The organism is Methylomonas subterranea (assembly GCF_024505185.1).
In the GTDB taxonomy this organism is placed as follows: domain Bacteria; phylum Pseudomonadota; class Gammaproteobacteria; order Methylococcales; family Methylomonadaceae; genus Methylomonas; species Methylomonas subterranea.
Map to the genome: position 1 here is coordinate 57,672 of NZ_JANIBJ010000011.1, position 57,671 is coordinate 115,342.

49 protein-coding genes (2 of these 49 cut by a window edge) are annotated in these 57,671 nt (G+C 55.5%); 25 read left to right on the top strand and 24 right to left on the bottom strand.

All coding sequences use genetic code 11. The annotated features are described in order from the left end of the window. The 4 genes in view from NP590_RS07535 to rpiA are tightly spaced (at most 30 nt apart) and all read left to right on the top strand, a layout consistent with a single transcriptional unit that may run on beyond the window. Positions 1 to 327, top strand: the final stretch of a protein-coding gene (locus NP590_RS07535) for an AlbA family DNA-binding domain-containing protein (protein WP_256601698.1). 507 nt of this gene lie to the left of the window's left edge; the window shows 327 of its 834 coding nt (coding positions 508-834); its start codon lies off the left edge, out of view; the stop codon is at positions 325 to 327. A 30-nt stretch (positions 328 to 357) separates the two neighbouring features. Then, on the top strand, positions 358 to 2,592 hold the full coding sequence (locus NP590_RS07540; protein WP_256601699.1) for a fused MFS/spermidine synthase: 2,235 nt from the start codon (positions 358 to 360) through the stop codon (positions 2,590 to 2,592). Positions 2,593 to 2,600: 8 nt separating this feature from the next. Next, positions 2,601 to 3,629: a UDP-3-O-(3-hydroxymyristoyl)glucosamine N-acyltransferase gene (lpxD, locus tag NP590_RS07545; protein ID WP_256601701.1), complete on the top strand. Its 1,029-nt coding sequence runs from the start codon at positions 2,601 to 2,603 to the stop codon at positions 3,627 to 3,629. A gap of 24 nt (positions 3,630 to 3,653) precedes the next feature. Next, entirely contained in the window at positions 3,654 to 4,325 is a 672-nt protein-coding gene (gene rpiA / locus NP590_RS07550) for a ribose-5-phosphate isomerase RpiA (RefSeq protein WP_256601702.1), read from the top strand. A 283-nt stretch (positions 4,326 to 4,608) separates the two neighbouring features. On the opposite strand, the gene NP590_RS07555 is transcribed toward rpiA, so the two are convergent. The 10 genes from NP590_RS07555 to NP590_RS07600 all read right to left on the bottom strand — a co-directional run bounded on the left by NP590_RS07555 (position 4,609) and on the right by NP590_RS07600 (position 16,823). Beyond that, positions 4,609 to 5,460, bottom strand: coding sequence for a VPLPA-CTERM sorting domain-containing protein (locus NP590_RS07555; RefSeq protein ID WP_256601703.1), 852 nt, complete (start codon positions 5,458 to 5,460; stop codon positions 4,609 to 4,611). Between the two features lie 231 nt (positions 5,461 to 5,691). Next, positions 5,692 to 6,408, bottom strand: a complete 717-nt coding sequence (locus tag NP590_RS07560) for a VPLPA-CTERM sorting domain-containing protein (RefSeq protein WP_256601704.1) — start codon at positions 6,406 to 6,408, stop codon at positions 5,692 to 5,694. A 57-nt stretch (positions 6,409 to 6,465) separates the two neighbouring features. Next, on the bottom strand, positions 6,466 to 8,739 hold the full coding sequence (locus tag NP590_RS07565; RefSeq protein WP_256601706.1) for a cytochrome-c peroxidase: 2,274 nt from the start codon (positions 8,737 to 8,739) through the stop codon (positions 6,466 to 6,468). A gap of 389 nt (positions 8,740 to 9,128) precedes the next feature. Beyond that, positions 9,129 to 10,721, bottom strand: a complete 1,593-nt coding sequence (locus tag NP590_RS07570; RefSeq protein WP_256601708.1) for a tetratricopeptide repeat-containing sulfotransferase family protein — start codon at positions 10,719 to 10,721, stop codon at positions 9,129 to 9,131. Positions 10,722 to 10,822: 101 nt separating this feature from the next. Further along, positions 10,823 to 13,615, bottom strand: a complete 2,793-nt coding sequence (locus NP590_RS07575; RefSeq protein WP_256601709.1) for a DUF3570 domain-containing protein — start codon at positions 13,613 to 13,615, stop codon at positions 10,823 to 10,825. After that, positions 13,602 to 13,826, bottom strand: a complete 225-nt coding sequence (locus tag NP590_RS07580) for a DUF4266 domain-containing protein (RefSeq protein ID WP_256601710.1) — start codon at positions 13,824 to 13,826, stop codon at positions 13,602 to 13,604. Before NP590_RS07580 ends, NP590_RS07575 begins: the two co-directional genes overlap by 14 nt. Continuing rightward, positions 13,823 to 14,278, bottom strand: a complete 456-nt coding sequence (locus NP590_RS07585; RefSeq protein ID WP_256601711.1) for a TlpA family protein disulfide reductase — start codon at positions 14,276 to 14,278, stop codon at positions 13,823 to 13,825. The genes NP590_RS07580 and NP590_RS07585 overlap by 4 nt, the downstream gene beginning before the upstream one ends. Before the next feature lie 480 nt (positions 14,279 to 14,758). Further along, the gene (locus NP590_RS07590) at positions 14,759 to 15,211 is read right to left on the bottom strand and encodes a hypothetical protein (RefSeq protein ID WP_256601713.1); all 453 of its coding nucleotides are present in this window, start codon (positions 15,209 to 15,211) and stop codon (positions 14,759 to 14,761) included. Positions 15,212 to 15,306: 95 nt separating this feature from the next. Further along, a complete protein-coding gene (locus NP590_RS07595) occupies positions 15,307 to 16,065 on the bottom strand; it encodes a HEAT repeat domain-containing protein (RefSeq protein ID WP_256601714.1) in 759 nt (252 codons plus the stop codon). A 47-nt stretch (positions 16,066 to 16,112) separates the two neighbouring features. Then, a complete protein-coding gene (locus NP590_RS07600; RefSeq protein ID WP_256601715.1) occupies positions 16,113 to 16,823 on the bottom strand; it encodes a VPLPA-CTERM sorting domain-containing protein in 711 nt (236 codons plus the stop codon). 479 nt (positions 16,824 to 17,302) lie between these two features. On the opposite strand from NP590_RS07600, the gene NP590_RS07605 reads away from it, so the two are divergent. Continuing rightward, positions 17,303 to 18,172 carry an FAD:protein FMN transferase gene (locus tag NP590_RS07605; protein ID WP_371927272.1) on the top strand — a complete coding sequence of 290 codons (870 nt, stop codon included), beginning with the start codon at positions 17,303 to 17,305 and terminating at the stop codon, positions 18,170 to 18,172. Between the two features lie 33 nt (positions 18,173 to 18,205). Here the strand turns inward: NP590_RS07605 and NP590_RS07610 are convergent, their stop codons facing one another. Beyond that, positions 18,206 to 19,183 (bottom strand): malate dehydrogenase, encoded by a 978-nt coding sequence (locus tag NP590_RS07610; protein ID WP_256601718.1) that lies wholly within the window; start codon positions 19,181 to 19,183, stop codon positions 18,206 to 18,208. 199 nt (positions 19,184 to 19,382) lie between these two features. Here NP590_RS07610 and NP590_RS07615 point away from each other — a divergent pair, with 199 nt between their 5' ends. From NP590_RS07615 to NP590_RS07665, 11 genes are all read left to right on the top strand, one after another. After that, positions 19,383 to 20,240: an NADP-dependent methylenetetrahydromethanopterin/methylenetetrahydrofolate dehydrogenase gene (locus tag NP590_RS07615; RefSeq protein WP_256601719.1), complete on the top strand. Its 858-nt coding sequence runs from the start codon at positions 19,383 to 19,385 to the stop codon at positions 20,238 to 20,240. 17 nt (positions 20,241 to 20,257) lie between these two features. Next, positions 20,258 to 21,619, top strand: a complete 1,362-nt coding sequence (locus NP590_RS07620) for a glycerate kinase type-2 family protein (RefSeq protein WP_256601720.1) — start codon at positions 20,258 to 20,260, stop codon at positions 21,617 to 21,619. 26 nt (positions 21,620 to 21,645) lie between these two features. Next, a complete protein-coding gene (gene glyA, locus NP590_RS07625; protein ID WP_256601721.1) occupies positions 21,646 to 22,905 on the top strand; it encodes a serine hydroxymethyltransferase in 1,260 nt (419 codons plus the stop codon). 555 nt (positions 22,906 to 23,460) lie between these two features. Beyond that, positions 23,461 to 24,498, top strand: coding sequence for a methyl-accepting chemotaxis protein (locus NP590_RS07630; RefSeq protein WP_305888630.1), 1,038 nt, complete (start codon positions 23,461 to 23,463; stop codon positions 24,496 to 24,498). A gap of 11 nt (positions 24,499 to 24,509) precedes the next feature. Further along, positions 24,510 to 24,878: a response regulator gene (locus tag NP590_RS07635; protein WP_256601722.1), complete on the top strand. Its 369-nt coding sequence runs from the start codon at positions 24,510 to 24,512 to the stop codon at positions 24,876 to 24,878. Positions 24,879 to 24,886: 8 nt separating this feature from the next. After that, complete coding sequence (locus NP590_RS07640) at positions 24,887 to 25,180, top strand: STAS domain-containing protein (RefSeq protein ID WP_256601724.1); 294 nt, start codon at positions 24,887 to 24,889, stop codon at positions 25,178 to 25,180. Between the two features lie 5 nt (positions 25,181 to 25,185). Beyond that, positions 25,186 to 27,366, top strand: coding sequence for a chemotaxis protein CheA (locus tag NP590_RS07645; RefSeq protein ID WP_256601725.1), 2,181 nt, complete (start codon positions 25,186 to 25,188; stop codon positions 27,364 to 27,366). Between the two features lie 53 nt (positions 27,367 to 27,419). Then, the gene (locus NP590_RS07650) at positions 27,420 to 29,855 is read left to right on the top strand and encodes a methyl-accepting chemotaxis protein (protein WP_256601726.1); all 2,436 of its coding nucleotides are present in this window, start codon (positions 27,420 to 27,422) and stop codon (positions 29,853 to 29,855) included. Positions 29,856 to 29,865: 10 nt separating this feature from the next. Beyond that, positions 29,866 to 30,405 carry a chemotaxis protein CheW gene (locus tag NP590_RS07655; RefSeq protein ID WP_256601727.1) on the top strand — a complete coding sequence of 180 codons (540 nt, stop codon included), beginning with the start codon at positions 29,866 to 29,868 and terminating at the stop codon, positions 30,403 to 30,405. Positions 30,406 to 30,414: 9 nt separating this feature from the next. After that, the gene (locus tag NP590_RS07660) at positions 30,415 to 31,275 is read left to right on the top strand and encodes a CheR family methyltransferase (protein ID WP_256601728.1); all 861 of its coding nucleotides are present in this window, start codon (positions 30,415 to 30,417) and stop codon (positions 31,273 to 31,275) included. Next, on the top strand, positions 31,256 to 31,756 hold the full coding sequence (locus tag NP590_RS07665; protein WP_256601729.1) for a chemotaxis protein CheD: 501 nt from the start codon (positions 31,256 to 31,258) through the stop codon (positions 31,754 to 31,756). The genes NP590_RS07660 and NP590_RS07665 overlap by 20 nt, the downstream gene beginning before the upstream one ends. A gap of 235 nt (positions 31,757 to 31,991) precedes the next feature. Here the strand turns inward: NP590_RS07665 and NP590_RS07670 are convergent, their stop codons facing one another. The 7 genes from NP590_RS07670 to cysM all read right to left on the bottom strand — a co-directional run bounded on the left by NP590_RS07670 (position 31,992) and on the right by cysM (position 38,858). Continuing rightward, on the bottom strand, positions 31,992 to 34,316 hold the full coding sequence (locus tag NP590_RS07670; protein ID WP_256601730.1) for a xanthine dehydrogenase family protein molybdopterin-binding subunit: 2,325 nt from the start codon (positions 34,314 to 34,316) through the stop codon (positions 31,992 to 31,994). Then, a complete protein-coding gene (locus tag NP590_RS07675) occupies positions 34,313 to 34,780 on the bottom strand; it encodes a (2Fe-2S)-binding protein (RefSeq protein WP_256601731.1) in 468 nt (155 codons plus the stop codon). The genes NP590_RS07670 and NP590_RS07675 overlap by 4 nt, the downstream gene beginning before the upstream one ends. A gap of 133 nt (positions 34,781 to 34,913) precedes the next feature. Further along, entirely contained in the window at positions 34,914 to 35,237 is a 324-nt protein-coding gene (locus NP590_RS07680) for a hypothetical protein (RefSeq protein ID WP_256601732.1), read from the bottom strand. 14 nt (positions 35,238 to 35,251) lie between these two features. Then, the gene (gene truA / locus NP590_RS07685) at positions 35,252 to 36,067 is read right to left on the bottom strand and encodes a tRNA pseudouridine(38-40) synthase TruA (RefSeq protein ID WP_504222744.1); all 816 of its coding nucleotides are present in this window, start codon (positions 36,065 to 36,067) and stop codon (positions 35,252 to 35,254) included. Beyond that, entirely contained in the window at positions 36,060 to 36,542 is a 483-nt protein-coding gene (locus NP590_RS07690) for a L,D-transpeptidase (RefSeq protein WP_256601733.1), read from the bottom strand. The genes truA and NP590_RS07690 overlap by 8 nt, the downstream gene beginning before the upstream one ends. Then, complete coding sequence (rlmD, locus tag NP590_RS07695; RefSeq protein WP_256601734.1) at positions 36,539 to 37,864, bottom strand: 23S rRNA (uracil(1939)-C(5))-methyltransferase RlmD; 1,326 nt, start codon at positions 37,862 to 37,864, stop codon at positions 36,539 to 36,541. Before rlmD ends, NP590_RS07690 begins: the two co-directional genes overlap by 4 nt. Positions 37,865 to 37,967: 103 nt before the next feature. Then, positions 37,968 to 38,858 (bottom strand): cysteine synthase CysM, encoded by an 891-nt coding sequence (gene cysM, locus NP590_RS07700; protein WP_256601735.1) that lies wholly within the window; start codon positions 38,856 to 38,858, stop codon positions 37,968 to 37,970. Positions 38,859 to 38,993: 135 nt separating this feature from the next. Between cysM and ppk1 the strand changes: the two genes are divergently transcribed. Continuing rightward, positions 38,994 to 41,078 (top strand): polyphosphate kinase 1, encoded by a 2,085-nt coding sequence (ppk1, locus tag NP590_RS07705; RefSeq protein WP_256601736.1) that lies wholly within the window; start codon positions 38,994 to 38,996, stop codon positions 41,076 to 41,078. 8 nt (positions 41,079 to 41,086) lie between these two features. Next, a complete protein-coding gene (gene dnaQ, locus NP590_RS07710; protein WP_256601737.1) occupies positions 41,087 to 41,806 on the top strand; it encodes a DNA polymerase III subunit epsilon in 720 nt (239 codons plus the stop codon). 11 nt (positions 41,807 to 41,817) lie between these two features. On the opposite strand, the gene rpoS is transcribed toward dnaQ, so the two are convergent. Continuing rightward, on the bottom strand, positions 41,818 to 42,804 hold the full coding sequence (rpoS, locus tag NP590_RS07715; RefSeq protein ID WP_256601738.1) for an RNA polymerase sigma factor RpoS: 987 nt from the start codon (positions 42,802 to 42,804) through the stop codon (positions 41,818 to 41,820). A 389-nt stretch (positions 42,805 to 43,193) separates the two neighbouring features. Next, positions 43,194 to 43,688: a J domain-containing protein gene (locus NP590_RS07720; RefSeq protein WP_256601739.1), complete on the bottom strand. Its 495-nt coding sequence runs from the start codon at positions 43,686 to 43,688 to the stop codon at positions 43,194 to 43,196. Positions 43,689 to 43,766: 78 nt separating this feature from the next. On the opposite strand from NP590_RS07720, the gene mobB reads away from it, so the two are divergent. Both mobB and moeA read left to right on the top strand, forming a co-directional pair. Then, the gene (gene mobB, locus NP590_RS07725; RefSeq protein WP_256601740.1) at positions 43,767 to 44,288 is read left to right on the top strand and encodes a molybdopterin-guanine dinucleotide biosynthesis protein B; all 522 of its coding nucleotides are present in this window, start codon (positions 43,767 to 43,769) and stop codon (positions 44,286 to 44,288) included. Beyond that, on the top strand, positions 44,285 to 45,535 hold the full coding sequence (gene moeA, locus NP590_RS07730) for a molybdopterin molybdotransferase MoeA (RefSeq protein WP_256601741.1): 1,251 nt from the start codon (positions 44,285 to 44,287) through the stop codon (positions 45,533 to 45,535). Before mobB ends, moeA begins: the two co-directional genes overlap by 4 nt. Before the next feature lie 38 nt (positions 45,536 to 45,573). Here moeA and NP590_RS07735 read toward each other — a convergent pair whose 3' ends face one another. From NP590_RS07735 to NP590_RS07750, 4 genes are all read right to left on the bottom strand, one after another. Then, positions 45,574 to 49,413 (bottom strand): DUF1631 family protein, encoded by a 3,840-nt coding sequence (locus tag NP590_RS07735; RefSeq protein ID WP_256601742.1) that lies wholly within the window; start codon positions 49,411 to 49,413, stop codon positions 45,574 to 45,576. Between the two features lie 283 nt (positions 49,414 to 49,696). After that, on the bottom strand, positions 49,697 to 50,419 hold the full coding sequence (locus tag NP590_RS07740) for a DUF3581 domain-containing protein (RefSeq protein WP_256601743.1): 723 nt from the start codon (positions 50,417 to 50,419) through the stop codon (positions 49,697 to 49,699). A gap of 14 nt (positions 50,420 to 50,433) precedes the next feature. Continuing rightward, on the bottom strand, positions 50,434 to 50,757 hold the full coding sequence (locus tag NP590_RS07745; protein WP_256601744.1) for a rhodanese-like domain-containing protein: 324 nt from the start codon (positions 50,755 to 50,757) through the stop codon (positions 50,434 to 50,436). Then, a complete protein-coding gene (locus NP590_RS07750; protein WP_256601745.1) occupies positions 50,748 to 51,911 on the bottom strand; it encodes a pyridoxal phosphate-dependent aminotransferase in 1,164 nt (387 codons plus the stop codon). Before NP590_RS07750 ends, NP590_RS07745 begins: the two co-directional genes overlap by 10 nt. A gap of 110 nt (positions 51,912 to 52,021) precedes the next feature. Between NP590_RS07750 and dksA the strand changes: the two genes are divergently transcribed. The 5 genes from dksA to NP590_RS07775 all read left to right on the top strand — a co-directional run. Then, entirely contained in the window at positions 52,022 to 52,444 is a 423-nt protein-coding gene (dksA, locus tag NP590_RS07755; RefSeq protein WP_256601746.1) for an RNA polymerase-binding protein DksA, read from the top strand. Positions 52,445 to 52,470: 26 nt separating this feature from the next. Further along, positions 52,471 to 53,340, top strand: a complete 870-nt coding sequence (gluQRS, locus tag NP590_RS07760) for a tRNA glutamyl-Q(34) synthetase GluQRS (RefSeq protein WP_256601756.1) — start codon at positions 52,471 to 52,473, stop codon at positions 53,338 to 53,340. A gap of 139 nt (positions 53,341 to 53,479) precedes the next feature. Further along, positions 53,480 to 55,009 carry a hypothetical protein gene (locus NP590_RS07765; RefSeq protein WP_256601747.1) on the top strand — a complete coding sequence of 510 codons (1,530 nt, stop codon included), beginning with the start codon at positions 53,480 to 53,482 and terminating at the stop codon, positions 55,007 to 55,009. Between the two features lie 116 nt (positions 55,010 to 55,125). Beyond that, on the top strand, positions 55,126 to 57,063 hold the full coding sequence (gene acs / locus NP590_RS07770; RefSeq protein WP_256601748.1) for an acetate--CoA ligase: 1,938 nt from the start codon (positions 55,126 to 55,128) through the stop codon (positions 57,061 to 57,063). Positions 57,064 to 57,066: 3 nt separating this feature from the next. Next, positions 57,067 to 57,671 carry the 5' portion of a DMT family transporter gene (locus NP590_RS07775; protein WP_256601749.1) on the top strand. 274 nt of this gene lie beyond the right edge of the window, so only the first 605 of its 879 coding nucleotides appear in the window; it begins with the start codon at positions 57,067 to 57,069; its stop codon lies off the right edge, out of view.

Consider the following 57,671-nt stretch of genomic DNA (forward strand, 5'->3'; position numbering starts at 1 on the left):
GGCGACGACGGCGAAATCATAGGCCTGGAAAAAGACTATCAAACTCTGAAACGACCGGATCAGGACGGTTTCGAGCAAACCCTGATGACGGCGATTTCCGCCAACCTGGGCGCCGACCTTTGCGCCAACGTGCATATATTGTTTCATGTCATCGATCAAAAACACGTCTGCCGGGTTATCATCTCCCCCGCCCTGCGGCCGGTGTTTGTAAACCAGGGCAACGCGCCGAAGTTTTTCGTCCGTACCGGCGGCGGTACCCGCGATCTGAATATCCAGGAAGCCCTGGAGTTTGTGAGCGGGCGCTGGAAAAACCTCAAAATGAATTAATCGGGATTCAGTAGCCAAAACTCACTAATAATGAACACTACGCCGCAAACCGCCGTTAACTCCACGCTATCTCCGGTGATATTGTTCGCCGGCACTCTGTTCGTCAGCGCCATGCTGATGTTCGTATTGCAACCCATGTTCGGCAAACTATTGCTACCGCTGTTGGGCGGCACGCCGGCGGTCTGGAACACCTGCATGGTGTTTTATCAAACGATCTTGTTCGGCGGCTATGGGTATGCGCATTGGCTGAGCAGCCGTTCCGGCCAACAACGGCAAATTCAAATCCACACGGCGCTGCTGATATTCAGCCTGTTCGCGTTGCCGGTGGCCCTGCCCGACGACGCCAATCCGCCCACCGAGGGTAATCCGACCTTTTGGTTGATTTGGACCCTGTTTCTGTCCATAGGCCTGCCTTTTTTCGTGGTGTCCGCCACCGCCCCCCTACTGCAAAAATGGTTTTCGCATCTGGGCCACCATAGTTCGGAAGACCCCTATTATCTCTACGCCGCCAGCAACGCCGGCAGCCTACTGGCGCTGCTGAGCTATCCGTTTTTGCTCGAACCCAACATCGGCTTGGCCGATCAACGCCTGTTCTGGAGCATGGGCTACGGCCTGCTGTGCATTCTGATTATCATTTGCGCCGTTGCGCTGTGGTGCGGCTTGCCCGAACCGGTTACCGGCGAAGCGCCGGAGGAGCAAGCCGAGCAACTTGCGGAACCGCCGTTCCCGCAACAATTGCATTGGCTGGCACTAGCCTTCGTGCCGTCCAGTTTATTGTTGGGCTTGACCCAATACATCAGTACCGACATCGCCGCCGTGCCGCTGTTATGGATACTGCCGCTGACCCTGTATTTGCTGTCGTTTATTTTGGTGTTTTCCAAGTGGGCAGACCGCATACATCCCGGCATGCTGGCGCTGCAGCCGGCGGTGTTATTGATATTCATCGCCTATTCCTTCATCAATCCGGCGCTATTGCCCTACTGGCTGGATTTGATTCTGCACTGTCTGGCGTTTTTCCTGGCCATCATGGTCTGCCATGGAGAACTGGCCAAACTCAGGCCGCACACCCAACACCTGACCCGTTTTTATCTGGTAATGTCGTTTGCCGGCATGTTGGGCGGCTTGTTCAACACCTTTGTGGCGCCTTTCGCGTTCAACGCGGTTTACGAATACCCCATCATGATCGTGGCCGCCCTGTTCCTGCGGCCCGGTTTTTTCAAGGGCCGCTGGTATTTGCAAGCGATTTTCCCGGGCTTGCTGCTGCTGGCCGGTCTTGCGCTTTATCTGAGTAACGATGCGCTGTTCGATTATCTGGACATCATCGGCGGCGCGCTGATTTTGCTGGCCGGTCTGACCTACTCCGTCCGCCAGGGCCCGCTGGGCTTGGGATCGTTGACGGCGGTGATATTGATTTTCAGCCTGGGCTTGCACAGTCTGGCCTCCAGCACCTTGTACCAGGAACGTACATTTTTCGGCGTGCTGTCGGTACGAGATACCGTCATCGGCGACGAAAACCAGCGCCCGGAAAAAGTCCGCGAGCTGTATCACGGCACCACCAAGCACGGGGCCCAGCGTCTGACCGCCGCCAACCTCACCACTCCCCTCACCTACTACAGCCGGCCCGGACCCATCGGCCAGCTGTTCGCCGAATTCGACGCCGAAAACCAACACTGGAATATAGGCGCGGTCGGCCTGGGAGCCGGCGCCTTGGCTTGCTACGCCAAGCCACAACAACATTGGCGCTTTTACGAAATCGACCCCTTGATCGTAGACGTGGCCAAAGACCCCAAATGGTTTCATTATCTGGAACGTTGCAAGCCGGATGCGGACATGATCATCGGCGATGCCCGCCTGTCCTTGCAAAAGGAACCCGACCAAGGCTTCGATCTGCTGATCATGGATGCCTTCAGCTCCGACGCCGTCCCCACCCATTTACTGACCCGCGAGGCGATGCAGCTATACTTCAGTAAATTGAAAGACGACGGCATACTGGCCTTCCATATCACCAACCGCCATTTGGCCCTGAAAAAAGTGCTGGCCGACCATGCCGAAAGTCTGCGGCTGTCCGGCCTATTACAGGAATTCAAGCCGGAAAATCCGCCTCCGCTGGTGGTGGCCACCGACTGGGTGGTGATAGCCAAACAAACGCAACGGCTGGACCGCTTGCGGCAAAGCCGTCTGGGCCACTGGCAAAAATTGCCGCTGACCTTTGATTTGCAGCCCTGGACCGACGACTTTACTCATATCATAGGCATCTGGAAATAGGATAACGCATGCTGATTAACGAACTCGCCCAACTTTGCGGCGCCATCCCTCAAGGCGGCGACGCTGAACGCCCTATCGATTCCGCTGCCGACATCATGTCCGCCCAAGCCCGTCAAGTTACGGTATTGAGCGACGGTAAGTACAAAAAATACTTAAAAGACTGCCGGGCCTCGGCCTGTTTCGTTGCCGAAGCATTATTGGACGGCGATATTCCAGCGGGCCTGACCTTATTGGTCTGCGAGGACCCGGAAATGAGCTTTCTCGGCGCGGTCAAAGCCTTGCACCCGGAACCGGCCCTGGAAAGGCTGATTTCCCCACAAGCCGCCATCGCCGACAGCGCCGTTTTGAGTGCCGATATCCACATCGGCCCGTTTGCCAGCGTCGGCCAACACTCCAGCATAGGCGACGGCAGCACCGTCGATGCCGGCGCGCGCATCGGCAACCATGTCGTCATCGGTAAAAACTGCCGCATTCATCCCAACGCGGTGATTTACGACCACAGCCAGATCGGAAATAACGTCATCATTCATTCCGGCGCGATCATCGGCGCCGACGGTTTCGGCTATAAATACCGCGACAACCAGCACGTCAAAGTACCGCACGTCGGCAACGTGGTGATAGAAGACAATGTCGAAATCGGCGCCAATACCTGCATAGACCGCGGCGCGCTGGGTTCCACCCGCATCGGCTGGGGCAGTAAGATCGACAATCTGGTTCAACTCGGGCATAACAATTCGGTCGGTAAAAACGTCATCATTTGCGGCCAGTGCGGCATTTCCGGTTCCTGCGAAATTGGCGACGGCGCCATTCTGGCCGGCAGCGTCGGCGTGGCCGACCATGTCAAAATCGGCACTCGCGCCGTGGTGATGGCCCGTAGCGGCGTGTCGCAGGATGTCGATGCCGGGGCGCAAGTCTGGGGTAGCCCGGCCAAGGACAGAAAAACGGCTTGGCGCGAATTGGCTGCCTTGGCCAAGCTGCCGGAGCTGATGCAAAAAATCAAGCAATTCGAAAGCCGCCTGACTAAACTGGAAGACTAGTTTTTCCCGAGTACGGAGTCAGCCATGAACGATAAACAACTGGTCGCGGAATATGCCGCGCAACGCATCGAATCCGGCATGCTGGTGGGATTGGGCACCGGCTCCACCGCCAATTTCTTCATAGAGGCGCTGGCCCGCCGCCAACGCGAGGAAAACTTGCAAATCGAGGTCGTCGCCAGTTCGGTAGTCAGCATGTTGAAAGCTCAACAGTTGGATTTGACGCTACGCGGCGTGGAACAGATCGGCGGGCTTGACGTGTACGTCGACGGCGCCGACGAAGTCGCGCCGGACCTGACCCTGTTGAAGGGCCGCGGCTCGGATCTGGTGCGGGAAAAAATATTGGCCAAGGCCGGCAAGGCCTTCTGGGTGCTGATCGATAAAAGCAAACAAGTGGACAGGATAGGTCAAAACTTCCCCATCCCGATGGAAGTGATGCCGTTTGCTTGGCAATTGGTACAACGCAGTCTAGCCGCAATCGGCGGCGTAGGCACCTTACGCAAAAGCGGCGACGGCTTGTTCGTTACCTCACACGGCAGCCTGGTACTGGACACGGCGTTCGATCCGGATCTGGACGGCAAAACCCTGAATAATCTCCTCGACGCCATACCCGGTATCGTCGAACACGGTATTTTCGCCGACCTGACCAGCGCGGTGTTTTGCGGCCATCAAGGCTCGGTGGAGGAAACCGCCGTCTGAGCAGGCTTTCTCTCCCGGCCGACGAAAACCAAGGTGCACCTTTTTTAACTTCAAAATTCGACACCCCCAACCCCACGCCCTCCGGAGGGTGGCGCAAAAGACAATCAGTCCCTTCTCCAGGCGGGAGAAGCGGCTTTTACGACGGCGTCCTCCGGGAGGATGAGGTAAGGGATTTAAAACCGAAAACTGAAATGCAATGACTATAACAATTGCGGCCCGCGGATGAATTCAGCGCTAGGACGTCGGTTTAACGCCGCGCCTTGCGCTGAACAAGGTCATACCGCTATGCCGATTGCGTCTTGCGGCGCTTCATGCCCACCAGACCAAGCAAGCCGGAGCCAAACAACCATGCCGCCGCCGGCACGGGGACCGAGCTGACATTGACCTTATACCCATAGGGAATGCCGAAAATATCGCCGTTTATGTCGTTACCGCCCAAATAGACGGTGTATTCCTGGCCGGCCCGGGCGAAAAACTCGACGACACTGCTGTCGCCGTGGGTCAGATAGGTCAAACCGCTGCCGCCGAAGGGGTTGTTGACCTTGGCGGGGTTTTCATTCACACCGGAAATATAACCGATATTCCAAGCCGAGTGATGGTTGATGGCGCCGGTATGCATGCCTTCGAACACGGTAATACCGTAATTGAAGATGTTATCTTCCGGGTTGACTTTGGACACCTCCAACCTGATCGTGGTATCCACTTCGGATTTGATCAGACCGAAATCGGTGTTATGCGCCCAACCGCGGGTAAAGGTCGGGTTTGCCGGATCGACCTGCCAGGAGCCCCAGGCGCCGTTAGCGGTATCCAGATCGACGACCGCGCCGTTATAGGCGCTGGCGGCATGGGCAGCGGAAACCTCCAGCACCTGTCCGGCGCTATGAATCATGACCGCCCAGTTCAAGGCGTGGTTTTCCGCGCTAAATCCCATCGGCAACCCACCGTCCGGCGTGCCCAGCCATTCGACTGGCGTGCCGCCGCCACTCGAGCCACCACTCAATACCCAGCCGTCGGCTCCGCTCCACAGCGCGGTGTTATACATCACGTGCGCGGATGCCGGTCCGGCGGCAGCCAATGCCATTGCGGCGCCTGTTGCGGCAAGTCCAATAGCCTTAACCAATTTTTTTTGTTGCATGAATACTCCTTAATTTAAAAATCATTGCGGGAAACGCGCGTCGCGTTTCTTTTCCAAGGCCTTGCGGCCGCTTTCGATTCCCCCTTCTCCATAAGCAAAAGCCAGTTATTCCGCATACCTTGGGATTACTCCCTAACGCTCATGAAACCGGTGCGTCGCTCCTGCCATGACTTTCATAGTCACCCCGAGGAATATGAAACTGAATGCGGAACTTATTGCGGGCGGGAATCCCTAGGCCCTTAGCGACTGCCTGCGCTGCATACCCAACAGCCCGGCAAAACCGCTGCCGAACAACCAAATGGCGGCGGGCACCGGCACCACGGTAGCTTCCAATTGACCCGATACCGAGCCGTCGAAATACAGATTCTCGGACTGGCCGGCGGACAAGATGAAGCCGAAGGATTTGAAGCCGAACACTTCGGCAAAAAAATCGCCGTTAGTCGAAACATGAGCCAAATCGAATTGATCCAGGCTGAAATCTTCGTTGGAATAGCGGAAAGCAACGTCCGCATCGGCTTGCTGGCCGGAGACCTCCCCGCTCAATCGGTAGCTGAAATCGATGTTGATATCGAAAATATCGTTGACATTCAACGAGGTATTTTCAAATGAAATCAGCAGATTGGAAAAATAGTCGCTGACCGCCGCACCGAGTTGTATGGAATCCTGGGCTTGCAGAACAACGTTATGCAACACGCCCAATCCGTTAAAGCCCTGCCGGGAATGGCTGTAGGAACTCGAGCCGCTTTCCGCCGCGGCATCGGCAAAAAACGTATCGATAATAGACAAATACTGCATTCCGCCCTCTGGGTTGAGATTGATCGCCGTTACCGTGTAGGAAAAGTCTATGCCGCCGCTGTAATGACTGGATGCTTGCGCGGATGACGATAAACCCGGCAGCAAAAAAGCGGATGCCGCCAAAAGTACTGATTTTCGATTCAAACTATTCATGATGTTTCCTGATTTTTAAAACTATTGGGCGTAAGGCCGTGTCCGGTTGATTAACCGTCAAGGGGCCAAGAACGGTTCGATTGGTTCGGACCTGCCGCCGGCGCCCACCGCCGGTAACAGCACCACGGACTCCTTGGCCAATGCACTCCGCAAGGGGTGGCCGGACTGCACGAATTGATCGTCGCCTACATGACCGTTCGGCACGATCAATTCGGGATGATCGAACGGCGCCTGCTCGTAGCGTACCCGTTCGTCGGTAAAGGTTTTAAGGAAGGCCAGCAAATCAGCCCGTCTTCGCGCATCGTTGCTCATGGGCGTACGGGTCAGAAAGTCGCTTAGATTGCTGTTGTCGAAATTGCCGCCGCGGGCATAAAACTCGATGACCTGTTCCAGCGTCGCCATGCTGCCGTTATGCATGTAAGGTCCGGTCAACTCGATATTGCGCAGGGTTGGAATCTTGAAAGCCGCTTTCGAGCTAATCAGCAACTTTAGGTCGTCGGATTTGTCGAAGGCGGCTATTGCGGCCTGCACGGTCGGGATGAAGGCATAAGCGGGATCCTGGCAATTCACCGCGCGCCGGGCGACTTCGGCCGCGCCTTCCCGGCTGCCGTCCACTTGCCGGTCGGCGGCCAGCGTGAAATAGGCCGGGAAATTGAAATCGAAACCCAGGTCCCAAGCCAGCGGCGTCAAAAACTGGCAACTGTGGATGTGTTTGACGGCTTGGTCCTTCACCTCGCTGTAATTACCCATCAGATACTGCACATACTGGGCGCTGTATGACAGCGGCTTTTGGAAATCGTCCAGACCGCCCAAACCGGGATCGGCATCCGGGTTACCGACGCCGGTATTCATAAAACCGAAATCGATCAGCTTTTGGCCCTTGGGTTGGTCTTTGAGATTGCGAGTGACATCGCGTGTCACCACGTTGGGTATTTCGGTGATGCCGGCATCCTTGGCCATATCGAATAAATTCTTGCCCATGGCTTCCGGACCGAAGGCACGCAAGCTGTGTTCCGGACCGAAAAATGCGCCGGGGGTTGGAGTAACCAGCAGAGAGTTGGACACGATGGCATTGGTCGTATTCACGGGACCGGCATGGCACAGGTTGCAATGGCTTTCGGTAAACACTTCCAGGCCGCGTCGTTCCGACTCGCTCAAGCCGATGGGTTTATAGGTATCCGGATCGCGCAGAGCGGTGTCGATGGGCGCCTGATCCGACACCAGGGTGGATTCGTACAGTTGTATGGCCAGTCCGAAAAACATCGGAAAATTGGCCTCCATCTGCGTGTATGCCAGTCCGCCGATGGCCGGCGCGCCGAAAGTGCCACGCGTGGTGTTAGACCAATACTTGGAGGCAAAGGCGGCGCGTATCATGTCCTTGTAAGTGGTTTTCAGGCCGGGCTTTTGACTGCTATCCGAGCTGTTGGTCAAATTCAGGCCGCCGAATACGCTGTCGGTGTAATGGACTTTTTGGTATTGCAAGGGCGGACGCGCCAGCAGCTTGCGGCCGATATCGGCAATACCGCGATCCGAGCAGGTCATCTCCAACTGGCTCAATGCGGTAGCCACGGCCTGGGATGCCAATGCCGAGTTTTCCAGATGCAAGGCCTTTTTTTGCACGGTGCGGGCATTGACCTGTATCCAGACGCCCGCGTTGGGGTCGCGGTCGCCCCAATTGTTGCTGCCGTTGAATACGTTATTACCGCGACCGTCCCAGAAACTGCGATGGTTGAACACGGCATTGATCACGGTGGGTGCGTTCCGGGGTTCCACCCGCCGGGTGCCGACGCCGTTGACGTTAAATACGGGGTCGGCGCTACGCTGGCAGTTGTCGTTGCTGCCGGTGAATTGCGATACGCCGGTAAAGCGGCCGCTGAAAGTGCCCGACGAGGCTACGACATCGTCGGTGGCGAAAATCCGCCCGCTGTCTTTATTCAGCGGATCGGCGTAACGCACCAGGGGGAAGTCCTCCGCGCTCAAGGCGTGGTTGGGGCCGCCTTTGCCGGAAGGCAGTACGTCGAATTGATTGTCCGGATGCGGAATCAGCGTGCCGGGATTGATTTGGTTTTTCACCCGGTTATCGGCCCCGGCGTGAAAGTGGCAAGAAGCGCAGGCCATGCCGTCGCTGCCGACGTTGACGTCCCAGAACAGGGCTTTACCCAGGGCGATGGCCATGTCCTTGTTCACCACGATGGGGTCCGCTCCGTCCGTCAGGCCGGGCACGGGTGGGATAGGCACGCCGATCAACGGCACCGGCAAGGGGCCGTGGGCCAGTCCGGTCTGCGAAAAAACGGCGCAACAGGCCGATAGTAAAACGACGGATAATTTCATGATTACACCCTGAAAAAACAATTCCGCTATATCGTTTATCGCCCTTCCGCCCGCAAAAGCGCTTACGGATTCGGCGACGACGCCATAGTCTCTTTTTGTGCCGATAACCGAGAACCATTGCCGGTTCACTGCTACCCAGACTTGGACTGAAACATTGGCTTCAGCCTATTATCGAATTCTTATTCAGCAAAAGGCGGGCCAAACTGCTTAGATGGGAAAAACAACGACTTGGAAAGTGTGGAAATTCGAGTTGTTAATTTCTTGCGGGATATGCCGTGGTTTTTTTGAAAAACTGCGGCATATCCCGCATTTATTAATAAGGGGCTAGCCGGACAAGCTTAACAATCAGCCGTGCGTATTTCCGACAAATAAAGGATGTAGACCGGGGTTTATACGGAGGGGTGTTGCTTTTCGTCGCCCGCGCTCGCATAAGCGAAGGCCTGAAGGCAAGGCGTCAGTAAATCCGCCAACGCTTCGAACTCCGCCGCGTAGTAGCGCCAACGTCCAACCGACGTTGCATAGAGCGGCTGGGAAACCTGATCGAAGCTGGGGCTGGCGATGAATTTCTTCCCGGCCTGTTTATAAAACTCGCCGGCTTGGGCTCGTAACTCCAAGCCCAGGAAGCCGAATACCCGGCTGAAGGTGGTCTGAAAATCCGCCACGCCGTCCTCGTAACGCAAGGTCATTACCCGCAGGCTGAGCATCGGTTCAACGTGCAGCCACCATTGCATGGTTGCGGCATACAGTTCGGCGGTGGAGCGCCAGCCGAACAAATGCACGGTCGATACGGACGGCAGCATGACCTGCATGTAACAGCTGAGACAGACGTCGCGCGGGTCCCGAACCATGAAGATCACTTTGGCGTCGGGGAACACTACGTTGATCAGACCGATATCGTAGGTGTTCATGGTGGTTTTATCGATAAACACCGCCCGCGCCGCGTCGTCGCCGTAGCGTTGTTTCACCGATTGCCAGTAAAAATTGCGCAAATGGCGAATCGTATCCGGACCGGCTGCCCGCAATTGCCCGGTCACATCGTCCTTGACAGCGGAAATCCGCTGCAATTCCTGCTTCATTGCCACCAGCAGATCGGTCTCGTCCGACACGAATACCTCGGGATGGGTAGCCAGAATCTCCTGAACCAAGGTGCTGCCGGAACGCAGAAAACCCAGCAAAAACACCGGCGCCCGCGACTCGGCCAGCCACTCGGCGCCGGACCAGCGCCGCAATAAATCCGCGTCGAAGTTGGCGCTGTAATCCGCCAGCAAATCGTAGACATATCGCGAGTCCTGCTTTTGCACTTCCGGCAGGCCGGAGGCCAGCGCGGCGGCGGCATGCAAGTGTTCGAACACTCGGTCATGATGACCCAGTTTGTCGTGAATTCTGGCCAGTTCCTTGTGAGCGCGAAAAGTGGTTTCGCCGGCCGCCGCCATCCCTAAAATCCTGGACAGGCGGGCGCCGGCCTCCGCGTGTTGGCCGGCCTTGCTTTCCAGCATGGCATGCTGAAGATTGAGGACGGCATCGTCCGGCATGAGGCGCAAGGCCTGTTGGCTGGCGGTCAATGCCAGTGCGTTTCGATTCAGCCGGGCATAGGTATGCGCCAGCAATTGAAAGCCCCTGAGATCTTTTTTGATTTGAACAGCCTGTTTGATCAACTCCAGCGAGGCGGGATAATCCCGCCAATATTGCAACTGCTCGGCCAGCAGTAACAATTGGCTTGTATCGCCGTGTTTGCGGCTGGATTTGGCCAGCAGCGCGCCGGCCTTGCGCAGCATGTCCAGACCTTGAGCGAACTGACGGTTCCAGCACAAGGCCTGTCCGTAACAGGCCATGGCTTGGGCATCCTTGGGATTTTCCCGCGCGGCCTTTTCGAACCAAAACACGGCATCCGCCGTATTTCGCGCATTGATGGCCGCCTGACCGCGCTGTAAAAAGGCGGACAAAGCGGGCTGGCTGGCTTGGGTTTTATTGACTTTATCCATGGAAAAAAGCTTTCCTTGCCGGAATGGCGGCCGCAAACGCTCACCCTTGCGGCCGCCGGGCGGACTTATTCCGGCCTAGGTTGCCGCCCCGCCCGGGCGATCTAAAACATGTAATTCCATTGCGCCGACAAGGCACCCTCGCGCTCCAGCTGGATGCCGTTGACGTCGTCGCGCAACGGCTGTATCCATTCCACGCCGAAGCTGTTGCCGGCCAGACTGCCGCCGGGAATGGTGGCGGTCAAACCCAGGCCTATATCCCAAAATTTGCCGCCATGGTTGGCCGGCGTATCCATGGTGCCGATGGGCACGTGCGGCCTGTCATAGGCGCCGTGCAGCGAATCGTGGGTAGTATAGATACCGCGCACGCTGCCACTCAGCCAATCCAGAAAGCGGTAACTGCCCCAAGCCGTGGCCTGCAGCATGTCGCCCAATCTGTAGCCGGATTCGTTATGATTCTGCAGTCGCTTGATGCCCTGGAGTTGCGCGCCCCAGCCCCAGGCATCCAGGTGGCCGGTATAGGTCAGCGTGGGGGTAAAATCCCAGGTACCGCTACCCAACTGCATGCCGTAATGAATCAGCCCCAGCTCATAAGTGTGCGTGGGCCGCAAATGTATATCGACGTCGCCGGTCGGCGCGGACACGCCCAAGCCCAGATGCAGATGATGCAGTTTGTCGTCGTACAGCTTGACCAAGGCCGAGATATTGGTATCGCCGATACCGCCGGTCTGGTGCTCGTGATCGGCATGATTGACGGCCGCGCCTATCAGTGTCGTGTTGGCGGGAGAAGTGGTACCGCCAAGTTCCCGCATATTCATGCCCATATCCATGAAGGTCGGCATCAGCATCAGATTCAGCCAATCGGTCGGCGCGTACATGACCATGAACATATGCATATGCATGGCCATGTCGCTGGGCGCGACAAAGCACTGTTCGCCGGCGCAATTAGGGTTATTCACCGCGTTGTTCATGGTGATGGCCGTATCCGAAATCGGCCTGGACCCTTGCAATAAATTACCGGCCTGTTTACTGAACATGTATTGATAGCCTACCATCCAGTCGTCGGCCGTATTCATCATGTGAGCGAACATCATGCCGGCAGGCTGCGCGGCGCCGTGCTGGTGATGATGGTGGTGGCGATGGTCTCCGCCGCCCTCGGCCAGACCGCGCCCAAGGGTATCCAAATCCACTTTCAACGCCGCATTGGCGGAATAGGCGGAAAAATCGGCGTAACCGCCCTCCCCGCCGCCGCCCAAGCGCAAGCCGCCTTGATGGGTGTAATATTCGAAGCCCATTTCCAGATTCAATCCGCGGGCGAACTGCTTGTTGACGATCACGCCGCCGCTCAGGGCGCCATAGGCCGACAGACGGTGATCGCTGGAAAAATGCGGGTATTGCCGGTTCAAGGCGCGGTAGGCCGCCGGGTCGTTGGCATCGCCCGATCCGGGGGTTTTCAGCACCAGATAAGGGTGGTAAAAATCGGCCGCGCTCTGACTGTAATAACGGATGGTGGGCGTCACCGTCAGCCCCCAAGGCAGCGGTTGCACCCATTTGCCTTCGAAAGTATGGGCATTGATGCCCCAGTCGTCGAGGAAATAGTTGTATTTCAAGTTCATCGCCGCATCCAGCGGCGCGATATGCTGCACATAGCGCAGATTCAAATTGACCTGATTGCGTTGGTTGGGTCGCTGTTCGGTATAAGCCGTGGTATTCGCGCCGAGGTAGACGCCGGCGGCCGGATCGAATAAATCCGGGTCGACGAAAAACGCATAGGTGGCCTTGTAGGGGTTTTCCATGAAACCGCTGCTATGGGTATAGCCCACTCCGGCCTCCGCCAGCGCGCATTTACTCAACACCTGCGTCAGGCTCAGATTAGTGGCGATGTCCTCGCGCTTGCCGTGCAACATGCCTTTGCTTGAGCTACCATCGTAATAACCGTTATCGCTTCTGCCGTTTAAGGTGTAACCGATATAGCCGAGATAGGGCAAGGAATCATGGTCCAACAGAGCCGACACCGTGCTGTTGGTGTAGCTTTGGCTGAAATTCAAGGTCGTCAGCTTACTGTTGAAATCCAGCCGCCCGCCCCAATTGACGAAGCGGGATTCGTAATCGTTTTCCAGCGACAGTCCGCCGCCGACGTCTACAGCCGCCTCGTCCCACTCGTAGCCCAGCTTGAAATCGCCCTGCTTACGGGTTTCCGGCGATGCCATGGTCATGGTATGCGTCAAGGGCTGCGAGCCGAACCCGTAAACTTGGTTAAAGCCCGCATCCAAGCCTTTATCCAACACGGGGTTAAGATTTCGATCGAATACCGGAGTCAGGGACTGTATATAGGGTGTTGCACCGCTTATGGTGTCGCCCGCGGCCGGTTCCAGGTGTTTAACGCCACTGCCCCCCCCATAAACCTTATTGCCGCCAAATCCGGCCGGTGCTGTAGCCACAGGGGTTGCGCCGGACCAGGTATCTTCGCTGTAGTTGGCGGTAAATCTCCAGCGGTCGCGCAGCAGGGTCTTGCCTTGCACATGCAGGCTGTCAACCGTGATAGGGGCGAAATTATTCGGTATTTTTTTAAGGTCGTAGCCGAATTCGCTGGTCAGTACGCGGGAATAAATATCGCGGTTGCTTTCCTCGTAGTGCCCGTATTGAATGGTGGCTTCATCATCCGCCGCCAGCACCGGCTCGGCCAGACCGGGCAGCAACAGGGCCGCCGCGGTCAAGGCCTGCAAGGCCGGGCTGACCCGGTTATTGGTAAGGTTGCCGGGCGGCGTTGCAACGCTGGCGGCGCTTGCCAAATCGCCGGCCGTCGACGCGAACGCAACGGCCGGGGAAACTTTATTGAAATTGCGCAATAATTTTTCGATAGCCAGACTCAGGCGGGTTTTTTTAATAACAACCACAACCGCCCCCGCTACCTGAACTGCTGCCGGTCGCCGCTTCCCGCGCGCCATAGTTATGGCCGCGCAACTCGGTCTGCAAGGGGTAAGGCTCCAAGGCCATCTGCGGCTTGGCCAGGGTGCCCCGTTCCCAGGGCGCCACCGCGCAGCCGCCGAGTAGTTGCAAAGCCAGCGCGATGGAGAAAACGCCGACGGCTCGTTTTAAGTTGATCATGGGTTTTCGTTGAGTAATTGATTGACTTGCTCTTGCAAGGTATTCGCTTCACTTTCGCGAAAACCCAAATGCACGTAACGCACCACGCCGTTGCGATCGATCAGATAGCTCGACGGCATGGCCTGGACATCGAACAGTTGGGCGCATTCGCTATTGGTGTCCAAGGCCACTTTAAATGCCGCCGGTTGGCTGCGTAGAAAAGCCTCAGCCTCGGCGGGATTTTCGTCCACGTTTACCGCGACGATTTGCAGGCCCTTATCCAGCAAGTCGGCATGCAGGCGGTTCATGAAGGGAAAGGATTTGGCGCAAGGTCCGCACCAGGAGGCCCAAAAATCCACGTATATCACCTGACCGCGCAGGGCCTGGAAATCCGGTTTTTCACTGCGGGCGGGCGAAGCGAGGTTGCAGGCCGGTACGGCCCGACCGGCTTCGATGGCGAGGGCATCCGTCATGCCCGCGAGGAAAAGCAATATTGTCAGACCGAGTTTGGAAAGGTTCATGGATGTAAAAAAATAGTTAATGACTGGCCAATTCTCGCACTGTAATTCTAGCGAAGGCAGTCCATCGCGCGGGAAAATGCGAGGCCGCCCGATAGGGGCGATGCATAGTCGCAATATTGGCCTTGGGCATCGCGGCTATGCGTCGCTCCCAACATGGCTTTCAGAGTAAAAGAAAATCGCGCGAAGGATTTGGGCTGGTGAATACGGAAAAATATCATGTGTATGTTAGCGCAGCTCCCTAGAGCCGACAGTTACAAAGCCTTCATTATACGGAGATAAGTTTTTATCGAAAACCTAGCATGGCATAAAAAGCCTTAAAGCCATCGGAAAAACCGGCCACCCACCAATGCGGGGCAGCCAGTTTACCCGAACCATTAAGGCAAAAAGCCATATCAGCCAGTCCGGCCGCAATCAACAAACAGAGCTACGGACTCAGTTATCCTGCACAGGCAAAGTAGGCGTGGTGGTTGGAGTGTGGCTGCCATTGGCGCTTTCGCAGTGGAACTCGATGTTATAGACCTTGTTACCGGCCTGGGTATGGTTGACCAGCATGGTGTAAACGCCGTTGCCGCCGTTGACCTGGACCCAAGGGCTGGGAATCGTATCGCCACCTTTAGAATCAATGGTCGTCGCTGCGGCGTTGCCCTTGACAATTATCAGTCCCAATAGATTGGTTCCAGGGCTTTTATCCAGAACCTGTGCAACAAGACGGGAGCTGTTACCCAACTCCGCGTCGGCACCGCAGGTAACTTGCCAGACGTCGGTAGCCTGCGCGCCGAATCCTATACGCAAGGTTTTGTTGCTCAGGGTATGCGCGGACGCCGGCAAAGCCAAGCCCATGCCGGCAAAAATCAACGCTGTTTTAAACAAATGCTTTGAAATCATATTTTTCTCTTAGGTTTAAGTTATTGGTGTCGGCGTTCCGGCCGAACGTCTTTGCGGGATCAAGCCGGCCGCCGCTGAGCGATGCACGGCCCATGTCAATGAAGCGTTTCTTCCAGTTTGGCCCTTGCCAATTGTCTGACCGTGGCGTCGCTGTCGAGCAAGCCCCGGTTCAGAATGGCCTGATTGACCGTCAATTCGATGGCCTGCAGCCGCACGGCGGCATCCTCGTCAGCCAATGCCTGTTGCAACTCGCCTTCGGCGGCTTCGGCGCCGTAACGCCTGACCCAGCCGCCGATAGCCTGTCCCCGCACCAGAGCGGAGGCATCGCTCATGCCAGCTCTCAGGCTGGCCTCGGCGTCATCGTCGTCGCTGGCGGCCATTGCATACAAGGCCTCGGCGCGGCGGCGCGGGTCGGCATTCCTCACTTCGTCCCGCAAGTCGGCGGCGTCCGGCTCCGATTGTGCTTGCGGCACGACGGGGGCCGGTGCCGCGCATTCAGACACTGGCCCGGCCGCCGAGCTGCCCAAAATCCAGACTTCCCGAGGTTCGGTTTTGTCAGCCCGACCGAATACCAGACCGGCCGACTCTCCCAACAGGCATTTGAGCAGGCCCGGCAAATTTTCGCCCGCGCAGGTCGCCGTTACCGGGGCCCGCGGCAGCACGCTGTAATGAACTGTCATACCGCTGGCTCGCTGCAATTCGTCCAAAATGGAAGACAGCGGCGCACTATGAGCCTGCAATTGCCATATCCGGGCTTCCGGGTCCAAGCGTACCGTCACATTCGGCGCTTCTTCTGCCTGCATGGTCTGCGGCAGCAGACCCGCCAGAAAAGCCAAGGTTAAAGCCGGGCGCATAAAAAAACCGCTGCTAAGCCAATTATTCCCGGAAGCTGAACTGGACCTCAGGCGGCAATGCGCTGCTTGCGGCGCGATGCCGCAGTCAAGCCGGCCAGTGCAGAACCGAACAACCAGACCGCGCCGGGCACCGGCACGCTGGTCGGCAAGGCTACATCGCCGCTGACGAATAATTTGTAGGCGTGCGGTTGGCTCTTGTTGCCGTAGGGAAAACTGGTCCAGGTATCGCCGAAACCGAAATATTCCGGAGCCGTGGTATCCACATAGCCGGCGGAATAAGCTGCACCATCGACGAAATCGAATTCGGCCTGCGACCAGTAATTTTCGAAGGTATGCACCAACAAATAACTGCCCTGGGTCAGGTTCAACGTGCCGCCGGCGTCCGAAATACCGACCTTGGTAGGATCATTGAGCTCGAAGCCGTTTTTAAGCGCCACGCCGAAATCGTTGACGCCGGTGGGGTTATAGCCTAATACAGGGTTAAAATTGGTCTCAAATGCATCTGCGATCGCGTAACCGGTATTCCATTCGTACTCCCCGCTCGCCGTGTTGAGTTTGAACAAGGTCAGACGGCTATCCAGGCCGTTCGTCAGCGTATCCGTCCACATGCTCACGGAGCTGTCGCTCAACACGTCGAAACGATATTCCTGCAAATCCTGGTTGCCGAAAAATGTGGCGTCGAATTCAAACTGCGCCGCTTGCGCTGCATTAACCGACAATCCCATTAAAGCGACTGCCGCAAATTGTGTAATTTTCATATTTTCTCCATAGATAAAAAAGCCGAAACGAGCCAGTGCCCCTGTAGACGGACTGGAAGCAGCAACAACCAAGCCAACTTTACGAAAATCGTTCTCATTCGCCCGGTATCGTTGCCATGAGCGACGTACAAAAAAGTCAGCGGATTGTATTTCAAATCAAGCACCGAACGCCAAGGTCGTTTTCAAGCCAATTTGAGGCATATGACATAGTTGGAATATGGCATTTAACATAGATTAATTCAACGTATCCCCCACAGCGGATAGGAAGGACGCACCGCGACTTGTCAGCCCGGACGAATTGCCTTAGCCTTTAAAGACGCTTACATGTTTATTTCGGCAAGCCACCGCAATTGGCATACTTATCTGAATTGTGCCGTAGGCCGGAATAAGCCTCGGTGTTTCCGGCAACCTCGACCGTGCAGCATTTCCAGCCATTGAACGCAAAAACACCGCAACATTTCCGCTTCACTTTCAAAGCCATGGGCACGCCCTGCGACTTGCAGTTGTTTGCGCCCGATGCCGACGCGGCCGGAAGCATGGCGGATGTCGCTATCAAGGATGTTCAACGGCTGGAAGCGAAATATTCGCGTTATCGCGACGACAGTCTGCTGTCCGACATCAACCGCGTTGCCGAACTCGGCGGCCGAATCGCGGTTGACGAGGAAACCGCCGGCCTGTTGAACTATGCCGACGCCTGCCACCGGCAAAGCGGCGGCCTGTTCGACATCAGTTCCGGGCTGCTGCGCAAGGCCTGGCGTTTCGACCGCGGCCAGTTGCCCGAACAAGACTTGATTACCGCACTGCTGGAAAGGGTGGGCTGGGAAAAGCTGCAATGGTCGGCGCCGCAGTTGAAATTTTTATCCCCCGGCATGGAGCTGGATTTCGGTGGCATCGTCAAGGAATATGCGGCCGACCGGGTGGTCACGCTGTGCCGGCGGGCCGGCTGCCGGCATGGACTGGTGAATTTGGGCGGCGACGTAAAAATCATAGGCCCGCGCGCCGACGGCCAGCCATGGCGCATTGGCATCGCCCATCCGCGCGACAGGCAGGCCATGCTGGAAAGTCTGGCCCTGCATCACGGCGCGGTCGCCAGCAGCGGCGACTATGAACGCTGCATCGTCATCGACGGCAAGCGCTATAGCCACATATTGAATCCGCAAACGGGGTGGCCGGTCGGGCATCTGACATCGGTGACCGTGGTATCCGAGCATTGCGTGGTGGCCGGCAGCGCTTCCACCATCGCCATGCTCAAGCAGGAGCAAGGCCCGGCTTGGCTGAATCAGTTGGGTTTGCCGCATCTGTGGACCGATATGGACGGCCGCCAGGGCGGCTCGCTGTCGCGGGCTTGACCCGACGGACTGGCACCCCGGCCTGGGCGAGGATCAAAGCAAATGCTTGACAGCCTGTCTTTCCTCGATCAATTCAGCCTCGTTCCGGCGCAGCTTTTCCAGACTGAACTCGTTCATGTCCAGGCCCTTGACTATCTGGTATTGACCGTCCCGTACCGTAACCGGAAAAGAAAACACCAGTCCGCTTTGCACGCCGTAACTGCCGTCCGACGGCACGGCCATGCTGACCCAATCGCCCTGCTCGGTACCGTGTATCCAGGTGGACATGTGCATGATCGCGGCATTGGCGGCGGAAGCGGCGCTGGATTGGCCGCGGGTCTTGATCACCTCGGTACCCCGGTTTTGCACCACGGGCATGAATTCGTCGACGAACCAGTCCCGGTCGACCAAATCGAAGGCCGGCCGGCCCTTGACCAGGGCATTGTGCAGATCGGGGTATTGCGTGCAGGAATGATTGCCCCAAACCGTCATGTTTTTAATGTCCCGGGTGGGCACGCCGCATTTTTGCGCCAGTTGGCTGACGGCGCGCGTGTGATCCAGCATGGTCATGGCGGCGAAACATTCCGGCGCCAAATCCGGCGCGCGGTTGATCGCCAGATAAGCATTGGTGTTGGCCGGATTGCCGGTAACCAGCACCTTGACATTGCGGCTGGCCACTTCATTCAGGGCTTGGCCCTGCACCAGAAAAATTTCCGCGTTTTGCGACAATAAATCGCTTCTGAGCATGCCTTGCTTGCGCGGTCTGGCCCCGACCAGAAAGGCGTAATCGACATTATCGAAGGCGACTTTCGGGTCGTCCGTGATGATGACTTTATGCAACAACGGGAAGGCACAATCGTGCAATTCCATCACGACTCCCTTCAACATTTCCATGGCGGGCGTTATTTCCAGCAGCCGCAGGACCACGGGTTGATCCGGGCCGAGCAAATCGCCGGCGGCCAGACGAAACAACAATGAATAACTGATCTGGCCTGCGGCACCGGTTACAGCAATATCGACGGGTGTTTTCATAGCTTCCTTAAGAGTAAGGGAGTGTGTTCTCGTGAACGGCACCGCCGGATTGTGACGTTGTTGCACACTCTTTAAATTTAGCCCAACAATACCACAATCCGGGTTTGATCGAAGCGGCTTGGATTATAAAGCGGCGCGCTTAATATGCCTGTATAATGGCGCGCCTTTGCACAATCGCCCCAATATATCCGGTAAGTTAATGAAAAAACTACTATTTCAGTTCGATACCGACTCTCACCCCTCAGTTTTTGACACAGTGGTAGCTTACGACGGCGGTGCCGACCACGTGATAGGCCACGGCGGTTTAACCCCGGCCAACGTCGGCGGTCTGGTGGACGGCTGTATTTTTACCCGCGCGCCCAAGGACAAAAAAAACACCGCGATATTTATCGGCGGCAGCAACATGAAGGCCGGCCAGCAGTTGCTGGAAGCCGTGCAACAGCATTTTTTTCCCGGTTTCCAGGTTTCCGTGATGCTGGACAGTAACGGCAGCAACACCACCGCCGCCGCCGCCGTGGCCAGAATCGCCACCAGCACCGGCTTGACCGGCAAGAAAGCCGTGATTCTGGCCGGTACCGGCCCGGTAGGCCAGCGCGCCGCCGCCATGATGGCACTGGAAGGGGCCGAAGTCAGCATTACTTCCCGGCATATCTTCAATGCCGAAAAAGCCTGTTTCGCCATGAAGGAGCGCTTCAATGTCGATCTGACCCCGGTCGAAGCGGCGGATCTGGAGGCCAGGGCCGCCGCCATTCAAGACGCCAATATCGTGTTGGCCACCGGCGCGGCCGGCGTCGAGCTATTGAAACCCGAGCACTGGCAACACCTCCCGCATCTGGAGGTCTTGGCCGACGCCAATGCCACTCCGCCGGTCGGCATAGGCGGCACCGAGGTAATGGACAAGGGCCAACTCCGCCACGGCAAGGTCATCTGGGGCGCCATCGGTTTCGGTGCGTTAAAACTGGCGCTGCACAGAGCGTGCATCGGCAAGTTGTTTACCGATAACAAACAGGTATTGGACGCCGAAGTCATTTTCCAGCTCGCCAAACAGATGGCTTGAGCTAGCCTTCCCGATTGATGACTGAAACGGCGGCAACCTTGCATGCGCGGTGTCTGGCGCTTTTTCAGGCCGGACTGGCCGCCGCCGACCCGCAAACCGCGGTCGGACAATGCTTGCTGGTTGAGGACGACCGGTTGAAAATACGACTGGCGCCGGAGTCCGAACGATGCCGTGGCGGCGAATGGCAAAAGATTCATCTCATCGGTTTCGGCAAGGCCGCTTGCGCGATGGCAAGCGCCGCCCGCGCCGCGATTCCCCGACACAAATTAGCCGAACCCGGCATTGTGGTGAGCACTTACGAAAATACCGTGGCGGTCGCGGGTTGCGAGGTGTTGGCCGCCGGCCATCCCCTGCCCGATCAGAACGGCCTGCGCGCCGCGCGGCGCATCGTCGAGCGCATCCGGGCCGTCCCGGCGGGCGACTTGATTTTGCTGCTGATATCCGGCGGCGGCTCGGCATTGCTGCCCTACCCGGTCGATGGCGTCAGCCTGGCCGATAAAGTCGCCGCCACCCAACTGCTATTAGCCTGCGGTGCCGACATCGGGCAAATTAATTGCGTGCGCAAGCATTTGTCCGGTTTGAAGGGCGGCGGCCTGGTCCGCTTGGCGGCGCCGGCCGATTTGCACGCGCTGATTTTGTCGGATGTATTGGGCGACGATTTGAGCAGCATCGCCAGCGGCCCCAGCGTGGCGGACGATAGCTCTTTTGCCGATGCCATCGCGGTTTTTCAGCAAAAAGCGGTTTGGGACAAGGTGCCGGGGCCGGTAAAAGATTATCTGGAACAAGGCGCGGCCGGTTTGAGACCCGAAACGCTCAAATCCGGCGATCCCTTGCTGAAATCGACCTCGCACAGCCTGATCGGCGGTAACGCCGTCAGTTTGGCGGCCGTGGAGCGGGCGGCCAAATCGCTCGGACTGCCGACCCGCGTCTACAGCCACAATTTGCGCGGCGAAGCTCGCCAAGCGGCGGAACAATGGGTGTTGGACTCCAAGACCGTACTTGACCCGGCTCGCAAGCAAACCAGCGCAATGCTAGCCGGCGGCGAAACCACGGTCACCCTGACAGGCAGCGGCAGCGGCGGCCGCAATCAGGAAATGGCGCTGGCCTTTGCCCTGGCGGCCGAACGGCACGGCTTAAGCGGCCGCTGGTGTTTTTTAAGCGCCGGCACCGACGGCCGCGACGGCCCCACCGATGCGGCCGGCGGCATTGTCGACGGCGACAGCCTCGCCCGCATGCGCCGAGCCGGCCTAGACCCGCAAGCCGCGCTGAACAACAACGACTCGTACACCGCGCTGAAGGCCGCCGACGCCTTGCTGATCAGCGGCGCCACCGGCACCAATGTTGCCGACCTGCAAATACTTTTAATGTATCCTTATTAGCGAATAAACCCTCACCAGGAGAGACCATGTTTAACCCATCAATGACCATAGCCGGCTTTGACGACGAATTGGCCGGCGCCATCGAACACGAGCGGCGCCGCCAGGAAGACCATATCGAACTGATTGCCTCGGAAAACTACGCCAGCCCGCGGGTACTGGAAGCTCAAGGCACCTTGCTGACCAACAAGTACGCGGAAGGCTATCCGGAAAAGCGTTATTACGGCGGCTGCGAATATGTGGATGTGGTCGAACAACTGGCCATAGACCGCGCCAAGGCCTTGTTCGGCGCCGATTACGCCAACGTGCAGCCGCATTCCGGTTCGCAAGCCAACATGGCGGTATTCATGTCGCTGGTGCAACCCGGCGACACCATTTTAGGCTTGAGTCTGGCCGACGGCGGCCATTTGACCCACGGCGCCAAACCCAATTTCTCCGGCAAAATTTATAACGCTGTTCAATACGGCCTGAATCCGGCCACGGGCGAAATCGATTACGAACAAGTCGAAGCATTGGCCCTGGAGCACAAACCGAAAATGATCATCGCCGGTTTCTCGGCCTATTCCCGCATCTGGGACTGGCAGCGTTTCCGCGACATCGCCGATAAAGTTGGCGCTTATTATGTGGTCGATATGGCTCACGTTGCGGGTCTGGTGGCGGCGGGCGTCTATCCCAATCCGGTGCCGATTGCCGACGTGGTCACCAGTACCACCCATAAATCATTGCGCGGCCCGCGCGGCGGCCTGATTTTGTGTAAAAGCAATCCGGAACTGGAGAAAAAAATCAGCTCCAATATCTTCCCCGGCATCCAGGGCGGCCCGCTGATGCATGTGATCGCCGCCAAGGCCGTGGCGTTTAAGGAAGCCATGAGCCCGGAATTCAAAGCCTACCAACAACAAGTGGTGAAAAACGCCCAGGCCATGGCGGAAGTATTCATCAAACGCGGTTTCGACGTGGTATCCGGCGGTACCGACAACCACCTGATGCTGGTATCGCTGGTCGCCAAGGGCATCACCGGCAAGGCCGCCGATGCCGCGCTGGGCCGCGCCAACATCACCGTCAACAAAAATGCCGTGCCCAACGATCCGCAATCGCCCTTCGTCACCAGCGGTATCCGCGTGGGAACACCTGCGCCGACCACCCGCGGTTTCAAGGAAGATCAAGTGCGGGAGATTGCCGGCTGGATGTGCGACGTGATGGATAACATCGAAGACGAAGCCGTCATCGCCGCCGTGCGCGATAAAGTGAAATTATTGTGCTCGCGGTTTCCGGTGTATTCCAACGCGTAAACTTTAATCCCTCTCGCGGTGTAAAAGGTGGGCAAGGTTTTGATACTCACCTTTTATGCCTGTTAGTTCTGATCCGAATGGGCTGCAACAGCATGGCCCTGTCTTGCTTACCCGCCACACCCCAGTCGCACTCAAGCCCGGTTTGGAAGGCGCCATCGTCGCAAATCGGAAAGCCCCGGATACCCGCAAAACCGCCCATCAAGCGGCCATCCCACCGGCCTGTCCATGGCACGCGCCAACCCGCATCGCCCCCCTTGATGTGACACGCAGTCCGCGACTATCCGCGATACCATGCATTATGAATTTGCATAGCCCTACTGTATGTAATCTTTTATTACTTTGAAATGGCTCGCATGATTGATACATAAGAATTGAGAAATATTACAACTCTTATATTCTAATTCCACGCCCGGCATGGGCACTCCGATAATCCAAATGTCATACCCACGGGTAATGCGCTTCGGGCGCATCGTTCAAAAACATCAACCAACCGGTATATCGATGCCAATTACTGAATTGCTCGCACTACTGTTAACGGGAACAATCTGTGGCGGAATGGGATTCCGGCTGGCGCGCAAGTTTCCCGCCCCCGCGCCGACGGAACAAAACCCCGTCAAGCGGCCGCCGCAGCTGGATATGGAGATCGTCAGACCTTATGCCGACAGCATCGAAACCTTTTCCCGGCTGATCACGCCGGCTTGGGCCAAGCACATCGAGTCGTCGCGGCGCGAAATGGAGCACGCCATCAATGCCCTGGCACAACGCTTTTCGTCCATTACCGTCAGCTTGGAAGATACGCTGAGGTCTTCCGCCAACTCTTTGCATGACGACAAGGGCGAAATTTTTCTGTCCAGCAACCAACGCTTGCGGCAGGTGGTCGGCTCGCTTGAACAGGCTTTAAGGGAAAACCTGGTGGTGGTCGAGCGAATCCGCTCCTTAACCGCGCATGTGGACGAGTTAAAAACCATGGCCAAGGAAGTTGCCCGCATTGCCGACCAGACCAACCTGATCGCGCTGAATGCCGCCATCGAAGCAGCGCGCGCCGGCGAGGCCGGTCGCGGATTTGCCGTGGTGGCCGATGAAGTCCGCAAACTGTCCAAATTATCCGGCGAAACCGGCAAACTGATCGGTTCCAAGGTGGAGCAAATCAATTCGGCCATGAAATCCGCCCTGCAAGCGGTGGAGAAAAGCACGGAAGCCGAGGCGGAAGCCGTCACGGCATCCAGCGACAATATCCAGCAGGTCATGGGAAATCTCCAGGCCGTCTTCGACGACCTGCAACAAAATTCCGTCAGCATGAGCGGCAGCACGAAAAAGATCAAAGCCGAGATCGATGAGTCTTTGCTGCACTTTCAATTTCAAGATCGCATCAGCCAGGTTCTGTCGCACGTGCGGGACAGTATAGACAGCTTCCCCCATCAGCTTGAATCCTGTCATGCCTTGGGCATGGAATCGTTGCGTCCCCTGGACACAGGCGTTATGCTGAGCTCGCTGAAAGACACCTACACCATGAAAGCCGAACATCGAGCCCATGACCACTCATACACGCAAGGCCCTGCATCCAAGGCCGACGCGGACATCACTTTTTTCTAGGAAACAGCACCATGGCCAAAACCATTTTAATCGTCGACGACTCCGCCTCCATCCGCCAAGTAGTCAAAATCGCCCTGACCAGCGGCGGTTACGACGTCATCGAAGCCGTTGACGGCAAGGATGCGCTCGGCAAGCTGGACGGGCAAAAAATTCATTTGATCATTTCCGACGTGAACATGCCCAACATGGACGGCATCAGCTTTGTCAGGGAGGCCAAGCAGCTGCCGGCCTATAAATTTACCCCCGTCATCATGCTGACGACCGAGTCGCAGGAAGCCAAAAAACAGGCCGGTCAGGCGGCCGGCGCCAAGGCCTGGGTGGTAAAACCGTTTCAACCGGCGCAAATGCTGGCGGCGGTTTCCAAACTCATATTGCCCTGAGACCAGCCATGAAGACACTGGTACTCGAAGACGAGTTGACGATTTTTAGCGCAAGCGAACAAAAAAACCGTTTGCTGGCCTTTTTGGAATCGGACCACGAACTGGAAATCAACCTGTCCAAGGTAGACGAGATAGATACCGCCGGCCTGCAATTGTTGATATTGATCAAGCGGGAAGCGGCCTTGCACGGAAAAGCCCTGCGCTTCATATTGCACAGCAAGGCCGTGCTGGAAATATTGGAACTCGCCAATCTGACCACCGCCTTCGGCGATCAGGTGATATTGCCGCATAACGAGGAGTAAGTCTGATGAGTTTTGACGACCAAATGCGCGACGCCCTAGTTACCTTTACCATCGAAAGCCTGGAATTGCTGGAAGACATGGAAATGTGCCTGCTCAGCCTGGAAGACGGTGAAGACACCACGGAAAGAATCAATTCCATCTTTCGGGCCGCCCATACCATCAAGGGTTCGGCCGGCCTGTTCGGGCTGGATCATATTGTCGCCTTCACCCACGTCGTCGAAAGTCTGCTGGATTTACTCCGCGCCGGCAATTTATCGGTTTCCCCGGAATTGGTGGCGGCTTTATTACCCTGCTGCGATCATATCGGCTTGCTGGTACGCGACGTGGCCGACGGCAAACTCGAGGCGGATCCTGCCGTGGATCTTACCGGGGGACAACTACTGGAACAGTTGCAGGTTTTTCTGTCGCCACTGGCGGATAAAAATGTTGCCACGGCGGTGGCCGACAGGCAGAGCAAGCTGGAAGCCAGCGGCGGCGGTTCGATTGAAAGCGGAAAATGGCATTTATCGCTACGCTTCGGTCCCGATTCGCTGCGCGACGGCATGGATCCCTTATCCTTCATCCGTTATCTGACCACCTTCGGCCAAATCACCCAACTCACCACGATCTCGGAAGCCATGCCGCCGGCCGAGCAAATGGACCCGGAAACCTGTTACGTCGGTTTTGAAATCAATCTGAAAAGCGACGCCGGCAAGGACGAAATCGAAGGCGTTTTCGAATTCGTGCAAGACAGCAGCAGTATCCGGATTCTGCCGCTGGACAGCGAGATCGGCGAATTTATCGACTTGATCAAACAATTACCGGAAGACGACAGTTATCTAGGCGAATTATTGATCAAAAGCGGCGCGCTGACCCGGCGCGAACTGGAAGACGCCTTGAACCAGCAGGGAGTCAACGCCGCCGGCGATGCGGGCGACACCGCAGCCAAACAACCGATAGGCGAAATTCTGGTCGAGCATCAAGCGGTGCAACAACCTATCGTCAATGCCGCGCTGGACAAGCAAAAGCAAATCAAGGACAACAAGGCCCGCGAAAGCCAAAGTATCCGGGTGGACGCGGACAGACTGGACAAATTGATAGACCTGATAGGCGAACTGGTCATCGCCGGCTCCGGCGTCAATTTACGGGCCCAGGAGAGCAAGGCCATGGCCTTGCTGGAAGCGACCGGAGAAATGATGCGCCTGGTCGAAGAGGTTCGCGACAGCGCATTGCAGTTACGCATGGTACCAATCGGCACTACCTTCAACCGTTTTCAACGCGTGGTGCGGGATGTCAGCAAGGAACTCGGCAAGGAAATCGATCTGATAATCAGCGGCGGCGATACCGAAGTCGATAAATCGATAGTCGAACAAATCAGCGACCCCCTCACCCATCTGGTGCGCAATGCCATGGATCACGGCATCGAAACCGCCGAATTGCGCCGCGAACGCGGCAAATCGGCTCGCGGCGTGCTCCGTCTCAACGCTTACCATGCCGCCGGCAATATCGTCATCGAAGTCAGCGACGACGGCGGTGGCTTGAATCGCGACAAAATTTTCGAGAAAGCGCTCGAGCGCGGCCTGATCAGCCCGAACGCGGTGCTGAGCGACCAGGAAATCTTTGCCATGATTTTCGAACCGGGTTTTTCCACCGCGCAAAAAGTTTCCAATTTGTCCGGTCGCGGCGTGGGCATGGATGTGGTCAAGCGCAACGTCGCGGCATTGCGCGGCAGCATCGCCGTGGAAAGCCATTACGGTAGCGGCTCCACCATGCGCATACATTTGCCGTTGACGCTGGCCATCATCGACAGTTTTATGGTGTGCGTAGGCCATTCGACATTGGTGATTCCGCTGGACAAAATTCTGGAATGCATCGCCTTGCCAACAGACACCGGCGAGCACGATTACATGGATTTGCGCGGCGAAGTATTGCCGCTGGTGCACTTGCGGCCGCTATTCAATATTCACGGAAAGGAGCCGCAACGCAAAAACGTCGTGGTGGTCGAACATGCCGGCATCAAGGCGGGCTTTATCGTCGATCGCCTGCTGGGCGAATGCCAAACCGTCATCAAACCGCTCGGCAAATTGTTTACTCATATCAAGGGCGTGGCGGGCTCCACCATATTGGGCAACGGCAAGGTTGCACTGATTTTGGATGTGCCGACACTGGTGGATTACGTCCAACATAAAAGCGCCACCGTCTATTAGATTTACCAGCCTTTTTATTGAATTTTTTTACATCGGTCACCCGGAGTCAAACCATGACAGTCAGCCAACGCATGACACTTTTAATCGGCGCCGCCGTATTGGGCCTGATCGCCCTGGCGGGTTTCAGTTACATACAAATCGGCCGGGTATACACGGCCGCCAATTTCAACTCCATCAACACCTTGCCCAGCGTCTTGCTGTTGAACGAAATGAGCGACAAACTCGGGAATATGCGTGCGCTGACCTGGCAACATATCGCCGTATCCGAGAAATCGGAGAAAGACGCGCTGGAACAGGAAATTGAAGCCAACCGGGTTAAGATCGATAAGCTGTTAACCGAATACGAACCTATGCTGGTCGACGATGAAGACAAAAAATGGTTCTTGGCCGAGAAAGACGGCTTGCTCGAGTACGATAAACTGCGCGGTAAAATTCGCGATTATTCCCGTCTGAATAAAGCGGACGAGGCAAAAAATTTACTGATAGAGGGTCAGGCCAGCATCAATGCGCTGAGGGACGCTTTTGTTCAGCATAGCGCCTATAACCAACGACTGGGCGACAAGTCCTCGGCCGAAGCTCTGGATATCCGTTCTTCGGCCAGTCTGTTTTCCGTGGTGATTACCTTGCTGACCTTGACCCTGGTCGCAACGCTGGGTTACTTCATTACCAGCAGGCTGATGCGGCAATTGGGTGGAGAACCGGAAGCCGTGGCCGGATTGGCCAACAAAATCGCCGTCGGCGACCTGTCCGGCCAAATCACCGTCAAAACCGGCGACGACAGCAGCATCATGGCCGCGATGAAAAACATGAGCGAGACGATAAAAGCCTTGCTGGCGCAAATGGATAACATGTCGCGCGAACACGAAAAGGGCGATATCGATGTGGTGGTCGATGCCCATCAATTTCAAGGCAGCTTCAAGACCATGGCGCAAGGCGTCAACGACATGGTCAACGGCCATATTGCCGTGAAGAAAAAAGCCATTTCGGTATTCGAGGCCTTCGGCGAGGGTAATTTCGACGCCGACATGGAGCAACTGCCCGGCAAGAAAGCCTTTATCAATCAAACCATCGAGTCGGTGCGGGGTAATCTGAAAGGCTTTATCAGCGACATGGCGCACATGAGCCGCCAGCACGAAGCCGGCGACATCGACGTGTTTATCGATGCGGAAAAATTCAGCGGCGATTTCGGCAAAATGGCCAAGGGCGTCAACGAAATGGTAGGCGCGCATATTGCCGTCAAGAAAAAAGCCATGGCGGTATTCAAGGCCTTCGGCGAGGGCAATTTCGACGCCCCCATGGAGCAACTGCCCGGCAAAAAAGCTTTTATCAACGAAACCATAGAATTGGTGCGCGGCAATTTGAAGGCGGTCATCGCCGACACCGACAACCTGATCGCCGCGGCTCGGGAAGGCCTCCTGGATGTGCGGGCGGATGCCGACAAACATCGCGGCGATTTCCGTAAACTGGTGCATGGCATCAACCAGATCCTCGACGGCATCGTGCTGCCGGTCAGCGAAGCGGTGGAAGTGCTGAAACTGGTGGAACAGGGCGATTTGACCCAAGTGGTCAAGGGCGCCTACAAAGGCCAGCTCGGCGACTTTAAGGACACTGTCAACAGCACCATAGCCAAGCTGTCGCAAACCATCGCGGAAGTCATCAGCGCCGCCGATCAAATGGCCAACGCCTCGGAACAAATCAGCGCCACTTCCCAATCGTTGTCGCACGCATCCAGCGAACAGGCCGCCAGCGTCGAGGAAACCAGTGCCAGCATCGAGCAAATGGCGGCCAGCATCGATCAGAACGCCGAAAATGCCAAAATTACCGACAGCATGGCCGGAAAAGCCGCCACCGAGGCCACCGACGGCGGCAGCGCGGTCAAACAAACCGTGGAAGCCATGAAAAGCATAGCCGGCAAGATAGGCATCATCGACGACATTGCCTATCAGACCAACATGCTGGCGCTGAACGCGGCCATTGAAGCCGCGCGGGCCGGCGATCACGGCAAGGGTTTTGCCGTGGTGGCGGCCGAAGTGCGCAAACTGGCCGAACGCAGCCAAATAGCCGCGCAGGAAATCGGCGAGTTGGCGGAAAACAGCGTTAAAACCGCCGAGACCGCCGGCAAGTTGCTGGACGAAATCGTCCCCAGCATTTCCAAAACTTCCGATTTGGTGCAGGAAATTGCCGCCGCCTCCATTGAGCAATCCACCGGCGTCAATCAAATCAATACCGCCATGAACCAGATGAATCAGATTACCCAACAAAACGCCTCGGCCAGCGAACAGTTGGCCGCCACCGCCGAGGAAATGACCGGACAGACCGAGCAGTTGCAAAGCCTGATGAGTTTTTTCAAATTGAACGGTAGCAACAGCGCCTTTAGCCGCTCTCCGGCAGCCAAGGCTTATAAGTCGGATAAGTCCAAACCGGGCATACAGGTCAGTCGTAAAAGCAGCGACGACGAGTTCGACATGAGCAAATTCGAACGATTCTGAGGAGAATGTCATGTCCGAGCTTGCTGCAAATAGTGGAAATTCGCCGGCCGTGGTTGCCTCGCCCGAAATAGCCGCCGCCGGTCAATACCTGACTTTCGTTCTGGGAGGTGAGGTCTATGCGCTGGGGATATTGAACATCAAGGAAATCATCGATTACGGCGATCTCACCGAGGTTCCGATGATGCCGGCTTGCGTGCGCGGCGTGATCAATCTGCGCGGCAGCGTGGTGCCGGTGGTGGATCTGTTTGCCCGTTTCGGCAAGGGCAGCAGCAAGATCGCCAAGCGTACCGGCATCATCATTGTGGAAACATCAGCGGGTGACGGGGATAGCGCTAATCAGGACATCGGCATCATTGTGGATGCGGTCAACGAAGTGGTCGATATCGACCGGCGGGATATCGAACCGCCGCCCAGTTTCGGCACCGGTATCCGCCCCGATTTCATCAGCGGCATGGCCAAGCGCAACGGCCGCTTCGTCATTTTGTTGAATATAGACCGGGTTTTGTCCGTGGACGAGATGACCCGCTTAAGCCAAGCGGCGGCGGTCTGATTGTCGCCCATGGATATCAACCCGTCGGCCGGTCTTCACTCGCTGCACGCGCCGGCCTTGAAGGAACACGAGTTCAGATGGATCAAGGACTATCTGTATCGGCACGCCGGCATCGTCTTGAACGACAGCAAACACGCCTTGGTAACCGGCCGCCTGGAAAAGCGCCTGCGTTACCACGGCATCCGCTCCTATAGCGAGTATTTTCGCATATTGGACAAGGCCGGCTTTGAACGGGAAACGTCGATGGCCATAGACTTACTGACCACTAATGAAACCTATTTTTTCAGGGAACCCAAGCATTTCGATTTTCTTACCTCCCAGGTTTTTCCCCATCATACGCCCGGCCAAACCTTCAGAATATGGAGCGCGGCCAGTTCCAGCGGCGAGGAGGCCTATACCTTGGCAATGTTGCTGGCGGAATTCGGCAAAACCACGCAGTGGGAAATTATCGGCACCGATATTTCCACCCGTATTCTGGAAAAAGCGCAACGCGGTTTATACCCCTTGAGCGCGGCGGAAAAAATTCCCACGACATTGTTAAAAAAGTACTGTTTGAAAGGCAGCGGCGAATACGATGGTTTTTTTCTGATCGATCCCTCCATACGCGCCAGGGTGAGGTTCAAATACGCCAATCTGATCGAAAAGCTGCCCGAACTGGGCGGTTTCGACGTGATTTTTTTGCGTAACGTGATGATTTATTTCGATATACCCACCAAGCAAAAATTGGTCGAGCGTATCCGGAGTTATCTGCGTCCCGGCGGTTATTTCATCATCAGTCACTCGGAGTCGCTCAACGGCATCAGCAACCAGTTCAAGATGCTGGCACCTTCCATCTACCAAAAACCGGGTCATGGCGAGTCACTTTCATAAACCCGATTTTTTCATAGAAATTTTTCTGCAGCCGGGCGAATTTTATTTCGGCGACCGGGATACCCGCATTAGGAGCCTATTGGGTTCTTGCGTGGCCATTACGCTCTGGCATCCGCGCTTGAAGATAGGCGGCATGTGCCACTATATGCTGACCACGCATCACGGCAATAAACCGAAAACCGAACTGGATGGCCGTTACGCCGACGATGCCATGGTTTTGTTCATGCGTGAACTAGATAATTCCGGCACCTGGCCGAGGGATTACGAAGTCAAAATGTTCGGCGGCGGCAACATGTTTCCCGCGCACGGCAAAATCGGCCCCATCTCGGTACCTGAGAACAACATCCATTACGGCCGCGGCATTTTGATAAGGCATGGTTTCCGCATCAAGGCCGGGCATCTGGGCAGTAGCGGCCACCGTAATATCATTTTCGATATTTGGAGCGGCAATGTCTGGGTCCAACACGTGGCCAAATCTTGAGCGGGCAAGCTCTGTCTGAAAAGCCGATCAGCCCATGCTTCCGCCGCACCCGCGGGGTAAAAAGGAGAAGGTTAGGATGAGGGGGATATAAAACAATAACTTATTGGTTTTCGCCCCCCTTTCCCCATCCCTCTCCCGCAAGGATAGGGAGCTTTTACTGCAAGCTCCACGAGGAGAGTGGGCTTTTACGACAAGCTCCGAACATGGAGCTTGTTTGTAAAGAAATGCTTACCTATCAATCCTTGCGCAACTGATCCTTGATAGGCAGTTGCCGTATCCGCCGACCGGTGGCGGCGAAGATGGCGTTGCACAAGGCCGGCGCGATTGGCGGCAAACCGGGTTCGCCGATGCCGCCCAGCGGTTTGTCGTAGTCGCTGCCCGGCAGCAGATGCACCCTGATTTCGCGCGGGGCATCGTCGATGCGGGTCAGTTGGTAGGCGTGAAAATTATCCTGCAGCACCGCGCCGTCCTTGAAGCCGATCTCGCCCAGGCTAGCCAGACTGACACCCATGATGCAGGCGCCTTCCAGCTGCGAACGGATACGCTCCGGATTCACTTGCGGCCCGCAGTCCACGGCGATGTCGACCCGGGGAATGCCGAGCTTACCCTCTTCGTCGACCGCCACTTCAGCTACCACCGCCACATAGGTGACAAAGCTATAATGCGCCGCCAAACCCAAACCATGGCCTTTAGGCACATCGCGGCCCCAGCCGGCTGCGTCGGTCGCCGCTTCGATTACCCGCCGCAAGCGGCCGGTATCCACGGGATATATTTCGGGCGATTCGCCTTGGTTCCAGCTATCGCTGATTTCGCGCGGATCGATGCGCCGGGCCGGACCGATCAAATCCAGCAAATAGTCTTTATGGTCGCGGCCGGCGGCACTGGCCAATTCGGCCACGAAGGACTGGATGGCGAACGCCCGCGGAATATTGGACACCGAACGAAACCAGCCGATGCGGGTGTGGGCCTCGGCTGCCGGGTTTTCGACCCGCAAATTGGCAATTGCAAACGGCACATTCACCACCCCCATGCCCAACTCCGGCGGAATCTGATGCTTGCTGTCCGGAGCGAAGGTGGCGCCTATGCTGGGCGCCACGGTTCTATGCAGCCAGGCAAGCGGATTGCCCCGGCTGTCCAATCCGGCTTCCAGCCGTTCGAGCGAAACGGTGTGAAAATAGGCATGGCGCAAATCGTCCTCGCGGGTCCAGGTCACTTTCACCGCTTGGCCATGCATGGCTTGCGACAACAGGGCCGCTTCAATGACGTAATCGGGCTTGGATTTACGTCCGAACCCGCCACCCAGCAGCGTTACGTTGACCGTGACCTTGTCTTCGGGCAGATCGAGCCATTTGGCGACTCGTTCGCGCGTCAGTTGCGGTGCCTGGGTGCAAGCCCAGACTTCGCAATGGCCGTTGACGATGCGGACCGCGGCGGCCGGCGGCTCCATCGGCGCCTGGGCCAGATGCGGGGCGTAATATTCCGCCGCTAAGCGCTGCGCGGCGCTATTCAAGGCCGCGTCGACATCGCCCTGATTGCGCACCACTTTGCCGGGCTGGCGGGCGGCGGCTTCCATTTCGGTTCTGTATGCCGCGGAATCGTAAGCCGCATGCGGGCCGTTGTCCCAGTCTATCTTCAGGGCCTTGCGGCCTTGAATCGCCGCCCAGGTATGCTTGGCAATCACCGCCACACCGCCCAGCGGATTGAAATCCGCCGGTAGCGGGCTGCTTTTGATTTCCACTACCTTGATCACGTCCGGCACTTTCAGCGCCTCGGCGGCGTCGTAATGCAACACTTTGCCGCCCATGACGGGAGGACGGGCCACCACGGCATGCAGCATGTCGGGCAGACGGGTATCGATACCGTATTGGGCCCGGCCGCTGACGATGTCGCGACCGTCCACGCTGAGTTGTTCGCCCTTGCCGATGTAACGGAAATCCTCCGGCTGTTTAAGTTTCAAGGACTCCCGGTCCGGCACCGGCAGCTTGGCCGCCGCCTTGGCCAGTTCCCCGTAACTCAAGCGCTTGCCGCTAGCCGGATGCAACACGTGATGCAATTCCGCGCGCACCTCGGTCAGCGGTACCCGCCATTGCGCGGCCGCGGCGGTTTCCAGCATTAGCCGGGCCGCCGCGCCCACCCGCCGCATAGGCATGAAAAAATGCCGCATGCTACGCGAGCCGTCGGTGTCTTGATTGCCGAAGCGGACTTCGTCGCCGGGAGCCTGAACCACCTTGACATGCAGCCAATTGGCTTCCAGTTCATCCGCCACCACCAGCGGCAGGCTGGTGCGTATGCCCTGGCCCATTTCCGAACGATGGCAGACTATGCTCACCGAACCGTCTTCGGCAATCGCCACGAATACCAGCGGATTATCCACCCAGCCGTGTGGCATGGCGTCGGCGCCGTATTTTTTCGGTTCATCTTCCGCTAAGGCCACTGGCGGGAATCCGCCCGCCAGCACGAACCCGCCCAGCGCCAAGCTCTTTAAAAACCTGCGCCGGCTGACATTGATGATGCTGAAACTATCGCTATCAGCCCCGGAATTTTCGACGAGAGCTTTCATGGGGCATTCTCCAATTCACCGGCGGCCTGCTTGATGGCGGCGCGTATGCGCGTATAGGTACCACAGCGGCAGATATTGCGGCTCATGGCCTTATCGATATCGGCGTCGGCCGGCTGGGCATTGTGTTTCAGCAAGGCCGTGGCGGCCATCACCTGACCGGGCTGGCAGTAACCGCATTGCGGCACCCCCAGGCTCAACCAGGCGGCCTGAACTTTTTGCCCGGTGGCGTCTTCGGCCATGGCTTCTATGGTTTGGATGTTTTTGCCGGCCAGCTCGGAAATCGGTGTCACGCAAGCCAGCGTGGCCTGGCCGTCGACGTGCACGGTACAGGCCCCGCACAAGGCGATACCGCAACCGTATTTGGTGCCGGTCAAACCCAGCCCGTCCCGCAGCGCCCACAACAACGGCGTGTCGGGCGGCAGATCGATACTACGTTGGACGCCGTTGATGCTGAGCGTAATCATCGGATGTTCTCCCTCGATTTACGGGCTTCCGCGCCCTGACTGTTTGTGTGGCATGGTACACGGGCGACGATTTGCAGTAAAGACTGCAAGTGTTTGCATGCCGTCAACGCGAGTTCCACGTATAGCCGCGGCGTCAGGGCCCGTGCGTTTCCGGATTCCGCCCTGCCGCCAAGGCTTGCGCATAAGCTTCCCGGCGCCGTTGCCCTTCCGGCGAATTGTCGCGCCGGGAATGAAACTCGTCCATCAGGGTGGAGCCGCAAACGCAATTTCTGAACACTTCCAAAATCACCCGCCCATCGTCGTCCTCGGCGGCTTTGATCGGCGAACGATCATTCCCGAGCGCTTGGGTTTGCTCCAGAAATTCGGCCTCCGTGCGATACACCCGGCCGCAACTGCCGCAGGTTCGGGGGAATTTAAACGGTAAAGCCTTTAAACCTTGAAAAGTATCGTCACTCATGCGGCTATTCCTGGTTAATCGTAGCGCTTGGCGTCCGCAGGCAGTTTGTCGAATACGGGGTGTTTGGGAATTCCATAGCGTTCCGGATAATACACCCCGCCCAGGTGCAGACCGTGCGGAGGGGCCGTGGCGGCGGCTTGCGAACGGTCTCGGATCGCTAGCAAATGCGCGGTCCAATCGACGGCCGCCTTGCCCATGCCTATCTGCATCAGCACGCCGGCAATATTTCTGACCATGTGGTGCAAAAAGGCATTGGCGCAGATGTCGATGATAACTCTATCTTCCCGCCGGTACACCTCGATAAAGTGCATGTAGCGATTCGGGCTGTGGGACTGGCAACCTTGGGCGCGAAACGAGGAAAAGTCGTGTTCGCCGAGTAAATGCCGGGCCGCCGCGTGCATTTTATCGGCGTCCAACGGCTGATAACACCAGGTGGCCTGGCTGCGTAGCAAAGCGGACTTCATGGGCCGATTCAAAATCACATAGCGGTAGAAGCGGGCGATGGCGCTGTAGCGGGCATGAAAATCGGCCACGGCCGGCTTGGCCCAGGTGATGCGGATGTCGTCCGGCAGATGGCTGTTTCCGCCCATCAACCAAGCCTGCAAATCGCGTGGCACCGGGCAATCGAAGTGCACCACCTGTTCCAGCGCATGCACGCCGGCATCGGTACGGCCGGCGCAGTGTACGGTAACAGGCCGGTCGGCAATTTTGCTCAGGGCGGTCTGCAATTCGGCTTGCAGCGTACGTTTACCGGACTGCCATTGCCAGCCGGCATAGGCCGTGCCATCGTATTCCATGCCCAGGACTATGCGGCCCATGGCGTCACTCATGGATCAAAACCGGGCAACCGGCATCAATGCTTTCAAACAATTCAATGACATCGGCGTTGCGCATGCGAATGCAGCCGTGGGACTCCGGTTTGTCCAGGCCCCATTCGTCCGGAGAGCCGTGTATGTAAATGTAGCGCCAGCCGGTGTCGACTTCGCCGTATCGGTTAAAGCCCGGCTCCAATCCGCCGAGCCAAAGTATGCGGCTGAGTATCCAGTCGCGCCCCGGATGCCGCGCCGCCAGTTCCGGGCCATAGATTTCGCCGGTCGGGCGCCGACCGACAAACACACTATTGATGGGCGCGCCGGCGCCGATCTTGGCCCGTATCCTGTGGCGGCCGGTGGGCGTGCATTCGCTGCCCCGCAATTGGCCGGGACCGTTTTTAGCCGTGGAGACCGGATAGCATTTGAGAATGCGGCCGTTTTCCAGCAGGCTTAATTGCTGATTGACGATGCCGATATCCAGCGCGCGCTTCATTTTTTCACGAACAGGGCAATCGATTCGACATGCGCGGTTTGCGGGAACATATCCATCACCCCGGCCTTGACCAGCTTGTAGCCCAGCTCGTTCACCAGAATGCCGGCGTCGCGCGCCAGGGTGGAGGGATTGCAGGATACGTAAACGATGCGCTCGGGTTGCCAGTGCTTGAAATTATGCAACACTTCGGCCGCGCCGGCACGGGACGGATCCAGCAGCACTTTGGTAAATTTTTGTTGGCACCAGGGTAGTTCCTTGACATCCTTGCTCAAGTCGGCGACATGAAATTCGACATTGTGCAATCCGTTCAAGCGGGCGTTTTCGCGGGCGTGTTTCACCAGCGGCAAATCCCCTTCCACACCGACCACCCGACCGGCCAGCGTGGCCAGCGGCAGGGTGAAATTACCCAGGCCGCAGAACAAATCCAGTACCCGGTCGTCCCTGTGCAACTCCAGCGCGGCCAGGGCGCGGCTGACCATTTTCTGATTGATGTCGTAATTGACTTGGGTAAACATGGCCGGACGAAAATTGAAGTTCACCCCCTGCTCCGCCAAGGCATAATTCGGAATCACTTCAGGTTCGCCATCCAGCGGAACTATGGTATCCGGCCCCTTGGGCTGCAGGCAGATGCTGAAATCATATTGACGGCCGAATTCGCGCATGCGCTGTTTGTCGGCATCGGTGGGCGGCTCCAGCACCCGAAAAGCCAGCACGACGTCGCGGTCGCCAATCGCCACTTCGATTTGCGGGATTTTGTCCTTGATGCCGAGTCCGGCGATCATCTCGCCCAAGGCCAGCAGATTTTCGCCGACCCTGGGATACATGACTTTGCAGCTGTCGATTTCCGCCAGGAACGGATTGCGGCGTTCGCGAAATCCGACCAGCACCCTGCCCTTTTTGGCCACCCATTTCACCCCCATGCGGGCCTTGCGGCGATAGCCCCAATGCGGGCCGGTCAGGGCTTCCCATATTTGCGGAATCTCCAGTTTGCCGATACGGCGAAATTGCTCCCGCAACAGGTTTTCCTTGAATTTGATTTGTTCGGCGTCGTCGACATGCTGGAAACTGCAACCGCCGCAGACGCCAAAATGCGGGCAGGCCGGGTCCACCCGGTGTTCGGAGCGGCTCAACACGCTTGCCACCCTGCCCTCGGCATAGTCCTTGCGGCTGTCGGTGTAGATAAATTCCACGCTTTCGCCGGGCAAGGCTTCGTCTATGAATACGACTTTGCCGTCGACGTGGGCGACTCCGCGACCGTCGTGCGACAGCGACTCTATGGTGACGGTAACGGGTTCAAGCGGTAATTTTTTCTTATGGGCCATTATTGCGAAAATGTAAAAAGCACGTAGGCCGGAATAAGCGCAAGCGTTTCCGGCGATCGGGTTAAGCCGGAAACGCCTATCGGCTTATTCCGGCCTACATGAATCAGGTTGGAAACACGCCGGTGGACAGGTAACGGTCGCCGCGGTCGCATATGATGGCGACGATGACGGCGTTTTGCACTTGTTTGGCCAGTTGCAAGGCGGCAAAAACGGCGCCGCCGGAAGAAACCCCGGCAAAAATGCCTTCTTGCGCGGCCAGCGCTCGGGTAGTGTTTTCGGCATCGGTTTGATTGACTTCGATAATCCGGTCGACTTGGTCGGCATGGTAAATTTTAGGCAGATATTCTTGCGGCCAACGGCGAATGCCGGGTATTTTCGAGGCGCCTTCCGGCTGCACGCCGACGATTTGAATCGCATCGCTCTGCTCTTTCAGATAACGGGAGGTGCCCATGATGGTACCGGTGGTGCCCATGGCGCTGATGAAATGGGTAATGCTGCCTTGGGTATCGCGCCAGATTTCCGGGCCCGTGCCTTCGTAATGCGCACGCGGGTTATCCGGGTTGGCAAACTGGTCCAGAATGCGGCCCTGGCCTTCGGCTTCCATCCCGCGGGCCAAATCGATTGCCGCTTCCATGCTGCCTTGCGCGGGGGTCAGGATAATCTCGGCGCCGTAGGCCTTCATCGAAGCGATACGTTCCGCGCTCATATTGTCGGGCATGATCAAAGTCATTTTATAGCCCTTGATCGCGGCGGCCATCGCCAGCGCAATGCCGGTATTGCCGCTGGTGGCTTCGATCAGACGGTCGCCGGGCTTGATTTCGCCGCGGGCTTCGGCTTGCTTGATCATGCTCAAGGCCGGCCTGTCCTTGACGGAACCGGCCGGATTGTTGCCCTCCAGCTTGGCCAGAATGGTATTGGAGGTATCGCCCGGCAAGCGCTGCAGACGCACCAGAGGCGTGTTACCGACTTGTGACTCGATAGTGGGAAAAATCATGTATGTCCAGGGATGAAGCAACGGTGCCGAATTATAACAAATAGCCCTCCAGGCGGCGCGCTTACAGACCGTAACAATATGTTTCAGTTAATTGCTCTATAATCACGGAATCGTCATATTCAGCCTATATTACACATGGACACCCCGGAATTTAGCGCCCCGCCACTGAACAGTCCCGAACTTTACATCAACCGAGAACAAAGTCTGTTGGAGTTTAACATCCGCGTGCTGGCGCAGGCCTTGGATGAAAATTTACCCATCCTGGAGCGCCTGAATTATCTGTGTATTTCCTGTTCCAATCTGGACGAATTCTATGAAGTGCGGGTGGCTAGCCTGTTGCAAATGGCGGAAATCGATGCGACCGCCATTAGCGCGGACGGCTTGAACATCCACGAGCAATTCGAAAGAATTTCCAGCAAGGCCCATGAATTGGTGGCCGAACAATATCGGGTATTGAATGAAGTCTTGATTCCGGCCTTGGACGCTCAAAATATCCGCTTTATGCGTCGCGACAGCTGGAGCGATTCGCAGAAGGCCTGGCTGGAAAATTATTTCAACGAAGAGTTGTTGCCCATTTTGACGCCGGTGGGCTTGGATTCCGCGCATCCGTTTCCGCGCATTCTAAATAAGAGTTTGAATTTCATCATTTCCCTGACCGGCAAGGACGCCTTCGGCCGTAATAGCGGCCGCGCGGTGTTACAAGCGCCGCGGGCCCTGCCCCGCATCGTGCAGATACCGGCCGGCGAGACCGACAGCGGCCCGCACGACTTCGTGTTTTTGTCATCCATCATTCATGAATTTGTCACCGACCTGTTCAACGGCATGACCGTCAAGGGCTGTTATCAATTCCGCGTTACCCGGAACAGTGATTTTTTTGTCGACGACGATGCCATTGACGATTTAATGATGGCTGTGGAAGGTGAGCTGGCCATGCGTAATTACGGCGACGAAGTGCGGCTGGAGATCGATGCCAATTGCCCGGAAGAAACCGTCAACTTTCTGTTGGCGCGTTTCGACCTGACGCCGGACCGGCTGTTTCTGGCCAATGGCCCGGTCAACCTGAGTCGGATACAGGCCATCTATAACATGGTAAACCGTCCCGAGCTGAAGTTTTCAGCCTTCAAACCCGGACTGCCCAACGCCTTGAAACGCGACAAGGATATCTTCGCCTGCATCAGAAAACAGGATATTTTGCTGCATCATCCCTACGAATCGTTCAACCCGGTAATAGAGTTCGTCAAACAGGCGGCGGCAGACCCCGATGTATTGGCCATCAAGCAGACTCTCTACCGCACGGGCGTCGATTCCCCCATCGTGGCTGCCTTGATCAAGGCAGCCCGGGCGGGTAAGGAAGTGACGGTGGTCATCGAATTGCGCGCTCGTTTCGACGAAAAGGACAATATCGGCCTGGCGGCCAAGCTACAGGAAGCAGCGGCCCATGTGGTGTATGGCGTGGTCGGCTATAAAACCCATGCCAAGATGTGCATGGTCTTGCGCAAGGAAGGCAACACCTTTCGCAATTACGTGCATTTGGGTACCGGCAACTACCATCCGAAAACCGCGCGTTTATATACCGATTACGGTTTGTTTACCTGCGAAAAGGAATTGAGCGAAGACGTCCGGCGGGTATTTATGCAACTGACCAGCCTGGGCAAGGTCAGCAAGCTCAACAAACTGTTGCAATCGCCCTTCACTCTGCACCAGGGCTTGATAAAAATGATAGATCGGGAAATAGATCAGGCGCAAAAGGGCAAGCCGGCCAAAATCATCATGAAAGTCAACGCGGTGGTGGAGGAACAAGCCATCCAGGCCCTGTACCGGGCTTCGCAAGCCGGGGTGGAAATCAAATTGATCGTGCGCGGCATTTGTTGCCTGCGACCCGGCGTGCCCGGCGTGTCGGAGCACATCGAAGTGCGCTCCATCGTCGGCCGGTTTTTGGAACACACGCGGATTTACGCCTTCATGAACGGGGGCGACTGGGCCATTTACGCCGCCAGCGCCGATTTGATGAACCGCAACATGTTTCGCCGCGTGGAGGTCTGTTTTCCGCTGGAAGACAAAAAAATCAGCGGCCGCGTGTTGAACGATCTGCATGCCAATTTAAATGACAATTCGCAAGCCTGGTTGCTGCAAAGCAATGGGCAATATGTGCGGGCATCCGCCGGCGACGATCCGGTTTATCAGCTGCAAACCGAATTGCTGAAGGCCTTTGCGCAATAGAGCTTGCCGTGACAAACCCAAAACAACACAGACAAGTGGTGCTGGATACCGAAACCACCGGCATCAACCCGAAGGAAGGTCATAAAATCATCGAAATCGGCTGCGTGGAACTGATCAACCGCCGACTGACGCAGAATCGCTTCCACGTGTATTTGAACCCCGACCGAGAAATCGACGCCGGCGCGATTGAGGTGCACGGCATCACCAACGAGTTTTTGCGCGACAAGCCCCGTTTCGCGGCCATCGTCGACGACTTTATGCGCTTCACCCAAGGCGCCGAGCTGATCATTCACAACGCGCCGTTCGACGTCGGCTTTTTGAACCACGAACTAGCGCAACTGCCCGGCGAAACCCGCTCGGTGGAAAGCAACAGCACGGTATTCGACACCTTGACCTTTGCCCGTAAAAAACATCCCGGAGCGCGAAACAGCCTGGATGCGTTATGCAAACGCTACGGCATAGACAATAGCCATAGGGATTTGCACGGGGCCTTGTTGGACGCGGAAATCCTCGCCGACGTGTATTTGCTGATGACCGGCGGTCAGGCATCTTTGTTGGATGAAAACGAGGAAATACGGAGTTCCGAGCAACAACAAACCGCGCGTCTGTCCGCCGACCGGCCCAGATTAAAGGTTATTGCCTGTACGGATGAGGAGTTAAGCCAGCATCAACAGCGTTTGGAAAAAATAGCCAAGATTAGCGGCAATTGTCTTTGGTTGCGAGAGTAAGCGTCGACGAATCAATTGAAAATCGATTCGAAGGAATAACCGGTATCTTCCAGGATTTCTTTCAGGCGTTTCAATCCATCCATCTGAATTTGTCTGACCCGTTCGCGGGTTACTCCCAATTCCAGGGCTACCTGTTCCAGAGTCGCGCTTTCGAAGCCGCACAAGCCGTAACGGCGGCAAATCACTTCGCGCTGTTTGTCGGCGAGTTGGTAAACCCATTGCGTGACGTTGGTTTGTATCAGATTGTCCTGCAGAATTTCGGCCGGTGAGCGGCTTTCTTCCTCGGTGATGGTTTCCAGCAGCGGTTTGTCGAATTCCTTGCCGTAGGATACGTCGACCGAAGTCACCCGCTCATTGAGTTTGAGCATTTTGTTGACGGTTTTGACCGGTTTATCCAGGTGCTTGGCAATATCGTCGGCGGTGGGTTCGTGGTCGAGCTGTTGGGCCAGATTTCTCTGCGCCTTCAGATAAACATTCATTTCCTTGACGATGTGTATCGGCAGGCGAATGGTGCGGGTTTGATTCATGATGGCCCGCTCTATGGTCTGCCTGATCCACCAAGTGGCATAGGTTGAAAAACGAAAACCGCGTTCGGGATCGAATTTTTCCACCGCCCGGATCAGGCCCAGATTGCCCTCTTCTATCAAATCCAACAAGGGCAAACCCCGGTTGAGGTAGCGGCGGGATATCTTGACCACCAGGCGCAAATTGCTTTCTATCATGATTTTGCGTGCCTCGGGGTCGCCCGCCAAGGCGCGCTTGCCGTAAGTCTTTTCTTCGTCGGCGGTCAGCAAAATCGATTTGCTGAGTTCGTTCAAATAGGCGCGAGTAGCGTCGAAACTGCTTTCACCTTGCGGGTCGCTTATTTCCGCGTCGGCAAACTTCAATTGTTCCGGAGCCTCTACGTCGGGATTGTCATCGTCGACATCATCGAAAGAAATGATGTCGGGAATATCCATTTCCAGCTCTTTGCTTATATCTATTGCTTCTTCCATCATGACTCATCTCCAGGTTTGAGGCTTAAGTTTAGTTGGCAATCATACTGTCAAAAAAGCGCCGGACTGCCATTTTTAATTGTTAAATCACCCATCTACCGACATGCGTGGCTTGGTGAATCCGGGTTACGGCCTGGATTCACCAAGTATTTTGTACAACCTGTGCCATTTCAACAACACAATCGCTGTCGAAATTGGTTTTTAGCATAACGCTATTCCATGCCGAGTACCAGCATAACTTTAAAATAATTTTGTTATCAATTGATTTTGTTGACATATTTCACATTATTTTTTGCCCAAAAAATGTGCGCTTGTCGTTGTTAATTTGCAACAAAACCAAGCCAAACATTTGTTTTAATTAAACAAATAAAGGCAAAACCAACTTGGTGCGGTCAGTTTTCCAACAAGATTTTTTTCGCTAAATTGATTTGAGCCGCCAGATAATCCGAGCCGCCTCGATCGGGATGCAGCCTGGAAATCAGTTTGCGATGCGCCGCGACGATTTGACTTTCCGTGGCACCGGATTTCAATCCCAACACATCCAGGGCTTCCGCCTTGCTCATGCCCGTTCTGGCCGGTCCGCGTGTATATTGCCGGCCGTCTCGCGGCCTTTGCTTATTCAGGTTTTGCCATAAACGCCGCAGTTGCGGGGCGTATTGCACGATAAGCGGCAGCAATCGCACGATGAACGCAATCGCCACGCCGATTGCGGCGAACAGCATATTCAGTTTCCCGCTTAAGGCCAGCAGCAAAAGCAGTAGAATAAAAAACACCCAAGCGGTTTTTTTAATTCGGCCGACCGATTGTTCCGCGGGCGTTTTTTGCAACCAGCGTATAGCCAGATAAATCGCAATCACCGGCACCAACAGCAATAAAATGCGTATCACCCTTACTCCAATTCACTCGCAAAATCAGCCTCATAATACCGTAGAATACCCGTGCATTCACTTTCACTCGGTATAAGCATGGCCTCTCCCCCGGTATTAGGTTTTGCGGCGTATAGCGGCACCGGCAAAACCAGTCTGCTGACACGGTTAATTCCCTTGCTGAAGCAGCGCGGCTTAAATATCGGTGTCATCAAACATAGTCATCACGACTTCGAAGTCGATTATCCCGGCAAGGACAGTTATAGGCTGCGCGCCGCCGGCGCCACGCCGGTCATGATAGTTTCGCCTCACAGACGGGCCATAATCAGCGAATTTCAACCGACAAGGGAAGCCGGCCTGCAGGAACAACTGTCGGCTTTTCCGTCAAGCGGCCTGGATTTGATTGTGGTTGAAGGCTTTCGCGACCAACCGATAGCCAAAATAGAACTGCATCGCCCCAGCCTGGGTAAGCCACTGCTTTATCCGACGGATACCAATATCATTGCCGTTGCCAGCGACCAGCCGTTGCAGACGCCGGCGGACCTGCCCAATCTGGATTTAAATAACCCCTCCGCCATTGCCGAGTTTATTATTCAGCATTTTTTTGAGTGTAAAAAGTGACCGATACCTGTTACGTCCAAGCCGCGAAATTGTTGACCGTAGCGCAAGCCAAGCAACACATTCGCCTTGCAATTCAAGAAATAGCCGAGCGGGAGTCGGTTGCAATCGGCGCTGCCTTGGGGCGCATTTTGGCCGACGACCTTCATTCCGCTGTCGACATACCGCCGCAACGCAATGCCGCGATGGATGGCTATGCATTCTCCAGTAGACAGCTGATTGCCGATCAAGCCGTCGAATTGCAAGAAGTTGGCACTGCCTGGGCCGGAAAACCCTATCAAGGAAGCATCGGGCCGAACCAGTGCGTGCGAATTTTTACCGGCGCGGTGGTGCCGGAAAGCGCCGATAGCGTCATCGCCCAAGAGCAAATCCAGCGGGTAGGCAACAGCATTCATTTTCCGCCCGGCACCCAGCCTTTCAAAAACATCAGAGCAGCCGGCAGCGATGTAAAACAGGGTGAAGTACTTGTTACGGCGCCAAAACGATTGAGCCCCGCCGACCTTGGTTTGTTAGCCGCCGCCGGTATAAGCAGCGTTGCGGTAAAGCGGCGGCTGAAAATAGGCTTCTTCTCCACCGGCGATGAATTAAGCGCTCTGGGCAATCCCTTGCGGACGGGACAAATATACGACAGCAATCGTTATATGCTGTCCGGATTGCTGAACGATGCCAACCACATTTGTACCGATTTGGGCGTCATTGCCGACGACTCAGAATTACTGGAACATACCTTGCTGTCGGCGGCGGAGCAATTCGATGTCCTGATTTCCAGCGGCGGCGCATCGGTCGGCGACGCCGACTTCGTGAAGCAAGCCCTGGAAAAATGCGGCCGGGTAAACTTCTGGAAACTGGCTATCAAACCGGGCAAACCGCTGGCATTCGGCCGCATCAAAAACTGCTGGTTTTTCGGTCTACCGGGCAATCCGATAGCCGTGCTGGTCACCTACCGGCAATTCGTCAAACCGGCCCTGGCGCAATTGGCCGGAAACACAGCGGAAATGCCCTTGCAACTCAAGGCTCGCTGCGAAAGCGCTTTACGAAAATCACCGGGTCGGGAGGAATATCAGCGCGGTATTCTCAGGCAAACCGCACCGGGTGAATTTGCGGTCAAATCCGCCGGACCGCAGGATTCCCATCAGCTTAAAGTTGCCAGTCTAGCGAATTGCTTTATTGTTCTCGATAGCGCCTGCGCGGGGGTTAGCGCCGGTGAGAGCGTGACGGTTGAACCGTTTGATGCATTCCTCTCCGAGTAAGCGCGGAGGGCCACGCTAGCCTAGGGACCGGATAATGTTCACACTTCCCAAAATGAATTGTCTTCAAAGTAAAACAATTCGGATTCGCCCTTGGGCGGAACGACCAGTTCCTTTAAAGGCATGGGTTTATGAATAAAATAACCCTGGCCGTAATCCACGCCGATTTGCTTGAGAACGTCCTTTATTTCAGCGGACTCGACATATTCCGCAATGGTTTTCAAATTCAATGAATGGGCGATCTCGTTCATGGATTTGACGATGGCCAAGTCAGCTTTATTGGTGGCAAGTTCTTTCACGAACGCCCCGTCGATTTTAAGAAAGTCAACATTCAGGTTTTTCAAATAGGCATAGGACGAATAGCCCGAGCCGAAATCGTCCAATGAAAATTTGCAGCCGAAGGTTTTAATGGCGTTGATGAACTTTTTGGTAAATGCCAAATTTTCGGAGGCCACCGTTTCGGTGATTTCAAAAACCAGCTTCTCAACCGGAAACATAGCCGCCTCCAACAGCGTTTGCAGAAATTGCAGAAACTCTTCGCTATTCAGGGACTGGCCCGACAGATTAATGGAAAATCCGTCCATACTGTCAAAGCTCAGGCGATTTTTCTCAATCCAGTCGAATACGGTATTGACGACCCACATATCGACTTCATGCATGCGCTTGCTGCGCTCAACGGCGGGTATGAAATGATCGGGAGGGATGATATTGCCCTCTTCGTCTTTTATACCCAGTAAAATTTCATAATGGATATGGCTTTCCTTGTCGGCCTCTATGGGCGCTATCATTTGACAGCGGGCAAACAATCTATCGTCGGAAAATACCGTATCGATTTGCCCTATCCACTCCAGCAACTTATTTTGATATTGCAAATTTTCATCATCGCCGGCAAATACCAACACATTACCGCGACCGGAACGCTCGGCGGACAAGCTCGCCGCATCGGCTTGCTGCAATAATTGATATACATCGACACAATCTTCCGCGAAAGGTCTCAAGCCTATGCTGAGCGTAATGGGCAGGCTGATTTCCTGCCATTTGAAATGCGTTTCGCCAACCAGTTTTATCAACTGTTTCGACAATTCATATCCTTCGTCGGTGCTACAGTTTTTAAACAAAATAGCAAACGATTTGTCGCCCAGTCTGGCAAACAAATCGGCTGTCCTCAATTGGTCCGCCATGCGTTGGGTAATCATTTTCAACATTTGCTGACTGCCGGAAAGACCGCACAGATTGGTAACCAGACGAAAATCCAAAACCTCTATATGACAGAGCACATGCTGTACTTGGTTAAGCTTGGGCATTTCATTTTTAAGTTGCTTGATAAACTCATCGCGGGTTATCAAGTTCGTATCGGGGTCGTGCGTGGCATTGAATACGAATTTTTCGTGCATGTTCTGCAGCATTGAAGTGCTGGTGCGCTCGGTTAACGGCAGATCCAGACTTTCGGTTTTTTCCGCCGACCCCTGCCGGAAAAGCGTCACCAAGCCTGCCTTATTGAACTGCAGACTTTTGAGTCCTTCCGTGTTTACAAACACATAAACCGCCGGAGCATGACCTATCCAAACCAATTTCATGGGCTCGAACCAATCATGCTCGTGCTTGATTCGCAACCAATCCCCAACAACCAATTGCTCGATCAATAAATCCAATTCGTCGGTGCTGCCTAACGATTGGGCGACGTCGTCCGAATTTTGTTTGGCAACCTTGATGGTTTGCAGCGGTTTTCTGACTTTTGGATTGCCGCTGCCGAGCAAAAGCGCGGTCAGCTCGTCTAGCACCTGTTTCCGTTCCCGCGCGGTCGTCGCGCTTGAACTCAATTCGTCTTCAATAAATGTTAGGGTGGTTTGAATGCTGCTGGCTTGGATCCTGACCACGGAATCCTGTTCATAAAGCCAAAACATCAAGTCATCGATGACGTTCAGATAACTGCGTATTTTGTCGCCTTGCTTTTCTTTATTCAATTCCGCGAAAACCAGCAAATTCCGCCAACCGGCGTCCAGCAGCATGGGTATTACGATCGGCACCGCTTTGCCAGCGATACGTTTATCGATTTCGTCCTGAATCGCCTGTTTTGCCAAGGCCAGTTTTTGCTGACCTTTATGAATTTCGATAATATGGTTAATCCTGGAATCAACGGTTTTCTTGATATTTTTTGTAAAAGAATCTATTTCTTTTTCCAACTCGAGCCAGATATCCGGGTTAGCCGGTGCGTCCCGCGCTATTCGGCCGGTAAAATCGCTCATAAACTCTTTGATTGAGTTTGCCTTTGCGGTTTTATGACCGTTAACGGCCTGCCCCAATACCGCCAGATTATTGATGATATTTTTAGCGGGATTGGATTCGGATTCCAGAAACTCGTTGCCTTGCAAGGGCAACAACATCAAGGGCAAGTGTATGGATTCAAAGTAGGGTTTTAAATCGGATGGAATACCGGAATCATTTAACAAGGTTTCGAAAAATTTACCGTAAATATTCAAGCGATTGCCGTCGTTCGGGGAAAAGACTTTAGGCTTGTCGCTCAGTTTTTTTAATATATCTTGCAGGCTGTTTTTAAAAGCGGCATAGTTTTGATGTATCTTCCCGTCTCCGGCATGCTGTTGCAACTGCGCAATAGCCAAGCAAATTTCGTTCGGATCAAAATAATTGTTATTCACGGAAAATGCCGAACCGCCTTCGCTCGCATCCGTGAATCCGGGCTCATCAACCCGTGACAGACTGACTTCCTGTAATATGTCAAATAATTTACTGACGATATGAACGGCGGCTGGCTGATATGGTTCACGCGTTGTTAAATTAACCCGACTGCTTGCAGCGGCATTTCCATCGCGATTAGCGGACCGGCCGGAATTTAACGCGCGTTTATTTGAAACGCCGGCCTGATCGTCAAGATATTTGCCGACAAGCGAGCCTTGCGTCTTCAAACTCGAATCGACTTGCTGATAAAAGACCGGTAAGCTCTCGAATAGACTTCTGCCAAAACAACTGTAAAGAGCTTTTTTTTTGTTGTTATCCAAGTTGAATTGCAGCAGTATTTCTCTCCAGCAATCGCACAGTATGGCGGGAGTAACAGGATTATTAATGGTTGTTTTGGATCGTCCGAATATTCTGCTCAACTCGCGAGTGACTTGGTTGATTGGGTCTTCATATTGATTGCTCAATTTCCTGATTACGGCAGACATGTTCAACCAATCCTCAAAGTCTTCTTTTTCCACTAGCGAAAGAGGTCTGTCGAAACTAGTAATATCTTCTTTTTTTTGGCTATTGTCGGTAATCGAGTCAATCTGTTCAACAACGGAATGGCAAAATTCACTGGTACATGTCTCGATATTCAGTTTTAAGGTAGTTACCAAGTCATCCAATTCTGAACGACTGGCAAAATACTCTGAATGTAAATTGACTCGTGTCAGATTTTGGCTGAGCATTTCAAAAAAATTAAGCACCAACTTTTCCAACAGCTCCAGCAGGGCTTGGGTAAGGAATAACTTGAATCTTCCGTAAGCTTGCGACCTACCGGAGCCATCGAAATCCGTTGACGTACCAATGCCTGGAACCATCTGCGATTTCAAGGCATTGAAGGTTGTCAGAGGCATGTTGTCAATCAATACGCCGATACCGTTACCGGAGTGGTGCATAACTTGGGCAGCGACTTCAAAGGCTTGTAAACCTTGCTCGGAAACAATCCTGAACTGGATCTTGACGTTTTTAGGCAACGAGATTTCAAAATTGGCTTGCGTAATCCTTAAGAACAAGCCGTGGGCGCAAAAATCCAGTAGCAGGCATTCAAAGCGCTGAAACTCATCCACTACAAGTACAGCCTTCAATTCAATCGCATAACGAATGTATCTGCGCTGTTTGATTTTGTTGCTCTTGGACCGCATTCCCGAATCAGACTTGGATATTGACGATTAACGAAGTATCAAACGCTTATAATAGTTCAACATAAAAGCTCCCGCCGGATGTGGCTGGAATTTTCGAGGTTTAATTTAAAAGCCCATGGGCTTGGTGAAGTAAGAAGATGACCGGTTTGACGGTCGGTCGCGCCTGAAGGAGCTCTTCGCGCGACCGGTATTTTTCGCTTTGGCATCGCACCTGAATGCCAAAGCGACCTGCAATCGTTTACCCGAATACTAACAGCAAAAATCCATCTTGCCTGAGCTAATCTTATCTGGCTTCCAGTTCAGCCAAATAACCGTGTTTTCTCGCCAGATATTCATCCACAAACGCCTGCATGGGAGCGGCTTCGTAAGCGCGCAATCCGCTGACGGCCAGTTTTTTAAATCCGGAGCCGACGATTTCTTCTCCCGACTTGATCTGAAAATACAGATAAGCCGTGGCTCGCTTGCCGTTGACTTCCATTTTCGGCTCCAGCATCTCCAGCGTGGGATTCGACACATCGAGCTTGCGCATTTTTAAGGTCATGCTTTCATAGATCACCAAGGGGCGATCGATATTGAACATGACGTTTTCTTTTTCCAGCAGCGGCACCAAGACATAGGGAAAGTTTTGCCCGGAAAACGCCACATAATCCCTGATCAAGGTTTCGATCATGGCATGATCATGACTGACTTTGCCGGAACGTTCGATTTGCAGATAGGTTTTACCCTGGTTATCGTTGACTTCGATATGCTCGGCATCGCTATCCGGAAAATGCAGTAACACGCCATCGCCCACCATGCCGGAAAATATGAAATGCATATTTTCGCTGAGGCCGTATTTCTCCAAAACCAGCGAAAACAATAAATCGCCGGGCACGCAAAAGCGTTTGGCATCCGCATCGTGCAGCGGATTGAAATCGTGGGCAATTTCCTTGGCAAACATACTCGCTTGCTGAGCGGCGATACGAATGCTGTTGTCGTGGGTATCGTAAAATTCTTTCAAAAACATGATTATTATTTTTATTAGTAGCGTGGAACGGTGGGATCGCAGCTCGTGGACCAGGCGTCTATGCCGCCCTTAAGGTTGTATAGCCGGTCAAAGCCGTATTGATCCAAAAACAGACAAGCTTGCTGGCTACGCATGCCGTGATGACATATCACTACAATGTCTTGCTCGGCATTCAGTTCTTGTATTCTTTCCGGAATGCGGTTTAACGGGATATGTATGCTGCCTTCGATGCGGGCAAATGCGTATTCGTGCGCCTCCCGCACATCAAGAAGCTGGAGTGTGTCGCCACGTTGCAGACGCTCCTGCAACTGTTGCGCGGTACATTGTGTTATCGGCATATGAAACGTTCCAATCGGGTTAAAGCTTCGGCCATTCTATCGATAGATGCGGTATAAGCAAAACGGATATGTTTATCCGCCCGATATTTCCCGAAATCGCGGCCCGGTGTGACCGCGACGCCTTCCCGCTCCAATAACTCGCCGGCGAATGCAAAACTGTTGTCGGTAAAGGCGCTGCAGTCGGCATAAATATAAAACGCGCCTTCCGGCTTGCAGGCAATTTTAAAGCCCAGTTTCAACAGATTGGTATATAGAAAATCGCGCCGGGCCTTAAATTCCAGCCGCCGTCTTTCCAGTTCGGCCAAATTATCTTCGGTAAACGAGGCCAGGGCCGCATGCTGCGAGTGAGTGGGAGTGGAGATGAAAATATTCTGAGCCAGCTTCTCCGCCGCCTCGACGAAATCGTCCGGCACCACCAGCCAACCGACGCGCCAGCCCGTCATGCCGAAGAATTTGGAAAAACTGTTGATCACAAAAGCGTCGTCGCCATGAGCCAGCGCCGTCGCCGCCGGCTGGTCGTAAATCAGGCCGTGATAGATTTCATCGGAGTAGAAACAACCACCCAGCCGATGAACTTGATCGATGGCGTATTTCAAATCCGCTCCGTTCAACAAGGTACCGGTCGGATTGGACGGCGACGCCGCCAGGACGCCCTTGCTGTTCGGCCGCCAGTTTTGGGCAATCAAATCGGCGGTAAGTTGGTACTCGGTATCCGCGCCGACGTTAACAAAATGGGTTTGACCGTTAAACAGGCGCACAAAGTTATCGTTACAGGGATAGCAAGGGTCCGCCATCATCACCTGTTCGCCGGGATTCAAACTGATGCCGAAAGCCAGTAAAAAGGCCCCCGAAGCGCCCGGCGTGATGAATACCCTGCCGGGGTCGACCTTGACGCCGTATTGGCGGACATAATGTTCGGCGATGGCCTCGCGCAATTCGGGCAAGCCGGCCGCCGCGGTATATTTGACTTCACCCGTTTTTAGCAGAGCGCGGCCAGCGTCAATCACGGCTTGCGGGGTCGGAAAATCCGGCTCGCCGATTTCCATGTGAATGACGTCCCTACCTTCGCGCTCCAATTGTTTGGCGCGTTGTAATAATTCCATGACGTAAAAGGCGGAGATCCCGCGCATCCTGTCCGCGACTTGCTGTTTCATAAAGGGCTTACCGATGGTTAATGCGCCGGCATAATAACAAACTTCTTGCTTGCCCTTGCCCATTCTGATAAAAAGCCCCGATTTTTTTAAAGACAGCCAGGAGTCAATGGATGAATAGTTCCACCTCAGAATTCACCTTCAAACCTTACCAGGAGTCTGAAGGCGAAGAATACATGAACGAGGCCCAGTTGCAGCATTTCACCAATATCCTGAACAAATGGAAATCCGAGTTGATGGAGGAAGTGGATCGCACGGTACATCATATGCAGGACGATGCGGCCAATTTCCCCGATCCCAATGACCGGGCTACCCAGGAGTCCGAGTTCAGTCTGGAACTGCGCACCCGCGACCGCGAACGTAAATTGATCAAGAAAATCGAGGAGTCGCTGAAAAACATTGAATCCGGCGATTACGGTTATTGTGAAACCTGCGGCGTGGAAATCGGCATCCGCCGCCTGGAAGCCCGTCCGACCGCGACCTTGTGCATAGACTGCAAAACCCTGGATGAAATCCGGGAAAAACAAATGGGTTAACCCTGCCGCAACCTTCCCCATCCTATATCGGTCGGTTTGCGCCCTCGCCCACCGGCCCGCTGCATTTAGGCTCGCTCTATACCGCCCTGGCCAGCTATCTGGATGCTCGCAGTCATCGGGGGCTATGGCTGCTGCGCATCGATGATCTGGATACGCCGCGCAACGCACCGGGCGCCGCCGACGCCATCTTAAAATGCCTGGACCGTTTTCAGTTGCATTGGGACGGCAGCGTGTATTTCCAAAGCAATCAGCTGGAAAGCTACGCGCTGGCTTTTGAGCGATTAAGCCAACAACATATATACGCCTGCCGTTGCAGCCGCAAGGATTTGAATGGCATGCCGGTATATCCGGGCAGCTGCCGCAAGGCGGGCTTTCCGCTCGATACTTCCTCGGCCTGGCGTCTGCGGGTCACGGATAGGGATATCGGCTTCCAGGACGCTCTGCAAGGTTGGGTCAGCGAAAATCCGGCCCGCGCGCACGGAGACTTCATCGTGCGCCGGCGGGACGGCATCGTGGCATATCAGTTTGCGGTGGTGATAGACGACAACCGGCAAGGGGTCAATCGGGTGGTACGCGGCCTGGATCTGCTCGACTCGACCACCCGGCAACGCTATTTGCAAACCTTGCTGGAATATCCTCAACCCGACTACATGCACCTGCCGTTGATCGTCGACCGCCACGGCAACAAACTCAGCAAGCAAACCCTGGCCGAGCCGGTCGATGACACGCGACCGGCCGTCACCCTGTTTCTGCTGCTGCAACTGTTGCGGCAAAACCCACCCTCGAGCCTGCGCGAGGCGCCGGCCACCGAAATACTGGCTTGGGGCATCGAGCACTGGCAACCGCAAACACTGAAAAAAATGCACTCAATTCATCCGCCGGAATTGCCCGCTTAGGCTCCGCTTCGCCCGGCCGTACCGATCCGCGGCGCTTCGGTTAAACTTAGCCGATAAACAATACGCCGACCCATCTATAATAGGGCCGGCAAAGCTTGCCGCTTACCGAACCCTTAAAGAACAAATCCAATACGTTACGATGACAGCCGAATTCGCAATTTATCTTGTCGCTCAATGCCTGGGAACGGCGGCAACCCTGTTCCTGGCCTACCGTTCCTTCCAGAAACGCCGAATACAGCTGGGCGACGCGCCCACGCTGCCGCAGTATTTCAGCCGCAGAAGCGCTTACTGGACAGGTATCGCACTGTATTGCGCGTTGATGGCGGCGATTTATTGGCTGCTGACTTGGCAATGGCTGCCGCTGGAACCCTTGTTTACGCTGATCGTCAGCAATCTGCAATCCAGAGAGTGGCTGGAGTTGCTGGAGGGGCTGGACGGCGGCACCCTGATTCCGCTGATCTTCGCCGGCTCCTTTCTGTTTCTGATCGACTGGGAAAATCGCTTCAATCCGCTGCTGATTCTCAGGGACAGCATGCACGACGCCTTCGCCATTCCGACCAAGGCCGCGCAAGTCTATAACGCCTTGATGGCGTCCAGGTTATCGGCGGTGGACGATCACATCAAGGCGCAAATTGCCGACCGTCTGTTGGTGCAGAGCATAGATTCGGGCGATTTCGATAAATCCGGCGCCACGGTCGAATACAAATGGGCTCATAACAGTCTGTTGTTCGACCGGATACAGCACTATGCCGACCAATCGTCTTACCGGCGTTTTTTCAACGAACCTTCCTTGAAATGGGGCGAAATCTGTATCAGCTACAACGCAATGTCGGAAAAAGTCGCCATCTGGAAGGACGCGGAACCGCACTACACCAAGACCGTGCTGTTGATCAAGGATCTGGACAAACTGACCGGCCTGTTGTGCCGGCTACTGGCATCGCTGATCGTGTTCGGCAGCCCCGGCGAGGACGATATGTGGGCGACGGTCAGGCAATTGGGCGGCAAGGTGAACGAATCCCAACTGCAAAACACCTACAAGTACGTGCTTATTTTTACCGCCGTCACCGGCATCGGCGTCATACTGGGCCGGGAAATATCGGTATCGCTGCACAACAGCATCCTGTTCCCCGAAAAGCCGCTACCGCACTTCAGCTATACCACATTGCGCTGGATCGCCTACGCCATACCGATGTATGTCTTGCCCCTGGTCCTGGTACTCGTGATCCGGGCGCTGACTTTCGGACAACAGCAGGCTCAGGCCGAACGTAACTATGGTTTTTACATGGTCATGATGATATTGGGCGGCGTGCTCAGTACCACGACGGCGGCCGTGGTACTTGAACTGACTTTTTACCACAGGCCGCGATTCGAATTTCTCGGCAGCTTTCTGCAGCATATGCGCTGGGGAATTTTGCCGGCGTTGCTGAGCGCTTACGTGGCCTACCGCCTGGATACGCCGAGCGGGAATGCGGAATCACCGGTCAAATTGATTCTGGCCGGCATTGCAAGGTTTCTGGGCTGGGGCACGGTAGCGGTGATTTTCATGCTGTACGCCACCGATGACTTACCCGCGGACGTTTCCAACCTGCGCTTTACCCTGGTCGGTACCGCTTTTTTCGTGGTGGGCCTGTTGGCGGCATTCGCCTGTTTCAAGACATCTCGCTCGTGAGACACGGGGGAGACACAAATTGATTTGACTGAATCGTTGACCGCGGCCAGTCTGACACCATCGACCAGTCCCGCACCCACGATAAGAAAAACCGGAACCGAATCCAAGGACACAATATGTCGGAACATCATACCTATCCCGTCAAACCCCAAATTGCCGCCATGGCGCATATCGACGCCGCGCGTTATCGAAGTCTATATCGACAATCGCTTGACGACCCGGACGGTTTTTGGGCCGAGCAAGCGCGGCAATTTCTGACCTGGGAACAGCCGTGGCGGCAGGTTTCGCAATGCGATTTTCCAAGCGGCGATATTCATTGGTTCAAGGGTGGCAAACTGAATGTCAGCGTCAACTGTCTGGACCGGCATCTGGATAAGCGCGGTGACCAGGTCGCCATAATTTGGGAAGGCGACCATCCGGATGACGACGCCACGCTGACCTACCGGGAATTGCACCGAGAAGTCTGCAAATTCGCCAATGTGCTGAAAGCCCAAGGCGTGAAAAAAGGCGACAGGGTGTGCATTTATTTACCGATGATCAGCGAAGCGGCGGTGGTGATTCTGGCCTGCACCCGCATAGGCGCGGTGCATTCCATCGTCTTCGGCGGTTTTTCCGCCGACGCTCTGCGCGACCGGATTCTGGACGCCGATTGCCGCTTGTTGATTTGCGCCGACGAAAGCTACCGGGGCGGCAAAATCGTTCCAGCCAAAATCAACGCCGACAAGGCCGCCGCCCAGTGCCCCAACCTGTCCACGGTCATCGTCATCAAACATACCGGCCACGCCATTCCGTGGACCGAAGGCCGCGACGTATGCTACCGCGGCGCCATGGCCGAAGCGTCGGCCGATTGCGCGCCGGAAATGATGGACGCCGAGGACCCGCTGTTTATTTTGTATACCTCGGGTTCCACCGGCAAACCCAAGGGCGTGCTGCATACCACCGGCGGCTATCTGCTGTATGCCGCCATGACCCATAAATACGTGTTCGATTATCACGACGGCGATATTTACTGGTGCACCGCCGACATCGGCTGGATTACCGGCCATTCCTACGTGTTGTACGGTCCCTTGTGCAACGGCGCTACCACTTTGATGTTCGAGGGCGTGCCCACCTACCCGGCCGCCGACCGTTTCTGGCAAGTGGTGGACAAGCATAAGGTCAATATTTTTTATACCGCGCCGACCGCCATACGCGCCTTGATGGCCCAGGGCGACCAATATGTTTCCCGTACCGATCGCGGCAGTCTGCGCATCCTGGGCAGTGTCGGCGAGCCGATCAACCCGGAAGCCTGGGAGTGGTATTACCATGTGGTCGGCGGCGCGCGTTGCCCCATCGTCGATACCTGGTGGCAAACCGAAACCGGCGGCATTCTGATTACCCCCCTGCCCGGCGCGATCGATTTAAAACCCGGCTCGGCCAGCTTGCCGTTTTTCGGCATCAAACCGGCCATCGTCGATAACGACGGCCACATGCTGGAAGGTGTCGCCGAAGGCAATCTGGTCATTACCGGTTCCTGGCCCGGACAAATGCGCACCGTATACGGCGACCATCAGCGTTTCGTCGAAACTTATTTCAAAAAATTTCCCGGCCTGTATTTTGCGGGCGACGGCGCCAAGCGCGACGAGCACGGCTATTACTGGATCACCGGCCGGGTCGACGACGTCATCAACGTGTCCGGCCATCGTCTGGGCACGGCGGAAATCGAAAGCGCGCTGGTATTGCATCACGACGTCGCCGAAGCCGCAGTGGTGGGTTTTCCGCATGCCATCAAGGGCCAGGGCATCTACGCCTATGTAACCTTGAATGCCGGCGTACAGCCCAGCGACGAACTTAAAAAACAACTGAAGGAACTGGTCAAGGAAGAAATCAGCGCCATTGCGCTGCCGGATTTCATCCAATGGGCGCCCGGCCTGCCGAAAACCCGCTCCGGTAAAATCATGCGGCGTATCTTGCGCAAAATCGCCGCCAACGACATCGGCGATTTGGGCGACACCTCCACGCTGGCCGATCCCTCGGTGGTGGACGACCTGCTGGCGCAACGCGCGCTGCAGTAAATCGTGCGGATATTTTTAGCTTATATGGGCGTGGTGATCATCTGGTCCACCACGCCGTTGGCCATCAAATGGAGTTCGGTTGACGTCAGCTATGTGTTCGGCGTGACCGCCCGCATGTGCATAGGCGCGGCCTGCCTGTTTTTGTTGATGCTGCTGGCCCGGCAACCGTTACGACTGCACCGCAAGGCGCTGCAAACCTATCTGGCGGTGGCTCTGCAGCTTTATCTGAGCATGCTGATCACTTACTGGGGCGCCCAACACATTCCCTCCGGCTGGGTATCGGTGATATTCGGCTTGAGCCCGTTCATGACCGCATTTTTAGCGGCGGCTTTTTTAAAGGAACGCAGCCTGGGCCTAGCTAAGCTGATTTCCTATTTAATGGGCGTGGCGGGCTTGTTGGTGATGTTCAACTCGGCGCTGGAGATCGACGAGTTGGCCATACAAGGCATGCTGGCCATGCTGATGGCGACTTTTTTATATGCGGTCAGCTCGGTGTGGGTGAAACAGATTAGAGCGGAACTGCCGGCCTTGACCCAAATCGGCGGCGGCATGCTGATAGCCCTACCCGCTTATTTGATCACTTGGTATTGGCTGGACGGAGCGGCATT

Coding starts and splice junctions, on each gene's coding strand:
- NP590_RS07540 (WP_256601699.1), top strand. CDS start 358: ATGAACACTACGCCGCAAACCGCCGTTAACTCCACGCTATCTCCGGTG.
- lpxD (WP_256601701.1), top strand. CDS start 2,601: ATGCTGATTAACGAACTCGCCCAACTTTGCGGCGCCATCCCTCAAGGC.
- rpiA (WP_256601702.1), top strand. CDS start 3,654: ATGAACGATAAACAACTGGTCGCGGAATATGCCGCGCAACGCATCGAA.
- NP590_RS07555 (WP_256601703.1), bottom strand. CDS start 5,460: ATGCAACAAAAAAAATTGGTTAAGGCTATTGGACTTGCCGCAACAGGC.
- NP590_RS07560 (WP_256601704.1), bottom strand. CDS start 6,408: ATGAATAGTTTGAATCGAAAATCAGTACTTTTGGCGGCATCCGCTTTT.
- NP590_RS07565 (WP_256601706.1), bottom strand. CDS start 8,739: ATGAAATTATCCGTCGTTTTACTATCGGCCTGTTGCGCCGTTTTTTCG.
- NP590_RS07570 (WP_256601708.1), bottom strand. CDS start 10,721: ATGGATAAAGTCAATAAAACCCAAGCCAGCCAGCCCGCTTTGTCCGCC.
- NP590_RS07580 (WP_256601710.1), bottom strand. CDS start 13,826: ATGATCAACTTAAAACGAGCCGTCGGCGTTTTCTCCATCGCGCTGGCT.
- NP590_RS07585 (WP_256601711.1), bottom strand. CDS start 14,278: ATGACGGATGCCCTCGCCATCGAAGCCGGTCGGGCCGTACCGGCCTGC.
- NP590_RS07590 (WP_256601713.1), bottom strand. CDS start 15,211: ATGATTTCAAAGCATTTGTTTAAAACAGCGTTGATTTTTGCCGGCATG.
- NP590_RS07595 (WP_256601714.1), bottom strand. CDS start 16,065: ATGCGCCCGGCTTTAACCTTGGCTTTTCTGGCGGGTCTGCTGCCGCAG.
- NP590_RS07600 (WP_256601715.1), bottom strand. CDS start 16,823: ATGAAAATTACACAATTTGCGGCAGTCGCTTTAATGGGATTGTCGGTT.
- NP590_RS07605 (WP_371927272.1), top strand. CDS start 17,303: ATGGGCACGCCCTGCGACTTGCAGTTGTTTGCGCCCGATGCCGACGCG.
- NP590_RS07610 (WP_256601718.1), bottom strand. CDS start 19,183: ATGAAAACACCCGTCGATATTGCTGTAACCGGTGCCGCAGGCCAGATC.
- NP590_RS07615 (WP_256601719.1), top strand. CDS start 19,383: ATGAAAAAACTACTATTTCAGTTCGATACCGACTCTCACCCCTCAGTT.
- NP590_RS07620 (WP_256601720.1), top strand. CDS start 20,258: ATGACTGAAACGGCGGCAACCTTGCATGCGCGGTGTCTGGCGCTTTTT.
- glyA (WP_256601721.1), top strand. CDS start 21,646: ATGTTTAACCCATCAATGACCATAGCCGGCTTTGACGACGAATTGGCC.
- NP590_RS07630 (WP_305888630.1), top strand. CDS start 23,461: ATGGGATTCCGGCTGGCGCGCAAGTTTCCCGCCCCCGCGCCGACGGAA.
- NP590_RS07635 (WP_256601722.1), top strand. CDS start 24,510: ATGGCCAAAACCATTTTAATCGTCGACGACTCCGCCTCCATCCGCCAA.
- NP590_RS07640 (WP_256601724.1), top strand. CDS start 24,887: ATGAAGACACTGGTACTCGAAGACGAGTTGACGATTTTTAGCGCAAGC.
- NP590_RS07645 (WP_256601725.1), top strand. CDS start 25,186: ATGAGTTTTGACGACCAAATGCGCGACGCCCTAGTTACCTTTACCATC.
- NP590_RS07650 (WP_256601726.1), top strand. CDS start 27,420: ATGACAGTCAGCCAACGCATGACACTTTTAATCGGCGCCGCCGTATTG.
- NP590_RS07655 (WP_256601727.1), top strand. CDS start 29,866: ATGTCCGAGCTTGCTGCAAATAGTGGAAATTCGCCGGCCGTGGTTGCC.
- NP590_RS07660 (WP_256601728.1), top strand. CDS start 30,415: ATGGATATCAACCCGTCGGCCGGTCTTCACTCGCTGCACGCGCCGGCC.
- NP590_RS07665 (WP_256601729.1), top strand. CDS start 31,256: ATGGCGAGTCACTTTCATAAACCCGATTTTTTCATAGAAATTTTTCTG.
- NP590_RS07670 (WP_256601730.1), bottom strand. CDS start 34,316: ATGAAAGCTCTCGTCGAAAATTCCGGGGCTGATAGCGATAGTTTCAGC.
- NP590_RS07675 (WP_256601731.1), bottom strand. CDS start 34,780: ATGATTACGCTCAGCATCAACGGCGTCCAACGTAGTATCGATCTGCCG.
- NP590_RS07680 (WP_256601732.1), bottom strand. CDS start 35,237: ATGAGTGACGATACTTTTCAAGGTTTAAAGGCTTTACCGTTTAAATTC.
- truA (WP_504222744.1), bottom strand. CDS start 36,067: ATGAGTGACGCCATGGGCCGCATAGTCCTGGGCATGGAATACGATGGC.
- NP590_RS07690 (WP_256601733.1), bottom strand. CDS start 36,542: ATGAAGCGCGCGCTGGATATCGGCATCGTCAATCAGCAATTAAGCCTG.
- rlmD (WP_256601734.1), bottom strand. CDS start 37,864: ATGGCCCATAAGAAAAAATTACCGCTTGAACCCGTTACCGTCACCATA.
- cysM (WP_256601735.1), bottom strand. CDS start 38,858: ATGATTTTTCCCACTATCGAGTCACAAGTCGGTAACACGCCTCTGGTG.
- ppk1 (WP_256601736.1), top strand. CDS start 38,994: ATGGACACCCCGGAATTTAGCGCCCCGCCACTGAACAGTCCCGAACTT.
- rpoS (WP_256601738.1), bottom strand. CDS start 42,804: ATGATGGAAGAAGCAATAGATATAAGCAAAGAGCTGGAAATGGATATT.
- mobB (WP_256601740.1), top strand. CDS start 43,767: ATGGCCTCTCCCCCGGTATTAGGTTTTGCGGCGTATAGCGGCACCGGC.
- NP590_RS07735 (WP_256601742.1), bottom strand. CDS start 49,413: ATGCGGTCCAAGAGCAACAAAATCAAACAGCGCAGATACATTCGTTAT.
- NP590_RS07740 (WP_256601743.1), bottom strand. CDS start 50,419: ATGTTTTTGAAAGAATTTTACGATACCCACGACAACAGCATTCGTATC.
- NP590_RS07745 (WP_256601744.1), bottom strand. CDS start 50,757: ATGCCGATAACACAATGTACCGCGCAACAGTTGCAGGAGCGTCTGCAA.
- NP590_RS07750 (WP_256601745.1), bottom strand. CDS start 51,911: ATGAAACAGCAAGTCGCGGACAGGATGCGCGGGATCTCCGCCTTTTAC.
- dksA (WP_256601746.1), top strand. CDS start 52,022: ATGAATAGTTCCACCTCAGAATTCACCTTCAAACCTTACCAGGAGTCT.
- NP590_RS07765 (WP_256601747.1), top strand. CDS start 53,480: ATGACAGCCGAATTCGCAATTTATCTTGTCGCTCAATGCCTGGGAACG.
- acs (WP_256601748.1), top strand. CDS start 55,126: ATGTCGGAACATCATACCTATCCCGTCAAACCCCAAATTGCCGCCATG.